Source organism: Kribbella sp. NPDC005582 (genome assembly GCF_040605415.1).
Lineage (GTDB): Bacteria > Actinomycetota > Actinomycetes > Propionibacteriales > Kribbellaceae > Kribbella.
In genome coordinates, this window is record NZ_JBEXCU010000008.1 from 282705 (window position 1) to 338948 (window position 56244).

Here is a 56244-nt window from a genome sequence, read left to right on the forward strand (position 1 = left end):
TCCTGCAACCGGCCGCTGATCGGGCCGCGAACCCGGATCACCCGCCCTGCTGTCTTTTCTTCACTGCCCGTTGGATTCGCCTCACGCCGGGAACCGCTGACCACATCCGCCACGATCAAGGCGGTGACCAGCAGCACCAGGCCGAACCCACCGAGTACAACGATCGTCAACATGGCACTCACCCCCGACGCGTCGCCCGCGAGCGACGCGGTCGTTGTCGAAACTGACTGCGCGGCCCTTGCCGCACGTCGGTGAGACGCCGTCTGGAGCTACTCGGTTCCAGGTTCGGCCAAAGAATTTGCTCCGTCAGCTTCCGGACATGCCGAACTGGTACTCCGGCGGCACCGGGCGACCGGTTCCGAGCGCCTCTTCGGCGGCCAGCCAGTAGTCGGTCAGCGGGTTGTCACCCTCGCGGACGGTCGCGAGCTGAATGCCCTCAGCCAGCAGTTCGTGCGCTCGCTGCGGATCGCCGGTAGCAAGTGCGTAGCGCACTCGAAGAGCCTGGATCCGCGGATCGTCCGCTGCGACGCGGAGATACTCCATGGCACGCATCGGATCGACGTCGAGAGCGAGTGTGATCGCTTCGACCTGCAACTCGACAAGGTCGGGGCGGAGCTCGAGCGCTCGGTCGTATGCCTTCACATCCCGTTGGACAAAACCGATGTTGCGCAGCGCCCACGGGTTGTCGCCGGACTCGCGCCAGGCCTCCAGCGCCCCCGCCTCGTCACCGGCGTAGTACCGCGCGACCCCGCGGTGATACCAGACCAGCCAGTTGTCGGCCGCCTTCTCCAGTAGCTCCCGCCAGGCAACGAGCGTCCCGTCCGGTACGCCGTCCGTCGCCGGAAACTCGCCGTTCAGCAACGGCAGCCACGCGCGCTCCCGATCAGTCATGGTGTCCGCGTCGAACGGCGTACCCGCGGAGACCGACCATCCGGTCCGAGCCAGCTCCAACGCACCCCAGCCCGACCCGACGACCAACCGCTCCACGGGCTCCGCATCCACGACAGTCGACCACTCCGCCTCGCGCGCTGCCAATCCATCGAGCACGTCCTGCAGCGCCGTGGTACCCGCCTGACGGGCGACCTGCCAGTCGTCCGCGTGTGCGGCGACCGGATCCACCGACACCCGCCCGTACGCCTCCAGCCACTGCCAAGAAGTTGCCGCAGGCAACCTCAAGTGCTCCATCTGGGTCCGCGCCAGTCCCGCCTGGATCTCCGCGTAGCCAGGCCCTTCGAGACCCGGCGCCAGCCATTCCTGCCAGCGGCGGCCGCCCGGAGCCTCACCCCAGACGAACAGCTTCCGGCCCTGCAACCGCTCAGTGGACGCCTGCGCCAATCCGTTGCCTTCAGCATCGACCGACGCGATCCACGGCCGCTCGCCGGATAGCGGCTCGAAGAAGAAGTCGACCGCCTTGTCGTGCCAGGTCGGATAGGTCAGCTCGTTCGACACGTCGATCAGGTCCAGCCGAGCGCCGTACCCGTAGCGCCACGCTTGATCCGCCGGGACCAGCACCCGCGTGCGCTCCGACTGATCCACCGCGATGTTCGACCACCAGTACGCCGGTACGTCGTGCTCGGCGGGGTTCTGCAGCCGGACCCCGACGTACAGGAACTCGGAGTCGGCGGGGAGCCAGAAGTCGAGCTGCGTCACGAGATTCCGGGTTCGCTCCAACTCCCAGAGCCGCAGGATCGGCGTACCGTCCGGGCCTTCGACGCGGGCCGCGTGCATCGGCGAGCAGGTGCCGGTCCAGTGGCCGGTGCTGCCGACGTTCCACTCGACGCCACCGGCGAACCAGGCGTTGCGCAGTGCGAGATTCGCGGGCTGGAAGACGGGATTGCGATAGAGCAGTTCGGTGTCGGTCGCCTTGTGGACGAGCGAGTAGAGCCGGCCGCCGAGGGTCGGCAGCACGATCGCCCGGACGTGGTCGTTCTCCAGGACGAGCGAGGGAATCGTCGTCTCGACGAGCTTCCGGTCGTACCGGTCCTGGTCGAGACACGGCAGGGTGCTGCGCAGGGCGCCGTACGTGATGTTCGCCTGCAGGTCGGCGGGGAGCTCGGCGAGGTTGCGGACCTCGTGCACCTCTTGATGACTGCGGAGCGGCGGCAGCGGGTTCTCCCCGGCCAGCGAGGCGGCAGGCAGGATCAGATCATGCGCAGAAAGGATCGTCACGGGGCATATTCTTGCAATTATGAGCACTTGAGTCCATGCCTCGCTACCGTCCGGTATACATGGACCCCATGGACGCCGATGTGATCGTCGTGGGGGCGGGACTGGCCGGGCTGGCAGCGACCGCGGAGCTCGCCGATGCGGGCAAGAAGGTGCTGCTGCTGGACCAGGAGCCGGAGGCGTCGCTGGGCGGTCAGGCGTTCTGGTCGTTCGGCGGTCTGATGTTCGTGGACTCCCCCGAGCAGCGCCGGATGGGGATCAAGGACTCCCGCGAGCTGGCGATGCAGGACTGGCTCGGCTCGGCCGGGTTCGACCGGCTCGACGACGAGGACAAGTGGGCCCGGCAGTGGGCCGAGGCGTACGTCGACTTCGCGGCCGGCGAGAAGCGGTCCTGGCTGCATGCCCAGGGCGTGCGGTTCTTCCCCGTGGTCGGCTGGGCCGAGCGCGGTGGCTACAACGCGGACGGCCACGGCAACTCGGTCCCGCGCTTCCACATCACCTGGGGCACCGGCCCGGGCCTGGTCGCGCCGTTCGAACGCCGCGTCCGCGAGGCAGCGGGCAAGGGCTTGGTGGAGTTCCGCTTCCGGCACCGTGTCGACGAGCTGACCGTCACCGGCGGCATCGTCGACGGTGTCTCCGGCAAGGTCCTCGAGCCCAGCAGCGTGCTGCGTGGCCAGGAGAGCTCGCGGACCGAGGTCAGCGATTTCCAACTGACGGCCCAGGCGGTGATCGTCACCTCCGGCGGCATCGGCGGTAACCACGATCTCGTCCGCGCGCAATGGCCGAAGCGGATGGGCGAACCGCCGCAGCGGATGATCAGCGGCGTACCGGCGCATGTCGACGGCCGGATGCTCGCGATCACCGAGAAGGCCGGCGGCCGGTACGTGAACCGCGACCGGATGTGGCACTACACCGAGGGCATCCAGAACTGGGACCCGATCTGGCCGATGCACGGCATCCGGATCCTGCCCGGCCCGTCCTCGCTCTGGTTCGATGCCACCGGCAAGCGACTGCCCGTCCCGCTGTTCCCCGGCTTCGACACCCTGGGCACGCTCGAGCACATCATGACCACCGGCTACGACTACACGTGGTTCGTGCTCACGCAAAAGATCATTGAGAAGGAGTTCGCGCTCTCCGGTCAGGAGCAGAACCCGGACCTGACCGGCAAGGACATCAAGGGTGTGCTCGGCCGGGCACGCGGCGGCGCCACCGCGCCGGTGCGCGCGTTCATGGAGCAGGGCGCCGACTTCGTCGTCCGCTCGAACCTGCCCGACCTGGTCCGCGGCATGAACGATCTGACCGGTGAGAACCTGATCAACCTCGACGACCTCGAGCGCCAGATCGTCGCCCGGGACCGGGAGATGACCAACACCTTCACCAAGGATCTCCAGATCACCGCCTTGCGCGGAGCCCGCAACTACCGCGGCGACAAGCTGATCCGGGTCGCGCCGCCGCACCGGATCCTCGACCCGAAGGCCGGCCCACTCATCGCCGTCCGGCTGAACATCCTGACCCGCAAGTCCCTGGGCGGTCTGCAGACCGACCTGGAGTCGCGGGTCCTGCGCACGGACGGCACGCCACTGCCTGGTGTCTACGCGGCGGGTGAGGTGGCCGGCTTCGGTGGCGGCGGCGTGCACGGCTACCGCTCACTCGAAGGCACTTTCGTCGGCGGTTGCCTGTTCACCGGGCGCACCGCCGGCCGCGAAGCTGCCAAAGCCGTGTCCTGAGGCCACACCACCGGTACGCCGGATGTGTTGCCGGACCCGATGTCCTGATCCGGCGGCACTTCCTACCGTGACGACATGCGCCGCCTCCTCGCCGTCACTGCCGCCACCGTCCTGCTCACGAGCCATGCCGTGCCTGCCGACGCGCATCGAGCCCTGCGCGTCCCGGGCGCGGCGTACCAGCAGTCCGCCGTTCTCGACGACCTGACCACGACCGGGACAGTCGCCTCGGGCCACACGAATCCGGCCGACTACGCGGGGCTGACCGACCGCAGTCTCCCGGTCCCGGCCGCCGTACCGGGTGTGCAGGTCGACGGCTACTTCCCGGACACCTCACACACGAACACGAACCACGGCTGGAATCACGACGCGCAGTTCGTGATCCGCTTGCCGCACCGCTGGAACGGCGGGCTGGTCGTCGCCGGCTCGCCGGGTGTCCGTGCGCAGTACGCGAGCGACAAGGCGATCTCGGACTATGTCCTGTCCCTCGGCTACGCGTACGCGGCGACCGACAAGGGCAACACCGGCGTGCAGTTCTTCACCGACGGCCGACGTCCCGGCGATGCGATCGTCGAGTGGAACCGGCGGATGACCGAACTCACCCGAGCCGCGCGGACCATGGTCACCCAGCACTACGGCCGTCCGGCGCGTGAGGTCGTCGCGGCGGGGATCTCGAACGGCGGCTACCTGGTGCGCTGGCAACTGGAGAACCGCCCTGAGCTCTACACCCGCGGCGTCGACCTGGAAGGCACGCTGTGGAAGGCCGATGGGCCCAACCTCTTCACGTTCCTTCCGCCGGCGATCAGGGGCTACGAGCAACAATCTCCCGAGCTGATCACCGCGGCCGGCTTCGATCCGCGGTCGGCGTTCCTGTGGGACTACCACTACACCGTCTATTGGAAACTCACTCAGCGGATCTACGCGGCCGAGCTCGATCCGACCTACGCCGGAACCGAGGGCGACTACGACTATGCGACCAGACCGCAAGCGCAGCAAGCGATCCGGCGGGTCGAACTGACCGGCCGGATCAAGCGGCCGCTGATCACCATCCACGGCACCTACGACAGCTTGCTCCCGATCAGCCAGGACTCCGACGTGTACGCCGCGATGGCGCGGCGAACCGGCTTGCACACCTACCACCGGGTCGAGGCAGGCAATCATGTCGACGGACTCGTCGACGCCTACCCCGACCGGCTGGTGGCGCTGGTGCCGTTGCTGCGGGAAGCGATCAGAACACCATCGTGAGCAGATCGGCGAACAACTCCTGTTCGTCAATCTCCAAACCCCTGCTGGTGAAATAGGCCGCCATGTTGTGGCAGTCCCGGAGCAGGAACTCCATCCCCTTCGGGTTACCGACGACATCGATCACCTGCGGCAGATCGATCATCACGATCCGCTCGCCCTGGGCCAGCACGTTGTACGGCGACAGGTCGCCGTGCGCGAGGCCGGCCCGGGCCAGCTCCCGCATGGCGTTCCGCAACTGTTCGAAGTACTCGCCGAGCAGTTGCTTCGACGGGCGGACCTGGGCGAGCCGCGGCGCGGCACCACCCTCACCGTCGTCGATGAACTCCATCAGCAACTCGGTCCCGTCGATCTGGACCGGGTACGGCACCGGCACACCGGCCTTCCACAACCGGTTCAGCGCGTCCCATTCGGCATAGGCCCACTGCCCGGACGCCACACTGCGGCCGTGCTGGGTCTTCTTGGCCATCGCCCGGCTGTCGCGGCTGTTCCGGGTCCGCCGGCCCTCGACGTACGCCGTACTGCGATGAAAGGACCGGTGCTCCTCGGTGCGGTACCGCTTGGCGGCCAGCAACGAGGACCGTGCGGGCGCATCGCCGATGGCTTCGACGGCGCGCTCGACCAGGAAGACATCAGCTTCCTTGCCGGTTTTGAGGACGCCGAGCTCGGTGTCGATCGCGGCCTGATCCGTCACCACCCACGAAGGGCGGGGCTCAGGCCCGCGAGAACCGCGCTCGACGTCCAGCCAGGTGGACCAGCGCTGATTCGGCGCCAGTTCTTCGTCGACCTGCTGGAAATCGAAAGAGAAAAGCTCAGATTCGGTACGAAAGACGTCTGAAGACAACGGAGGTGCTCCTGAAGCTCGAGGTGAGGCTGACGCGGACATGCCGCAGCACAGTGATTGCCATTCGTCAGCCCTCCTTAAGCCAGGTAGCGCTCGTCGCCACGCGGTTGGATTCAGCATGCCCGGCCGCATCGAGCCGCGCAACGTATTTATCGGAGCTGCGACCGTGACGTCGGCCGGAGCCGCAACTCCTGCCCTTCCCATCCCTTCAAGAGCTCGTACGCCGACTCGTCGGTGAACCGTGCCAGCCAGACCAGGACGGTGTCATCGCGCAACGGGAGCGCCGGGAAGTTGTTCGCCGCCGGCAGCGTCCGGAAGATTGCCAGCGGCGAAATCCCACGCTCCTCGAGCGCCGGAAGCATCTCCCGCCGGAAGTGCTCCTCGAAGCCGTCGTCGGCCGGATGCACCATGCCCCCGATCACCGTCTCGGAGTCTCCTCCCCCGACCGCCGGTCGCGGCGAATCCGGGCTCGGATAGTCCGAGCCCAGGTGGATCGGCTGCAGCAGCAACGCGTTGTCGGAGTCGAGCATGGTGGCGTTGGCGGCTGCGGCGTGCTCGCGCCAGACCGGGCCGTAGTAGAACGCCTTGAGGGCTTCGGCGCGGGCGTCGAGCGTGCGGAAGCCGCGGAGCCAGACGAACCGGTCAGGGTCGTTGAGATCGCGGAACTGACCGGAGATGTGCATGCCGCACACTTCCTGACCCTCCACGAAGTGTTCGTCGAAGATGTCGACCAGCGTGTCGCGTTGGCCCGGGTGCAGCGTGTACTGACGGAGGTCCACGACGGAGCAGCATTCGTTCACCACGCCAGCCAACCAGCTCAACCTGCCAGAACGTGTCAGCTTTCGGGTAGCGTCGGGCGGGTGGACTTCGAGGACGCGGCCGACCAGCTGTACGGCGTACCGGCTGCCGACTTCATTGCGACGCGCAACGAGCTGGCCAAGCAGCTGAAGGCTGACGGCGACCAGCTGGGTTCGACCCGGCTGAAGGCGCTCCGGAAGCCGACCGTCGCCGCCTGGATCGCCAATCTGGTGGCCCGCAACGCGACCGACGACCTGGACGACCTGATCGCCTTGGGCGACGAGTTCCGCGAGGCGACCGCCGATCTGGACGGCGACCGGTTGCGCGAGCTGACTCCGCGACGCCACCAGCTGGTGGACAAGTTGGTCAAGGAGGCTGGGCGGCTGGCCAAGGCAGCCGATCAGAAGGTCAGTGCCGATGTCACCCAGAAGCTGCGCGAGACGCTCGATGCCGCGCTGGTCGACCCCGCCGCGGGTGATGCCGTGCGGGAGGGCCGGCTGAGCAGCGCGCTGCGGCACGTTGGCTTCGGTGTCGTGGACGAGAACGGCGAACCCACCAACGTCACTCCGCTGACCGACGAACGCCGCAAGGCCGCTCGCGCCCGCCAGAAGACCGCGGCCGAGGGGGAGAAAACTGCCGCGACCAAGACGGGCAAGACGGCGGAGCGTGGCGACGCAGCCAAGCAGGCCGCCGGGGAGCGTGGCGACGCGGAGGAGCGGGCCGCGGAGAAGCTGGCCGCCGAGAAGCGCGCCGCGGAGGAGCGTGCCGAGGCGGAGCGGCAGGCTGCCCGCGCCGAGGCGAAGAAGGCGTTCGAGGACGCCGTCACCGCGGCTCAGGCCGCGGAGGCCCAGGTCGAGGATCTCGACAAACAACTCGACGACGCCCGGGAGGCGCTGGCCGAGGCGCAGCAACTCGTGCACAATCTGGGCGCCGAGCTCGACGAAGCCCGGCGTACTGCTCGCGAGGCCCAGAAGGAGAGCCGCGAGGCGCGGAAACGCTACAACCGCATGTGATGTGGGTACCGGGCGCGCATGGCGCGATCGATCTGGAGCGGGTACATCACATTCGGGCTGGTCTCGGTGCCGGTCGGGCTGTACAGCGCGACCGAGGAGCACGAGCTGGACTTCCACCAGTTCCAGCGCGACACCTCCGACCGGATCCGCTACAAGCGGGTCAACGAGCGCACCGGCCGTGAGGTGCCGTACGAGAAGATCGTGAAAGGCCACGACCTCGGCAACGGCAAGTACGTGATCGTCGAACCGGAGGAGCTGGACGACATCGCGCCCGGCCGGTCCCGCTCGCTGGAGATCGACACGTTCGTCGACCTGGACGAGGTCGATCCGATCCACTTCCAGAAGAGCTACTACCTCGGCCCCAAGGACGAGGAGAACGCCTCGTCGTACGGGTTGCTGCGGGACGCGCTGGCCAAGACGAACCGGGCCGGGATCGCGAAGTTCGTGATGCGCGGCAAGGAGTACCTGGCCGCGATCCGGGCGCAGGACAAGGTGCTGGTGCTCGAGACGATGTACTTCGCCGACGAGATTCGCGATCCGGCGAAAGAGCTGAACGGTCTGCCCGCGAAGTCCCGGACCGGCAAGCAGCTGTCGATGGCCGCGGACCTCATCGAGGCGATGAGCGGCGAGTGGAAGCCCGCGTCGTACAAGGACTCCTATACCGAGCGGGTGAAGGAGCTCGTCGAGACCAAGCGGAAGGGCAAGGAGGTCGTGCTCACCGAGGAGGAGCCGGAGGCGACGACCCCGACGGATCTCGTCAGCGCGCTGCGCGCCAGTGTCGAGGCCGCCCGCAAGTCCCGGGCCGGCCGGACGGGCAAGAAGACGGCCGCGAAGAAGACCACCGCCAAAAAGACCGCGGCGAAGAAGACCGCTGCCAAGAAGACGACGCAGCGGAAGAAGGCTTCCTGAGCCCTACTCGCCGTGCGCCATCAGGTACGTCGTCGGGTTCGGCGGCGCACCGGCGTCGAGCCAGCGCTGAAAGCCCGCCGGGTTGCGGCGCTCGAACTCGTCCAGGCAGATCCGCCGCACCTCGGCGACCGCCTGCCGGTCCCGCATGTCCGCACCCTGGGCAAGCTGCCCCGCGGTCTCGACCCACACATCACACAGCTCGCTGATACTCAACGGGCACTGCAGTGACGCGATCAGCGCCTCGTCCTCGAGGAACTGCTCCTCCGTGAGCTGCCAACTCCGACGCTGCCGCCGCGACGGCCCGCGGCGAGCCGGTACGACGAGATCGATCAGCACGAACACGACCGCACCCACCAGCAGCATCGCGAGGCCGAACGCACCGTCGGCGACCAACCGCACCAGCCCGGGCAGGCACAGCACGCCGGCCGCGGCCAGTGCGGCCACGGCGGTCGCGGAGTACTCCGGGGTGTCGTCCACGACCCGCCGGATCACCGCCGCCAGCGGCCAGACGATCAGGAAGACGACTCCGAGGAGGAGCGAAGCCCCCAGCGGCCCAAGCAGCAGTACGCCGGTGAGTGCCCCAACCGTCCCGGCACCCAAACCGGCAGCAATCGCCACTCGCTGCACACTCACTGTCACGCCCACCTCACGTCAATCCACCCCACTGACCTAGGAACGAGTGGCCACCTCTCACCGTTCCCCGAACAGAGACGTCTGGAACCTGGGCTGAGGTTGTCACCGCGACGCGAGGTCCGACGCGGTCAGGCGGCGGCCGGTTCCGGTACGGCGTCGAGCGGGTTCGCGAGCTCGTCGGACGGCATCCGGCCGAAGTAGACGACCAGCACGCAGATGAGGGCAGGCCCGACACCCGCGATGATGAAGACGGCCGGGACACCGAGGACGGCACCGGCTGGGCCGGCGAGCGCCATCGAGACCGGCATCAGCAGCAGCGAGACGAAGAAGTCGAGACTGGAGATCCGGCCGCGCAGTTGGTCGGGGACCCGGCGCTGGAGCAAGGTGCCCCAGATGACCATCGCCGCCGATCCGGTCGCGCCGACCACGGCCGCGCCCGCCGCCATCACCCAGAGATCGCGGGCCACGCCGAGGACCACGATCGGCACCGCACCGAAGCCCCACATCAGCGTCATGACGGTCAGATAGCGGCGCGGCAGGCTGCGGGACGAGATCACCAACGCGCCGATCGCTCCACCGATGCCGAAGGCCGCGAGGACCAGGCCGAAGTCCTTCGGTCCGCCACCCAGCTGGTCCTTGACGGCGAACGGCAGCAGCACTTCGAGCGGCCCGAGGATCAGCAGCACGAACACGGTCCCGAACAGCAACGACGCCAGCAGCCACCGTGTCCGCCGTACATAGCTCCAGCCCTCGCGAAGATCCGCGACCATCGCCCGGACGCCGGTCGCCCGCTCCTCGTCGAGCTCGACCGGCTCGGCGGCCGGCAGCCGCATCGCAAGCACACAGCCGGCTGAGAAGAAGTAAGTCAGCGCAGTGATCAGAATCGCCAGTCCCGGCGACATCGCGGCGATCACCAGACCACCGATCGCAGGCCCGGTTGCCTGTTGCGCCAACGGCCGCAGCGTCCCCTCGAGCCCGTTGGCCGCCAGCAACTCCTCGGTGGGCAGCAGCTTCGGGACCAACGCCGTGTACGCCGGTATCAGGAACGCCTCGCCGGCACCCACCAGTACGGCGGCCCCGGCCAAATGCCAGACCTCCAGCAGCTCGGTCAACGCGAGCCCGGCAACCACCAGCAGCACCGCACCACGGACCACGTCGGCCGCGACGATGACCGAGCGCTGCGACAGCCGGTCGGCCGCGACGCCGCCGAACAGCACACAGACAACCAGCCCGATGCTGTACGCCGTGGTGACCATGGACAGTTGGACCGGCCCACCACCGAGCTCGATCACCTGCCAGGCGAGCGCGACCAGCCAGAGCCCGCTGCCGAGCAGGGCCACCGCCAGGCCGGTCCAGAGCAGCCGGTAATTGCGGTGCCGTAGCGGCCGCACCGCCTTCCACCCCTTGCTCACGATCGCCTCCTCCTGCTCTTCGGGGTGACTGTTTCACCCTGCGCCGACAGCGTACCTGTGTGAACAGTTCACGTGTCAACAGTTCTAGTGTGCATCGAACGGCGTAGACTGCGAAGCATGCCGCCGGAGATGAGTGCCACCCAGTTCCAGGCCTGGCGAGCGCTGTATCGCGCGGACACGCTGCTGTTCGCGCATCTCGACAACACGCTCCGCGCCAGGCTGAAGATGACCTACTTCGAGCACGAGGTGCTGCGCGCCCTGGACGCCGCCGGCGGCCGGATGCGGATGGCCCCGCTGGCCGCGGAGCTGATGATCTCCCGCAGCGGCGCCACCCGCCTGATCGGCAAGCTCGAGGACAAGGACGGCTGGGTCGTCCGCCGCAACACCCCCGAGGACCGCCGCGCCACCTGGGCCGAGCTCACCGACGCCGGCCGCAAGGCGCTCGACGCTGCCCGACCCGTGGTCGAAGCTGTGGTCTCGACGTTCTTCGCGGATCATGTATCGAATGAGGACCTTCACGGCGCCAGCCGGATCCTGGACGTCCTGGCCGAGGCCAACCCCAACGACGAAGGATTCGACTGCGGTCTGGAGTAGACCATGACCGCGGTCGACGAGCGGTTCGCGGAGCGCGTCCGCGCGCTCAAGCCCGCGCCGTGCGACTACCCCGCCGACCTGCTGCGCAGCCTGTACGACGCTCAGCTCGGCAGCCGGCACGCAGATCTCGCGGCGCGGTGGATGCAGACGCAGGGGCACGGGTTCTACACGATCGGATCGGCCGGTCACGAGGGCAACGCGGCCGTCGCCGCCGCGCTCCGGCCGACCGACCCGGCGCTGCTGCACTATCGCTCCGGCGCCTTCTACCTGGCCCGCGCGGACCAGTGCGGTGTGAAGGACGGGCTGCGCGACATCCTGCTCGGCGTCGCCGCGGCGACCAGCGAACCGATCTCGGGCGGTCGGCACAAGGTCTTCGGCCGGCACGACCTCGCGATCATTCCGCAGACCTCGACGATCGCATCGCACCTGCCGCGGGCGATGGGGGTCGCGTTCTCGATGGCTCGGGCCGCGAAGCTCGGCGTACCGTCGCCGTGGCCCGCTGACGCGATCGTGGTGACCAGCTTCGGCGACGCTTCGGCCAACCACTCCACGGCGACCGGCGCGATCAACGCCGCCCTGCACGCGTCGTACCAGGGTTTGCCGATGCCGTTGCTGCTGGTGTGCGAGGACAACGGCCTCGGGATCAGCGTGCGGACGCCGGACGGCTGGATCAAGCAGGCCTACGGCCAACGCCCCGGTCTGCGGTACTTCGATGCCGACGGCACCGATCTCGCCGCGACCCTGACCATGGCGACCGAGGCCGCCACGTTCGTCCGGCGGAATCGGCGCCCGGCGTTCCTCCGGCTGCGAACCGTCCGGCTGCTCGGGCACGCCGGTTCCGACGTCGAGGCGGCGTACCGGAGTACGGCGGAGGTCGCGGCCGACGAGGTCCTCGACCCACTGCTCGGTACGGCGCGGCGCCTGCTCGGCGCGGGACTCACCGCCGACGAGGTGATCGACCTCTACGAGGACAAGCGCGCCGAGGCGATGCGGATCGCCGCCGAGGTGTCCGGTCTCCCGCAGTTGTCGTCACCGCAAGCGGTCGCCGCGCCACTGCGCTTCCCCGATCCGGCAACCGTCGCGCAGGCCTTGCCGCAGCGCACATCGACCACGGAACGCCTCACCCTCAGTCAGTCCATCAATCGCGCGCTGAGCGACGTACTGGCGTCTTATCCGGAAGCCATGGTTTTCGGTGAGGACGTCAGCCGTAAAGGCGGCGTGTACGGCGTCACCCGCGGACTGCAGAAGGCGCACGGCGCGGCCCGGGTCTTCGACACCCTGCTGGACGAGCAGTCGATCCTCGGACTCGCGCTCGGCGCCGGCGTTTCCGGGCTGCTGCCGATTCCGGAGATCCAGTACCTGGCTTATCTGCACAACGCCGAGGACCAGCTCCGCGGTGAAGCGGCGTCCCTGAAGTTCTTCTCGCAGGAGCAGTACGCGAACCCGATGGTCCTGCGGATCGCCGGCTATGGCTACCAGAAAGGCTTCGGCGGCCACTTCCACAACGACGACGCGATCGGCGTCCTGCGCGACATCCCGGGCATCGTGATCGCCTCACCCTCGCGCCCCGACGACGCAGCGGCCATGCTGCACGCCTGCGCCGCGGCCGCGCGATCATCGGGCACGGTCAGCGTCTTCCTCGAACCGATCGCGCTCTACCACCGCCGCGACCTGTACGACGTGGCCGACGACGCGTGGACGACGCCGTACCCGACCGAGCCGGTGCCGATCGGCCGCGGCCGCACGTACGGCGGGGGTACCGAGCTGACGCTGGTGAGCTTCGGCAACGGGGTGCCGATGAGCCTGCGGGTCGCGGCGCGGGTTCCCGGCGTACGGGTTCTGGATCTGCGTTGGCTGGCGCCGTTGCCGGTCGAGGATTTGTTGCGTGAGGCAACGGCCACCGGCCGGGTGCTCGTCGTGGACGAGACCCGGCGATCCGGTGGCGTCTCCGAGGGCGTCCTCGCGGCACTGATCGACCACGGCTACACCGGCCGGATCGCGCGCGTCACCTCGGAGGACTCGTTCGTCCCGCTCGGCGACGCCGCGCGTCAGGTCCTGCTCAGCGAGGAGACGATCGAGACCGCCGCTCGCGCACTGCTGTCGTGAAGAAACCGAGATCAGCTGAAGAGCCGCTGCCAGAACGACATCTTCTGCGACTCGGCGGCGGTCTCGGCGGCGACCCGCGCGGCAGCCAGGCGGCGCTCTTCCAGCCACTGCTCGTGATCCGCGCGCCACTGCTCGAGCGCCGCCTCGGCGTCGAGCTTCCCGACCGGGATCACCGGGCCGGTCGTGTCGCGGATGGCGAGCACAATCCGCTTGTTCAGATCCTCGAGATACTCGCGCACCTCGGACTCGCGCCGCATCTTCGCGACCTTCTCGCGGACCTGCGCCTTCTCCTTGCGCAGCAGCACCGGCACCGGCAGCAACGCCTCGGTGTCGATGTTCTCCCGCCGGATGAAGTCCTTCACCCACCAGTCGGGATCGTGCTTGTCCGCGAGCTTCAGCGGCTTCCCCGCACCCGCCAGGTTGTCGAACTCGCCGGCCTTCTCGGCCTCGCGCAGTTGGTGGTCGATCCACTCCTGCATCGACATACTCGGGGGCTTGCGGCTCGTCATCGTCGACACCTCCCACTGGGGTACGGATGTCCATCCTAAGGGCTTGTGAATGCAATCACAAGAGACGCTGGACCACCGGCCGATACTGGAACCGTGACCGATGACGAGATCGCCGCGCTGAGTCCGGCAGAGCGGCGGGACCTGATCCTGCGGCTGGTACCGCGCCCGGACGGCCTGCCGTCGGAGCGCACGATCAACCGGATCCGTAAGTGGCGGACCGTGCTGATCCTGCTCGGTTCGCTCGCCCTGATCCCCTGGACGGTCTACTTGGCCGTCACCTTGCCTAATCACTACGTGGCCCGGCACTGGGTCGCGACCTGGGTCGGCTTCGACGTCCTGCTGCTCGCCACGCTCCTGTGGACCGCGATCGCCGGCTGGAAGCGCCGCGTGATGGTCTTCCCGACCGCTGTCGTCTCCGGCGTACTGCTGCTCTGTGACGCCTGGTTCGACGTCCTCACCAGCCAGCGCAGCGACCTCATGCAGGCCGTCCTCAGCGCCGTGCTGCTCGAGGTCCCGCTCGCCCTGATCCTGATCGGCGGCCCTCTGAAGCTGATGCGCTACCTGGCGGTCCGCTACGGCGTGGTCGACTCCCACACCCACTTCTGGAGTCTCCCGATCCCCGTCCCCGACCTCTACCCGAATCGCCAAGTGCCGACCAGGGGTCCCCAACCCTAAGCTGGGCTCTCACCGTCCGAGAGGGGAAGTCGATGGGTTCCGAGGTGTTGTCGGTTGTGGCCGGCGAGCGGGTTGCGGAGCCGGTACGGCGTACCGAGTCGACAAACCCGGCGCGGTTGAGCGATGTCGTCGGGACCGTGGGGAGCGCAGGCCCGGAGGTGTTCGTGCGGGCGGCCGAGGCGGCTCGGGCCGCGCAGGGCGCGTGGGCCGCGACGCCGGCACCGCAACGCGGTCAGGTGATCGCCAACGTCGGCCGGTTGATGACCGCCAACAAGGAGCGGCTGGCCGCGCTCGTCACCCGCGAGATCGGTAAGCCGATCGCCGAGGCGCGCGGCGAGGTCCAGGAGATCATCGACACCTGCGACTTCTTCATCGGCGAGGGCCGTCGCCTCTACGGACAGACCGTGCCGTCGGAAATGCCGGACAAGCAGTTGTTCACCTTCCGCCGCCCGATCGGGACGGTCGCGGTGATCACCGCGGGGAACTTCCCGGTCGCGGTCCCGTCCTGGTACATCGTTCCGGCGCTGCTCTGCGGCAACACGGTCGTCTGGAAGCCGGCGGAGTACTCGGCGGTGCTGTCCGACGCGTTCTACGAGCTGTTCGCGCACGCCGGCGTACCGGCTGGGGTCTTCAACGTCGTGTACGCCGACGGCCCGGACACGTTCGCGGGGTTGGAGCAGTCGCTCCAGGCCGGTCTGATCGACAAGGTCGGCTTCACCGGATCGAGCGCGGTCGGCACGCAGATCGGCGAGCTGTGCGGCCGGCATCTGCAGACTCCCTGCCTGGAGCTCGGCGGCAAGAACCCGATGGTGATCAGCGCGAGCGCCGACCTCGACCTGGCCGTCGAAGGCGCGCTCTTCTCCGGCTTCGGTACCGCCGGCCAGCGCTGTACGTCGCTCGGCACGGTGATCGTGCACGAGTCGATCCACGACGCGTTCGTCGAGCGGTTCGCCGCGGCGGTCGCGGGTGCGGCGATGGGTGATCCGACGCAGGATGTGTTGTTCGGGCCGCTGCTGGACGAGAAGTTCGCGGCCGGATTCGAGAAGTCGCTCGGCTGGATCGCGGCTCATCACCGCGTCATCGGCGCAACCGGTCGGGTCGGTGCGGACAACCCGCGGGATGGGTTCGTCGGTGATCCCGAGGGTGGGCTGTTCTATCACCCGGTGATCGTCGACGGCGTGCGTCCGGACGACGAGCTGTTCCTGAACGAGACCTTCGGCCCAGTCGTCGGCATCACGACGTACTCGACCCTCGACGAAGCGATTGCTCTGGGCAACAAACCGGGCTACGGGTTGTCCAGCTCGATCTACACCACCGACCCGAACGAGGCGTTCCGGTTCGCACAGGGCATCTCGGCCGGGATGGTGAGTGTCAACAACTCGACGTCGGGCGCCGAGGCGCATCTGCCGTTCGGCGGGAACGGCAAGTCGGGCAACGGTTCGCGGCAGAGCGGGATCTGGGTGCTCGACCAGTTCACCCGCTGGCAGTCGATGAACTGGGACTACTCCGGCAAGCTTCAGAAGGCGCAGATGGATACCGAGACCGTCGAGGCCGACCTGGACTTCCTGCTGCCATGAGCCAGGCTCTACCAGAGGCCGCCGACGTGGTGATCGTCGGCGGCGGCGTGATGGGGACGAGTATCGCGTTCCACCTGGCCGAGGCCGGCGTCGAACGCGTGCTGCTGCTCGAGCGGAACGCGCTCGGTTCCGGCTCGACGTCGAAGGCGGCCGGCGGCGTCCGCGCGAACTTCTCCGACGACCTGAACATCGCGCTCGGCGCCCGCAGCCTGGAGGCGTTTGCGAACTTCGGGCAGCGGCCCGGACAGGAGATCGATCTGCATCGGGTCGGCTACCTGTTCCTGCTGGAGAACGACGACCAGCTCGAACTGTTCCGCGAGAGCACGATCCGCCAGCGCGCGGTCGGTCTGCCGACCCGCATGATCGGCATCGACGAGACCCTCTCGCTGGCCCCGATCCTCGCTCCCGACGGGTTGGCCGGCGCCTGCTTCTCTCCGGCGGACGGGCACTGTACGCCGGAGTCCGTCGTACTGGGGTATGCGACCGCCGCCCGCCGGCTCGGCGCCACTCTCGTCACCGGCTGCGACGTCCTCGGCATCGATGCCGTCGGCAACAACATCAGCACGGTCCGGACCAGCCTCGGCTCGGTTCGCACCAGCACGGTGATCTGCGCCGCCGGCGCCTGGTCCGCCGACCTCGCCGCACCCCTCGGCATCAACCTGCCGGTCACCCCGCTGCGCCGCCAGATCGTCGTCACCGAACCGATCCCCGACCTCCCGCCGACCCTGCCGATGACGATCGACTTCACCAGCACGTTCTACTTCCACCGCGAAGGCCCCGGCCTCCTGATCGGCCTCTCCGACCCCGACGAACTCCCCGGCTTTCACCTCGACCGCACCGACGCCTGGCTCCCCCGCCTCACCGCCGCCATGGAACGCCGTACCCCCACCCTCCTCGACGTCGGCCTCACCACCGGCTGGGCCGGCCTCTACGAAGTCACCCCCGACCACGACGCCCTGATCGGCGAAGCCGACACCCTCTCCCGCTTCCTCTACGCCACCGGCTTCTCCGGCCACGGCTTCCTCCAAGGCCCCGCCGTCGGCGAAATCATCCGAGACCTCTACCTGGGCCGCAAACCCTTCGTAGACATCACCCCCATGAGCGCCACCCGCTTCGCCACCCACCACCCCCGAACCGAACACAACGTCGTCTGAGGTGTACCGACGGACTGGTGATACGCGGGTGATCGGGCGCTGAACAGGCGTGCGGGAGGCTCAGAAGGCGGTACGGACGTGACGTACTAACAGTCGGTCGGTACGCCGGTCAGCGCTGGGTGGGCTCGTCGTGGGGGACGCACCACTCCGGCGGCCAGCCGCGGTCGATGCAGTACTGGCGGAGGATTTCTTCGCGCGTCGGCGGGCGGCTGGTGGTCGTGGTGGGCTTGGTCGGCACGGGGGCCTTGGTGGTTTTGGTCGTCTTGGGCGGGGTGGTCGGCTTGACCGGTTCCTTGCGGGCCTCGCTGGTCCGCGTGACATTCGGCAGCCGGACCGGCGTCTTGCTCGGGGTCGGCGTCAGCGTCTTCCGGGCAGTCGGCGTCTTCGTCGGTACGACGGGAGTCGGCGTCGGAGTATTCGACGAGCCGGTGATGTACACCGCGCCGGCGTCTCCCCCGTCACCTCCGAACAGCCCGACCGCGGACAACGACCAGAAGACGACCCCGAGTACGACGACCATCGCGCCGACCCCGGTGAACACGGCGCGCTGCGAAGGACCGGCGTACCGGCCGATCGGGCCGCGGACCGGAGCGCCCTTGCCGTCGACCCAGAACTGCCAGTCGGCGGGCGCGGGGGGCCAGGACGGATCCGGCCGCCAGGTTTTCGGGGGGACCCAGCTGCGGCGGGGCGGCGTCGGCCAGTCCGGTGGGACCACGAACCGCTTCAACGACTTCCTCCATATCCGCCACACGCGCGCCAGGCTACTGGATACAACCAGTCGCCTCCTACCCCCGGAAGGCCGGCTTTACCTTCTGAACGACACAGCGGGGGTGCGGGCTACTTGCGACACGCCCACAGACCGCGTGTCGCGCTGGATTCACCTCCAAACTCTTGCCAACCGACCGCTCCGGATCTTGACGGTGCCGGATCAGCTCAGGGCTCCAGCACGGTCTCCAGCAGCCGGGTCAGGTCCGCACCGAACGGCCGATCCGCATCGATCGGCGGTACGACGTCCGCGACCGCCTGCAGACGCGGCGGGAGCGGCCGGTCCGCGAGCGTGAAGGCCTGGTAGACGGCGAGCAGTTCGCAGGCGGTGACCTCGCGGGTCAGCCGGATCGCCTCGGCGAGGTTGCCGACCGCCTCCCAGGAGAAGGTCTGGACATCTTCCTGCCCGTTCGACGTCTCCGCCGTACCGATCGCCGTCGGCAGCGTGAGCCGGCGCAGCCGATGCGTCGTTGCCACCGCTCGCTTGTGCACGGCGACCAGCCCGGCCTGCGGGCCCGGTTCGCGCGCGAGCTGCGCGGGCAGCCCGGTGACCGCCGGATCCAGCAGCCGATGCAGTCGCGCCGCCGAGACCTCAGCCGCATGCGCAAGCGCCACCACGAGGTGATCGCAGTACGCCGTCAGGTCGATTCCGTGGAAGCCCGCCGTACCCACGAATTCACCGCCCAGGTACGCCGGCGAGTCCGTCACCCCGTCGAACGCCCGCCCGACCGCCGCGTCCAGATCCGCGATCGACCGCCGTACGTGCGCGATCACCTGGCCGGCCACCCGGAACGACACCGGCGCCTGCAAACCCCGCGGCGCGTCCTCCGGCCCGGCCAGCTCGAGCAACCGCGCCAGCTCTTCAGCCAGTACGTCGTCCCCGCGTCCCGCACCCACCCCGTACGGCGCTCTGTTCGCGCCCACCACCGCAATCGCCCCAGCGGCCACCGTGGTCAGGTGGTCAGCCAACCGCCGAGCCCGCACCACATGGAGAGCAGCCCGCCCGGTCGCGCCGGGAATCCCAGCCAGCAAGGCAATCCCCTCCTTCGGCCCGAGTTCGACGAGCGGTCCGAACGCGTGGGCGAGCGGGATGATCTCCCCCGCCGACCCCGCTCCTTCGGCCGGGATCCGGGGCAGGTCACCACTGTTGATGAGAGCAACCAATTGCTGGACGAGCTCGACGGACACCCCCGAGTCCCCGTTCAAGAACGTCCGAAGCCGACCGAGCAACACCGCCCGCGCCTCGTCATCCGGCAACCACGGCGGGCCGCCGACGGCGCGACCGAGCAACAAATTCCTTTGGTGGACACGCTGTTCGGCTTCGGTCAACCGAACCTTGCTCATCGCACCCATCCCGGTATTCACACCGTAGACAGGCTCACCGCCCGCCAGTGTCCGCAGTACATCGGCGCGGATAGCAGCCAGCCGATCGAGCAGCGGCTCGGCAATCTGGAGAGGCAGAGCGCTACTGGGATCGACATCAGACGCCTGGTTGATCAGCATCTCAGTGGAACCGCAGCATCGTGCCGACATCCGCCGCTTCGGCCTTCTGCAGAATCAGATAAGCGATCGCCACATCCAGCAGCGACAACCCGCGATGCCAGAAAAGGTTGCGCTCGGCATCGTTCTCACGGCCCGGCTTCTCGCCCGCGACGATCTGCCCGAGTTCGGCGTACAAGGTCTCCGGCGACAGCCGCCCGGTATCCACATGCCGCCGCAGCGCTCCGAACCGCCCCGACTGCGCCTCGCGCCAGTCGTCGACCACGACCTTGTCCATCACGTCCAGCAGATCCAGCTCGACCGCACTCACCGTCCCGTACGGCACGACAAAAGAGCCCGGCCGCACCGCCGCGGTTCGCAGCAGCGGCTCAGGCTCCGTCAGCCGAGTCGCCTCGACAATCACATCCGCCCCGTCGAACGCCTCCTCAGCCGTCGCCACCACCCGCACCGGCGTCGACAGCTCCGCGGACAACTCGGCAGCGAACTTCTCCCGGGACTCGGACCGCCGCGACGTCACCCGGATCTCGTCCAGGTCGAACAGGTCATCAAGCATCGTCACGTTCCACCACGCGGTTCCCCGCGCGCCGGCGTGCCCCAGGATCTTGCTGTCCCGCCGCGCCAGATGCCGCGCGCCGACCGTCGTCATCGCGCCGGTCCGGGCCGCGGTGATGAAGGTGGCGTCCAGCACAGCCAGGGGTACGCCGGTGGTCGGGTCGAACAGGGTCGCCATCGCCAGCTCGCTCGGCAGACCGCGCTGATAGTTCGGCACGAAGTCGCCGACCACCTTCACGCCGCTGATGCCGTGCGCGCCCAGGCCGTCCAGGTGACCGCGCAGGACGTTGAAATGACCGATCCCGCCGTTCGACGGCATCAGGTGCACCCGCGGCTCGAAGCTGGTCCGGCCGCGACCGTGCTCGCCGACCGCCACCTCGACCGCGTCGACGATCTCGGTCCGGGTGAGTCCCAGCGAGTCGATGTCGGGGCCGCTCAGAAAGCGCAGCCAGATGCCCTCGGTCACCAAGTCTCCTTCGGTCGTCGTGCTTCGATACTAAAGTTCCGCGCCCGGTGGCTAGTTTCGAAACATGAAGACGGTGATCGGGCACTCCCGCACGGACAAGGTGGTGCTGTTCGGCGGACTGCCGCTGGTCGGGCTGGCGCTCGGCTACTTCCTGCCGCGGATCGCGGACTGGGCCGCCCGGCAGAAGTGGGTACCGTTCCAGGGACCGCTGGAGCTGATCGCCGGCTGGGACGGCTGGTGGGTCGTCGTCGTCTGCATGGTGGTCGGCCTGCTCGGCGGTGCACTGCTGGCCGCGATCGCGCTCGACGACACCCTCAAGGTGACGATCACCGACGAATCGGTCGAGTTCGCAAAGAACGAGAAGACCGTCACGGTGCCGCGCCACAAGGTCGCCACGGCGTTCCTGGACGGCAAGGAGATCGTGCTGCTGGATGCGACCACGCGCGAGCTGGCCCGGGAGAAACACGACCAGTTCACGTCCGAGTCCCCGCAGATCGCGGCAGCGTTCCGCGCGCACGGCTATCCGTGGTCGGACGGCGGCGACCCGCACGAACACCGGTACCGGCGTTGGGTCGAGGACGAACCCGACCTGCCGCCCGGAGCGAACGCCGTACTGAAGGCGCGGGCGAAGAGTTTCGGCGACGGGGACAAGGGCAAGGCCGACCTGCGGGAGCTCCGCGAGGAGGTGGCCAAACTCGGCTACACCGTGAAGGACAAGGAAAAGAAGCAGTACTGGCGGCCGAACTGACTCACGCCGACAACAGATGCAGTACGGCGGCCGCGTAGGCCTGCTCGGCGTCCGGGGACGTGTGCGTGGAGCTGGTCAACTCGACGGCATACCCGTCGGGGACGGCCTCCAGCCGGCGGAAGTGCGAACCCAGCAACGCCCGCAGCTGCTCCTCGCGAGGGAGCCAGATCACCTCGCGTTGCTCGATACTGTCCAGCGCCCACTCGGTGGTGCCGTTGAAGCCGATCACCTTGCTGCCCTGGTAGTCGTGCACCTCGACGGTCATGTCGCTCACGACGAACACGTCGTCGTCCATGTCCCGGTCCGGTACGACGAACCGATCGCCGGCCGCGGGTGCCCACAGGACACCCGCCTTACGTAACCGTGCGGCCTGCTCGAGAGTGATCACCCATCCAGTGTTACCGGTCGAGCGCCGTACGCAACTCCGCGGCGCGGTGAGCGATCCGGTCCCGGCACTCGGTGGTGAGCGGCAGGTCCAGCAGTGCGGTCGCCTGCAGGTGCGACAACCCCAGCTCCTGACGCAACCGGCGTACGGCGGTCTCACGGTCACCCGCAGCAGCCAGTACGGCGGCCACCTCGTCCCGGCGCTCGAACGCGGCCAGTACGCCGTCGTAGATCTCCAGCTGCGTGTGCGCCGACCGATCCGGCTCCAGCGCAGTCTTCTTCGCGGTGTCGTGGCCCCGGACCACCTGCCGCCACAGGGCAGGGACAGTGAGCCGGCCGCGGCTGTAGCGCGTGGGCAACGGGTGTGCGTACGTCATCGTCATGATCTGCTCCTGGCCACTGAGTGGGGTTCACGGGGTGGGCATTTCGTTCCTGGCGCTGTCAGAGCCTCGAAGTGCCAGAGTTCGTTGTCGTAGCGGCGGCAGACGCCGAAGCGCCAGCCGTTCTTGTCCAGCCACTGCATGGCGGCCACCGGCTTGATGTCGACGGCCTTGCCCTGCACGTGGGCGGAGTCCTTGGGCGGCAGCACCCAGCGGCTCGCTGCCTTGGCGGAGCCGTACTTCTTGATCGCGTCGTCGAACAGCCGCTGCTGCTTGGCGGCGCTGCGCCGGCCGGAGTTGATCTGGATCGTGATGCCGTCGGCGCGGGCCGCGACGATCGCCTTCTTCAGCCGTGCGCGGAGCTTCGGCGAGAGCCCGTTGATGTTCTGCTCGCCGTACTCGGAGGTTTTGCGTGGCGCCGGCTTGGTCGGGGAGGGCTTCTTCGGGCTGACCGTCGGCTTCGGCTTCGGAGTCGGCCGGGCCTCCGGCGTACGAGTGGCGAGCTTCGTCGGCTCGGCGGCGCTCGGCGCGTTGAGTCCGGAGACGACCGGCTCCTTGTCGGCCTCCGGCGAGAGGAAGTCGCCGAGCTGCGTGTGCCAGATCAGCAGCGATCCGACGACGGTCACCAGCACAGCCGCTCCGGTCACGGACAGCAACCGGGACCGCATCGGACGGCGTGGCCGCTGCGGTAGCTGTTCGGTCATGGGGTACAGCCTCTCGGATTGCCTCGGTGGCCACATCGGTCCCAGGGACCGTCCTCGCGGGCCGCGAGTAGGCCCTGAGTATCAGTTCGGACGCGCGGACTCGTCCGAAAGTTGGAGACTTCCCGACCGCTGTGACGAAGCGTTACTCATGACCGGATGACTACGCTGGGCGACATGACCGCTTGGCGACGCCTGACCCAGCTCCAGCAGGACCTGCTGGTGGCTGCCGTGGTCGCCGTCGTCTGGTTCGTCGGGCTCGGCGTGATCGACGGCAGCTGGCTGCGGCCGCAGAACCCGATGGTCTCCGCGGTCACCGGCATCTTCCTGATCGCCACCATCGCCTTCGGCCGCCGTAGTCCGCGCACGACCTTGATCACCGTCGCCGTCCTCTACCCCGTCGTGTACGCCGCGGTTGGTACCGGACTGGCCGCCCAGCTCGGGCTGACCATGTTCGGGCAGCCCCGGATCGCCGACGCCGCGCTGCAGTCCGAGATCCACCTCGCCCCACTGCTGGTGGCCGGCTACATCGCCGCGTCCAACGGCGTACGGCGTCTGGTCAGCGGCTTCTTCGCGATGGGCAGCCTGGCCGCGCTGATGATCGGCCTGCCGACCGTGGTCGCGATCGTGCTGAGCCATGTCGACCGCGCAGTGTTGTACGGCAAGCGGTACGCCGCTCTGCCGCGTGATCTGCAGAGTCTCTACAGCTACATCGACGTCTCGCTGTTCGTCTTCGCCGAGGCCCTGATCTGCGGCATGGTGCTGCTCGGCGCCGACGCCCGCCGGCGCCGCAAGAGCGTCGCGGTGCTGGAGCAGCGCAACGCCGAGCTGGTCCGTTTGCGCGCGGCCGCGGCGGAGCAGGCCGCCATCGCCGAGCGCACCCGGATCGCCCGCGACCTGCACGATGTCATCTCGCACCACGTCAGCGCGGTGGTGATTCGGGCCCAGGCCGCCGACCGGGTCGCCGACCAGCGCCCCGAGGTGCTGCGCGAGGCGATTCGCTGGATCATTGCCAGCGGCAAGGAAGCGCTGACCGCGATGCGGGAGACCGTCCGGGTGCTGAACGCCGGGCCGGGCACCGAGCGAACCGACTCCGGCGGCGGCACGGCCCCGGTCCCGGATCTGGCCGATGTGGCCCGGATGGGTGAGCGGTTGAAGGCGGTCGGGATCGACGTCGCGATGCACCTGCCGACCCGGCAGCGTCAGCTGACCACGGTCACCGATCTGACCGCCGTACGGATCATCCAGGAGGCACTGACCAACGTCATGGTGCACGCGAAGGCCACCGCGGCGCGGGTGACCTGGCAGAGTAGTGAGCAGGGCGAGCTCCTCACCATCGACGACAACGGCAGCGGTGGCCCACCACCGGTGAACGTGCTGGAGACCGCCCGGCGGAGCGAGAGCGGCCGTGGGAACGGGCTGATCGGAATGCGCGAACGGGCCACAGCGGTCGGCGGCACACTGGCCGTCGCGGCGGGCCCCCTGGGTGGATGGAGAGTGCAGGCATGGCTGCCGCCGCAGAACTGAGTGACCAGATCCGGATCCTGGTCGCCGACGACCAGGGCGTGATCCGGATGGGGCTGGCGATGATCCTCGATCACGAGCCCGACCTGACCACGGTCGCGCAGGCCGGCGACGGCGAAGAGGCGCTCCGGATGGTCGACCAGTACGACCCGGACGTCGTACTGATGGACATCCGGATGCCGGTGATGGACGGTCTGGTCGCGACCGAGCGGATCACCGCCGCGAACAAGGCCGCCGGGCGCTCGAAGCCCGCCGTACTGGTGCTGACGACGTTCGACGACGAGGCTTATGTACTGAGCGCTGTCCGGGCCGGGGCCTCGGGCTTCCTGCTCAAGGACACCGATCCGGACCTGCTGGTGTCAGCCGTCCGGGCCGTGCACCGCGGCGACTCACTGGTCGACCCGGCCTCGACGCGCGTCCTTTTGGAGCGCTGCGTCGAACTGGAACGCCAAGTCGGCGGTACGGCGGCGGCCGCGCCCGCCCAACCTGATGCGCGCTGGGCCGGGCTGCTGGCTCAGCTGAGTGAGCGCGAACGCGAGATCCTGGTGTGGATGGCGCGCGGTCTGTCGAACCGCGATCTCGCCAGTAAGCTCTTCGTCAGCGAGACCACGGTGAAGACCCACGTCAGCAGCGTCCTGTCCAAGCTCGGCCTGTCCAGCCGCGTGCAGGCCGTCGTCGTCGCCTACGAGGCCGGCGTCGTCCGCCCCGGCGAGGCCGAAGTGCGCTGGGAAGCCTAGAGGAACAACCAGCCGGCCAACGCGGCCGCGACGAGCAGCAGTACGACGGTCAATGTCTGGCTGAGCGCTGAAGCCTTGCGGCGTTCAGGTAAGAAGTCCCCGGTCATAGTTCAAGGATGCGTGCCGATTCCCTCCCACCCATCGGCCGCGAGGATGGTCTTCTCCTCATCCCGAAGGACTAGTCGAGTGGGCACCAGCTCGGCGACTCGGACCGCGCGCCACAGACGATCGTTGCCTTCGGCACCGGCTCGCCGCGCTGGAAGGTGACGATCGCCACCGGCTTGTCCACCGGCACCCGCCGCGTGACGCTGCCGCCGAAGTCGATCGGCCCGGTGACCCCTTGGTAGCCGCGTTTGGCGCCGTCGGCGTCTGTGATCGACTGCAGTGCCGACCAGACTGTCCCGCCGTTCACCGCGATGCTGTCGCGGCGCAGGTAGCTGGTCGCCAGCACGATCGCGTACGCCGCGTCGTAGCTGAGCGCCGCATGGCCGTCCAGGCTGCGCCCGCGATCGGTCTTCTCGTACGGGAACAGCTCCTGCAGCCGGACGTAGAAGTCGGCGGACTGCGGTGACGCCGTGGCCAGCAGGTCGGGCGCCAGCGACAGCGCCAGGTACTGGAACGGGATCGACTGGTTCAGGCTGCTGACGCCGCGATCGGCGACGTACTTGGTCGTGTTGTCGCCCCCGATGATGTACGGCGGCTTGGTCCGGCAGCGATCCTGGATGCCGCCGAGGAACGCCTGGAAGTCGATCTGCCCGCGACCGGCGAAGAACACGACCTCGCCTTGGTGATCACAGGCCTCCCGCCCGGCAGCGGCCGGATCGGCGCTTCCACCCTGGGAGCTGTAGGAGGTCGCGCTGCCGGGGATCCCCGCGGCCGCGAAGGCCTGCAGCACGTCCTTGGCCAGGTTCTGGCTGTAGGTGTCGGCCGGGTCGTCGGACTTCACGACGGTGAGCTTGCGCTTCAGTGGGCGGCCGAACGGGTCCTTGCCGGTCGCGACCTGGTTGCGGACGTGCGCCGCGGCCACGGCGGCTTCCCGCCGGTTCTGCGGGCTGATCTGCAGGTACATCCGGCTGACATCGACCATCTGGTCCGCCGTCAGCGTGGCGGCGACGGTCGGCAGCCCGACCGCGGCGAGCTTGCGGATCATGTCCTGCGTCGACTGCCGGCTCTCGACCATGCCGACCACGGCGACAACCGACGGGTCCTTCGCGGCCAGCGCACCGAGCTGTGCCGCGACCCGATCGGCATGCCGATACCGCGGGCCGGCGTTCGCGATCAGCACCCGCAGGATGGGCTCGTAGCGCTGCGCCGGCTTGCCGAGCTGAACCGCCTGCGCAACCGCCAGACCGGCCAACTGCTCCCGCTCGGCGGTGAAGCCGCCCGGACTCTGCGACCCGTCGCTCGCCGAGGTCAGGGAGGCCAGCGTGATCACCGGCCGCTCCGGCTCCCGCTTGCTCAGCTCGGCGGCCTGGCGGTTCTGCTCGAGAATCTTGTCTCCCACCGGACCGAACGACTCACTCGGGTACAGCAACGAGTTCGTCCCGTCGGTCAGCCCGACGCAGTCCCCGTCCACCTTGGCCACCGAGTCGTCCACGGCCTCGAAGAACAGCCAACGGAACCCGTCGCCGCCACAGTGCCGCCGATCATCCAGTACGCCGTACCCGCCGTACGCGGCTGCCAGTACGGCGAGCACCGTCCCGATGATCAGCCACCCGCCGGACCGCCGCCGCCACATTGGCCCCTGCACTCGCTCGAACGGCATCGGCTTCTCGGCCACCAACGGCGGCACCGGTACGGCGGCCCGTCCGGGGCGCCGGCGGGTCGGCGCCGCCGGGCTCCCGCCGATCTGGAACACGAGCAGCCAGGCGCCGATCGAGCGCCGGAGACTCTCCTCCAGGTGCCGCGTCCGCCACTTCTCCATGCTCTCGTCGACCTCGGCCTCTTCCGGCTCCAGCGCGAGCGGCGGAACCTTCCGGCCGATGGTCACCAACAGCAGCGGGTCGAACCGCAGGGTGTCGTTGCGAACCTCTGCGACCATCCGCACCAGCAGATAGCCGCCGTTGGTCCGGCTGATCGGACCGACGAGCAGGATCGGGTGCGTGGCCCGGTGCTTGTGGATCCACTCGACCCGGCGGAACCCGGCCCGCAGATCCTCCAGGAACGCGTTGACCAGGAGTCCGGCGAACCGCTCCGGGTCCTGGCCTCGCCATTGGTCCTTCGTGACCCGGACGGCCAGCTCGAACAGGTTGTCGTCACCGCGCGCCAGATAGGCCTGGTTACGCAGCCACCGGTACTGCCCGGACAGCACTGGCACCCGGCCGCTGTGCCGCAGCCAGAAGAAGGCCGGCAGCAGCCACAGTGTGAGCACCTGCAGCCAGCCCGGCAGCTGGAGCTGGACGCGCGCCCAGACGCCGTCACCATCACCCGCGCCACCGACGGCCCGTCGGTACAACCCCCGTCGTACGCGCGCTCGCGCTGTCCCCCGGCCGGTCGCGAACGACTCCTGCATGAGCCAGCGGACCAGGTCGTACCGCGGGAAGCTGTAACCGCCGGCGTGGTTGTCCTGCAGACCTGCCGTCGACCGGTCCAGCACATTGACCAGCTCGTCGACCTCGGCCATCGACACCGGCTGGAGCTCGGCATCCGGCCCGTCCGTCGGCGACTTGTCCTCCAGGCCGACCACGAAGTGCGGGACCTGCAATTCCGGCGACTGCGGACCCTCCGGCCGCAGCCGGTCGGACAGCATCCGCAGGACGACGGGACTCGCCGTCTGCCCCGGCTGGGCCGGAATCTCCAGGTTCAGCGGGTCCTGGACACAGGCGAAGATCGGCTGCGACTCGTCACCGTGGTGCTGAAGGCTGCCCCGCCGATAGGCCTGGAACAGGAAATCGATCAGCCGGTTGAACCCGTCCGGCACCAGCTCGGCCATGCACTCCCCCAGATCCTCACGGTCGAGGGGATAACCTACCCATTTCGTTGCGCTCCGTCACAGGTTTGTCAGGAACTCCTCACGGACCTTCTTCGGAACGCAGAGCGACCAGGCGTCGATGACGAGCTCGCGGAGTTCGTCGTACGCGATGGCTGCGAGGCGTACTTCGATCCACTGGAAGCGCTCATCGGACTTCCGCGGCGGGAGGAACTTGTCGGGCTCGGCGGCGAGCGCGGCGGCGCGCTCCTCGCGGGGGAAGCCGATCCCCATCGTCTCCTCGTCGGGTGCCACGGCGAGGTAGACGATCTGGCCGACGCGGAACTTGATCCGGTCCCGGACCAGTACTTCGTAGCTGCGCGGCAGGTCGGCGGTGGCTGCCCGGATGTCCGTGAGATCGACCACCTTCCCACGATAGACCTGGATCACTGACAGGGGATGTCAGTTTTCTTCTGGGTACCGTGTGCGGATGCCTGATGTCGTGAGTGCGGTCGAAGGAGCCGAGGTGGTGTTCCGCCTCGGCGATCCTGATCATGCGTACGACGGGGTGCGGTTGTGGCAGGAGCTGGGGCTGGCCGCCGAGTTGCTCGAGTTCAAGCCGGTGGACTTCGGCTGGGAGCTGCGGCTGGCGCGGCCGTCGGTGCACCGGATGGAGTACCTGTTCGACATCGCCGATCTGGGCATGCAAACCGATCCGACCAACCCGCGCGTGGTCGGCGGTGCGTTCGGGGAGCACTCGTGGCTGCCACTCCCCGGGTACGTCGAGCCGGCGTGGATCGACGTCGAGCCTGCGCCGTCCACGCTGACGCCGCTGGTGGTCGACACGCCGCTCGGGGCGATCGACGTACAGGTGTGGGCGCCGGAGGGGATCACACCAGCCTTCGAGCTGCCGTTGCTGCTGTCGCACGACGGGCCCGAGTTCGCCATGTACGCCGGCCTGACGCACTACGCCGGTGCCATGGTGGCCACCTCCGAGCTACCGCCGTTCCGGCTCGCACTGCTCCGACCCACCACGCGCAACCTCTGGTACGCCGCCAATCCGCAGTACGCCGAGGCTCTGACGCAGCTGGTGGTTCCGGCTCTGACGACCCAGTACAAGAGCCGTCAGCCGGTGCTCATGGGAGCGAGTCTGGGCGCGCTGGCGGCCTTGTACGCCGAGTGGAACCACCCCGGCACGTTCGACGGACTGTTCCTGCAGTCCGGCTCGTTCTTCACCCCGGAGACCGACCCGCAGGAGTCCGGGTTCGAGTTCTACGCCGAGGTGACCGCGTTCGTCCGAGAGGTGCTGGCAGCGACCGCTGCGCCGAGCACCCCGGCAGTCGCGATGACTGCGGGCGCGACCGAGGAGAACGTGCACAACAACCGGGTGATGGCAGCGCACCTGGCCGAGCTGGGGCTCGCGGTCGAGTTCGACGAGACACCTGACATGCACAACTTCACCGCCTGGCGTGACGTACTGGATCCGGACCTGACAGGACTGCTGAACCGCATCTGGGCCTAGGCCCGGCCATGGTCGTTGCCGACGGCACTCGGTGGGACGCGCTCAGACGAGGCATTCGAGGTAAAGACATGGCAGGGTGGCTGGCGAGAGGTGAGGCGAATGGACCGCGAGCAGATCGAACTCGACGCGCCGGGACTCGACCGGCGCGGCACCCTGATCCGGTACGGGCACTTCGGCCGGCCGGTGCTGGTCTTCCCCAGTGAGCAGGGTCGCGCCTGGGACTACGAGAACAACGGCATGGTGGACGCGGTCGCCGACCTGATCGAGGCCGGCCGGGTCAAGCTGTACTGCGTCGACTCGTTCGACCACCTGAGCTGGTCCGACCGCAGCATCCAGTTGGAGGACCGGGCCCGGCGGCACGGCGGCTACGAGTCCTGGATCCTGAACCAGGTCGTCCCGGCGATCGGCGCCGACTCGCCCGGCACGACCGACATGATCACCACCGGCTGCAGCCTCGGCGCCTTCCACGCGCTGAACTTCGCTTTCAAACGGGCCGACCTGTTCCCGGTCGCGATCTGTCAGTCCGGCAACTACGACGCCGCCAGCTGGCACGCCTGGGGCGAGCGCGGCGAGGCGACGTACTTCAACAACCCGGCCGACTACCTGCCGAACCTCGAGGGCGACCACCTGGACTGGCTGCGCCGGCGCCTGTTCGTCGTGCTCACGGTCGGTCAGGGCGACTGGGAGACCCATCCGACCGGCTCGTTGCCGTCGGCCCGCGCGATCGACGCCGTACTGACTGCCAAGGGCATTCCGCATGAGCTCGACCAGTGGGGGTACGACGTAGCCCACGACTGGCCCTGGTGGCGCCAGCAGATCGCGCACCACCTGCCCCGATTCGTCTGACTCGTGAGGAGACCGCTGTGGCCGACAACTCCCGCCATCTGATCGGGTTGCTGCTGGGCGCCGAAGAGGACTGGCCGCAAGCCTTCGAGGCGCTGCTGCGCCGGGTCGGCCCGATCTCGGCCGGTGGCAAGACCCATGAGTTCGAGTCCGAGCGGCTGACCATCGAGCCGTTCGACCTGACCGATCCGGTCCGGGTCGAGCTCGTCATCGACCGGCTCGCGTACTGGTACTACCACCCGCGTGAGTGGCTGAAGAAGGCCGCGCTGATGAACGGCACCTACCTGCTGAACTCGCCGTTCACCTTCCAGTCGATGGAGAAGCACTCGGCGTACTGCGCGATGCTCCGGCTCGGGCTGAAGATCCCGAAGACCGTGCTGGTGCCGTACAAGAACCCGGTCGACAACGTCCGCTGGGCCTACACGTCGGCGAAGTACAACCAGACCTTCGACCTGGACGCGATCGCCGAGGACCTCGGCTACCCGCTGTACATGAAGCCGTTCGACGGCGGCGGCTGGCGCGGCGTCTCCCGGATCAACAACAAGGTCGACCTGCACCGCGCCTACGACCAGTCCGGCGAGATGCTGATGCATTTGCAGGCGACCATCGACTACGACAAGTTCGCCCGTGCGCTGTCGATCGGCGCCGAGACGATGGTGATGGACTTCCGGCCCGAAGAGCCGATGCACAACCGGTACGCCGTCTCGCACAACTTCCTGTCGCCGTCCGCCGGTCATCAGTCGGTCGCGATCAGCCGGATCGTGAACGCCTTCTTCGGCTGGGAGTTCAACTCCTGCGAGATGCTGGTCCGCGGCGATTCGGTGCACCCGATCGACTACGCCAACGCCTGCCCCGACGTGGCGGTCACCTCGCTGCACTACTACTTCCCGTGGGCGATCAGCGCGCTGGTGAAGTGGTCCGTGTTCAGCCTGGCGACCGGCCGGCGCAGCTCGGTCGACCTGCAGACCGACAAGTACTTCGCGATCGCCGACAACCCGGACCTGGACTACGACGCCAAGATCGAGGCCTACCTCGCCCTGGCCGACGCCCACTTCGACACCGTTCGCTATCACGAGTGGTGCGCCGAGAACCTGCCCGACTTCGACGCCCGCGTGCGCGACTGGTTCAGCGGGCCGGAGTTCTCGGAGATCCTGCGCGAGACGGTCGTGGCGACGTACCCGGTCGACGAGCAGGAGAAGTTCCAGGCGCACTTCCAGGGCCTGATCAACCTCTGGCTGGCCGACCAGGCGGAGCTTTAGTGCGAGACGACGACGTACCGGCGTGGTGGGCCGGGCTGGGGCTGGACGGTCTGGTCGACGTCCATGTCCATTTCCTGCCCGACCAGGTGATGAACGCGGTCTGGAACTACTTCGATCAGGCTGTGGTGCACTATGGGACCGCCTGGCCGATCACCTATCGAACATCCGTCGAAGAACGTCTGAAAACCCTTACTACGCTGGGCGTTCGCGCCTTTCCGGCCTTGGTCTACCCACACAAACCCGACATGGCCGCCTGGCTCAACACCTGGGCCCGGGACTTCGCTGCCGTGACGCCCGGGTGTGTTGCAAGCGGCACCTTCTTTCCTGAGGCCTCCGCCTCTTCGTATGTCCGGGAAGCGCTGGACCTGGGCACCCGGATCTTCAAAGTCCACCTCCAAGTCGGCGACTACGACCCGCGCGACCCGGTTCTCGACGACGTCTGGGGCCAGCTGGCCGAAGCCGGTACGCCGGTGGTCGCGCACTGTGGATCCGGCCCGATCCCCGGCCGCCACACCGGCCCCGGCCCGATCGGCGAGGTCCTTCGCCGTCATCCCCGGTTGACTGTGGTCGTGGCTCACCTGGGCATGCCCGAATACGCCGAGCACCTGGACCTCACGTCGTACCCGAATGTCCATCTGGACACGACGATGGCGCTCACGCCGTTCACCGAGGCCCTGATGCCGTTCCCGCGCGACCTGGTCCCGCGGCTGGCCGACCTCGCGGATCGCATCGTGCTGGGCTCGGACTTCCCGAATATCCCTTATCCCTACGCAACCCAGCTCCAAGCCCTCGTGGACCTGGAGCTCGGCGACGACTGGCTGCGCGCTGTCTGCTCGGAGAACGGCGCGCGCCTACTGGGCGTCTAGCGGCGGAGTCGCCGCGCGAAAGTCCGGGCTTCGGCTTCGCTCTCGGCTCGGTTGGCGGCCAGGCCGCGGCGGAAGTCGTGCTTGCTGCGGAAGACGCGGTCGTCAGCGATGGTCAGCTCTTCGTCCAGGTCCAGGTGTGCGAGGAAGTTGCGGAGGACCGGACGCGCGAGTCCCTCGCGGGCGGACGGCGGGTAGCCGGCCGAGTAGCGGGCACCGTGATACTCGTCGACGACGCCGAGGAAGATCGCGTCGAGGTTCGGGAAGTACGCCGGGTCGGCGATCGCCGGCGGCAGCGGTTCGTCGTACGGGCGGCGGTCGAGCTTCCAGCAGTCCTGCTCGAGATCCAGCTCGAGCAGGCCGGTCGCTGCGACGCCCAGCTCGGTCAGGCTGTCGTCGTCGAGGTGACTGTCGTGGAGGTTGAGCTCCCACAGCCTCGGCACGACGGGCCACGCGGCCAGCGCCTTGGCCGAGGTGATGCTGTTGTAGGCCAGGTTGAGACTGTCGAGCTCGGCGTTCGCGGCCGTGAGCGTGGCGAGGTCGTCGTCGTTCAAATCGCAGGCCTCGAGATCGAGTCGGCGTCCGGGGAGGCGCTCGACGACCGGCCAGCCGCTGAGCTGGTTGTAGGAGAAGTCGAGCGTCTCCAGCTGTCCGATGCTCAGGAGTTCGGGGACGGCTGCCGGGGTGAGACCGGTCGCAGCCAGGCTGAGTTCGGTCAGGTTGACGGCGTTGTGCGAGGAGGCCCAGGCAACGGCGCCGGCGTCACCGATCGGCTGGATCTCCGACCGGGCGTAGTACGGCGAACCACCCGGGTCGCCGGACAGGTCGAGTCGCTCCAGCGCTGGAAGGTCGACGTCGTGCGCGAGGTGCTGGGCGCCGGACTCGGTCAGGAAGTTGTTCCTGAGGTTGAGCTCCCGGAGGGCAAAGTAAGTGCCGGTGAAACCCTCGGCGGTCACGTCGCTGAGGCCCAGGCCGCGCAAGGTCAGGCTCTCGATCCCCTCGCGATCGAGTTCTGCGATCAGTCTGACGAGTGGTGCATCACCCAGGGGCAGCTTGTTGAGGCTGAGTGCGGCCAGTCGTGGGATCAGGCCGCTCGCGACCACCGCGTCGAGCCCTTGCGGGCCTAGCCCGTGACTACCCCGGCTCAGCGCGGCACCCTCGATCGTGAGTTCGCGGAGACTCGTCAGCTCGGCGGTCGCGAAGAACTCGGCGCAGGCCGCGTCGTCCTCGGGAACGACGTTGCCGACGAACAATTCGGTCAGGCTGTGCCGGCCGTTCCGGCCGCAGCGGAAGGCGATCGTCAGTTGTTCGAGCTGCGCAAGCTCAGGACACGCAGCGAGATCGCGCGCCTCCTCGATGCCTTCGATGCGGAGCGCAGCCGAGCGCAGTTCGGGCGCGATCCCCGAACGCAACAGGTGTACGAGGTCAGGAGCACGCAGGCCCGCGTGCCGGAGCCGTGATGGCCGACCGGCCGGTGGGCGGAACGGCGGCGGTGTGAAGTGGGAAAGATCCTCGGTGACGTCGATCAGGTCGAGCGATTCGAGCTTCCCGAGGTCGGGGTTGGTTGCCAGGTGGGCAACCGCGTTCGCATCCTGTTCGGTGAGCATCTCAGCCGTGACCGCGCGCAGGTTCGTCCAGAGCGGCAGGGACTCGGACAGCGCGCCGAGTGCCGCTCCGGCCAGGTAGCCGAGGTCGAGCGTCGTGACGTTGGCCTGCGGGTCTGGGAGCGGGAGTGCCGCCGTACCGATGTGGTCTGATCTGAGCGAGAGCTTGCGGACCAGCCGCCAACCCGGTCCTCCTTGGGCTGCCCAGGGCGCTTCGCGCGTTTCATCAGGCCATTCCGCGAGCCCTTGCTCACAACGATCGACCAGCGCCGCCGTACTGGCTGCTCGCCCCAGCGCAGCACAGAGTGCCCGGAACGCCAGCTGACTCGGCGGGCCCGCCAGCACCCGCTCGATCTCCCCCATCACGGCCGCAACTTTACGATGCACAGCAACCGTCCTCACACGTGGTCGCCGTCGGCGCACAACAGTTCTGGCCACGCCAGGCCTGCACGCCTTCGCGCACCGCAACGGCCGCGATGATCAGCCCCGCGATCGGGTCGGCCCACGACCAGCCGAGAGTCGCGTTCAACAGCAGACCGACTAGCAGCACTGCCGACAGATAAGTACACAGCAGCGTCTGCGTGGAGTCGGCCACAACCGCGTTGGAATTAAGGGCTTTCCCCGTACGCCGCTGGGCCCAGGACAAGAACGGCATGACGATCAAGGACGCGATCGCGAGCCCGATCCCCACCGGCGAAACGTCCGGCGTGGCCTGGGTGATCAAGCTGCGCACCGACTCGAACGTCACGTACGCCGCGAGCGCGAAGAAGGACAACGCCAGCAACCGCAACGCCTGCCGCTCCCGCGTCTCAGGAAGTGGATGCCGGAACTGCCAGATGATGATCAACCCGCTCGACACCTCCACCACCGAGTCGAGCCCGAACCCGACCAATGCGACCGACCCGGCAACGAGTCCAGCCGACACCGCGACGATCGCCTCGATCACGTTGTAAGCGACCGAAGCGCCGGCCAGCAACTGCGCCCGCCGCCCAAGCCGCCGCCGATCGACCAGCGTCACTCATGGTTCAACCCATAGTTCGGGCACAACGCCACCGCATCCCCGGTCAGCCCCAACAGCTTCTCGGCCGCAGCCAGCAACTCCATCGTCGCCTCCGGATGCGTCAGCCGAAACACCGACGCCCGCCCCTCCGCCCGCGACTCCACCAACCCGCAATCCCGCAAGCACGCAAGGTGTTTCGACACCGTCGACTGCGCCAGCCCAAGATGCGCGGTCAGATCAACCACCCGATGCTCGCCACCCGCCAGATGCCGCACAATCGCCAACCGCGAAGCATCACTGAACCCCTGAAACAAACACCCCGCCACCGCCAGCCCCGGCATCTCATCAACCATCGCCATCCAGCGATACTATCGCTGGATGGCGGTCCTGCCTACGGCAGGTTCACTAGTCGTCTGTGGAGAGGGACTTGAAGAACTCGCGGATGTCCCCGGTCAGGAGGTCGGGGACCTCCAGGGCGGGGAAGTGGCCGCCTTGGTAGAACTCGGACCAGTGCGTGATGTTGTGGGCCTTCTCGGCGAAGCGGCGGATGGCGTAGTCGGCGGTGGTGAAGACGGCGACGCCGGTCGGTACCGTGGCTGGGGGTTTCGGGGCCCACATGCTCGCGTCGTGGAAGCGTTCGTAGTACGAGTTCGCCACACTGCGCGCGGTGTCGGTGAACCAGTAGATGCTGACAGTGGCGAGCAGCCGGTCGCGGTCGACGGCGTCCTCCGGTAGGTCCTTGGCCGCGTCGGTCCACTCCTTGTACTTCTCGACGATCCAGGCGAGCTGCCCGGTGGGTGAGTCGGCGAGCGCGTGGGCGATGGTCTGCGGCCGGGTGCCCTGCAGCTGCATGTACGCCGACATGTCGTCCTGGAAATTCTTCATGGCCTTGAGCCGCTCCTGCTCGGTCTCGGTCAGCGCGGCCATGTCGGCGGGGTCACCGGTCGGGAAGGTGACCAACGCGTTGGCGTGGATCCCGATCACGTGCTCGGCGTCGACCCGGCCGAGGGCGGGCCCGATGAACGCGCCGATGTCGCCGCCCTGTACGCCGTACCGGTCGTAGTCCAGCCGGGCCATCAGCTCCGCGAAGGCCGCTGCGATCCGGGTGTCGGTCCAGCCCGTCTCGGTGATCGGACCGGAGAACCCGAACCCCGGGACCGACGGGATGACGAGGTGGAATGCCGGCTCGCCGGCCCCGGGTGCGGTCAGCGGCTCGATCAGGTCGAGGAAGTCGAGGACTGATCCGGGCCAGCCGTGGACGAGGAGCAGCGGCGTCGCGTCGGTACGGGCCGAGCGGATGTGCAGGAAGTGCAGCCGCTGCCCGTCGATCACGGTGGTGAACTGCGGGTACGCGTTCAGCATCGACTCCTGAGCCCGCCAGTCGAACTTCTCGGCCCAGTAGCCGGCCAGGTCGCGGAGGTAGCTCGCCGGTACACCGCGTTCCCAGCCCGCGCCGGGCAGCTCGTCGGTCCACCGGGTGCGCTGGAGCCGGTTCCGCAGGTCGTCGAGGTCGGACTGGGGAACGGCGATCTGGAAGGGGGTGATCTCGTTGTTCGTCATACCCATCATGCTGTTCGTAAAGAGGGGGGCGCCGAATCACGAGATCTCGTTATCTTTGCCCGGTGACCACCCCCAGCACCTTCGTCGGCCGCGGCCCGGAACTCGCCGCGTTGCTGGCCGCTTTCCGGGACGAGACCGTCGGAACCGCGCTGGTGTCGGGCGAGGCCGGGATCGGCAAATCCCGCCTGGTGCACGAGTTCACCACCCGGCTCGGCTCGGAACCGCTGGTGTTGACCGGCCGGTGCCTGGAGTTCGGCAACGACGGACTGCCGTTCGCGCCGTTCGTCGGGGTGCTGCGTGGTCTGACGCCCGGCACCTTCACCTCGCTCGCCGCTTTGCTGCCCGATCTCTCCCAGCCGGTCGACCGAATGCGGTTGTTCAGCGAGGTGCTCACAGTGCTGGAGCGCGCCGCCGAGTCCCGGTCGCTGGTACTCGTGCTCGAAGACCTGCACTGGGCCGATGTGTCCAGCCTGGAGCTACTGACCTTCCTGGTGGCCAACCTGAGCCACAGCGGTGTCTTCCTGATCGGCACCCACCGAGCGCCGTCCGGTCCGCTGCGACAACTGGTCGCCGAACTCGCACGGCTGCCCACCGTACGGCGGATCGCGCCGGCCCCGTTGAGCCGACATGAGGTGGGTCGGCAGCTGGCCGCGCTGCTCGGCCGGGAGCCCGAGCCCACGCTGGTGGCTCGTGTCTTCGAGCGCAGCCGGGGCAACCCGCTGTTCGTGGAGGCGCTCAGCAGTTCCCCCGAGGAGACACCCGCCGAGCTACTCGAGCTGCTCAGGGCCGGGCTACCCGAACTCGACGGCGACACCGAGCACGTACTGACCATCGCCGCAGTGGCGGGCTCTGTGGTCGAGCACGACGTACTGGCTGCGGTCGTCGGACTGCCCGAACCAGAGCTGCATCAGGCGCTGCGCTACCTGGTCGTGGAGCAGGTGCTGCAGCCCACCGACACTGGCTATGCCTTTCGGCATGCGCTGATCCGTCAGGCCGTCTACGACCTGCTGCTGCCGGTCGAGAAGGCGCGCCGGCATGCGCAGTATGCGACAGCGTTACTCGACATGCCGGAACACGTCGCCGAGCTGGCCGCGCACGCCCACGAGGCCGGTGACCATCCGCTGGCGCTCAGGGCTGCCTGGCAGGCAGCAGAGCGGGCGCAGCGCACCGGAGCGGAGGCAGAGCGGCTGCACTTACTGCAGCGGGTCCTGGAGCTGTGGGAGAAGGTCGCCGACGCCGCGGCGGTTGCAGGTGTCGACCGGCTCACCGCGCTCGACCACGCGGTACAAGCCAGCCTCGCTACGAGTGCGGTCGCCGCCGGCCTGAGCTGGTCGGTCGAAGCTCTCGCACTCGCCCCCAGCCCTCGGCGGTACCTCTTCCAGGCTCGGCTGAAGAACCTGGGCAACACCGGCGGCCGCGACGATCTGCTCCAGGCGCTGACCCTGAGTGACGAGGACCTGCTGCGCGGAGAGATCCTCGCCGAACTCGCCGCCGGCAGTGTCTTCGCCGGCGACCCCGTCCGCGGTGCCCAGGATGCAGGTGCCGCGCTCGAGATCGCCGAGCGGCATGGCGACGCCGGGCTCGCGGCTCGGGCCCATGCCTATCTGGGCCTCGCCGAGGCGGAGGATCTGGAGGCGGCCTGCCGCCATTTCGCAGCCGCCCGCGCTGCCGCCGACCCACCGACGAAGATCGGCGTCGCGCTGTGGGAGGCCGCCACCCGGCACGCCTTCGGACAGCACGTCGCCGCGATCGAGGTCATCCAACTCGGCCTCCGAACAGCACACGAGACCTTCCAGTACTCGCGGCACGCGCCGATCCTCGTGGTCAAGTGGGTGCAGGCGCTGACCGCCCTCGGCCGCTGGGCGGAGGCGCTGGAACTGATCGACGAGACCCTCGGCGAACCGGACCTGCCCAGACTCAGTCACGCCGCCCTGCTGATCAGCCGTGGCGAGATTCAACTGGCCCAGGGCGACCCGTCCGCAGCACTGGCCTCCGCCGGTACCGCCGATGAGTTGCTCGGCGACGAGCCGTGGGTGCGGAAGTACCGGATCAGGCTCCGCACCCTGCAGATCCGGCTGACCCCCGACCGGGCCGCCGAGATCTACGCTGCGACGTCGGCCGCCGAGCACCTCGAGGCGCACCCCCACGAGGCGTGGCCGCTGCTCGCTGCCGCCGTACCGGCCGAGCTGCCCGACGTACCGGTGCTCGGACCGGTCGACAAGGCCTACCGCGCGATGGCGATCGGCGACCAGGAGACGGCCGCGCGGATCTGGCGAGAGCTCGGTCAGCCGTACGAACTGTCGCAGTGCCAACCGCAGGCGGCGCCGTCGCCGCCGGTCACGCCACCGAAGTCCACGCTGGGACTCACCCGGCGCGAGCTCGAGGTGCTGACACTGGTTGCCGAAGGCAAGAGCAACCGGCAGATCGCCGCCGAGCTGTTCATCAGCGGCAACACCGCCGGTGTCCACGTCTCCCGCATTCTGGCCAAACTCAACGCCAGCACCCGAACCGAAGCCGCCCGCAAGCTGCTCGACCTCACACCCGGGCGTTGAGCAGCCGGGTGAACACCCCGTTGCCACCTCAATTCCAACGTTGTACTGTCTTCTGCGAACCCGCCTTCTCATGTCTTCGGGAGTCCCTATGACACAGCCTCGTGCCGAGTACCCGCGTCCGCAGTTCGTGCGGGCGGAGTGGGTGAATCTGAACGGCGAGTGGCAGTTCGAGATCGATCGGTCGGACAGTGGGCTGGAGCGGGGGGTGCGGGACCGGGAGCTGGAGCGGCGGATCGTGGTGCCGTTCGCGCCGGAGAGCAAGCTGTCGGGGGTCGAGGATGTCGACTTCCTGGAGGCGGTCTGGTACCGGGCGACCGTGACGATTCCGCAGGAGTGGGCGGGCAAGGAGGCGGTGCTGCACTTCCAGGCGGTCGATCATGACGCGACGGTCTGGGTGAACGGGACCGAGGTCGTCCGGCATCGCGGTGGTTTCACGCCGTTCAGTGCGAACCTGAGCAAGGTGGCCAAGCCGGGCGAAGAGGCGACGATCGTCGTCCGCGCGCGGGACACCCACAAGGGTCCGCAGGCGCGCGGCAAGCAGAGCCAGCTGTACTTCAATCACGCCTGCCTCTACACGCGCACGACCGGCATCTGGCAGACGGTGTGGCTCGAGGCCGTTCCGACGGTCCACCTCAAGCGGCCGCGGATCACGCCGGATGTGGCCGGCGAGAGCTTCCACCTCGCCGTACCGGTGTCGGCCAACAAGCCGGGACACAGGATCCGCGCCACCCTGAAGGATGCCGACGGCGAGGTGACGACGGCCGAGGTCCGCGCCGATCTCGACCTCGCACCCCGGTTGACCCTGCACGTGCCAACTGATCGCGTCCGGCTCTGGGACACCACAGATCCCCACCTGTACGACGTCACCATCGAACTGGTCGATGCCGACGGCAACGTCATCGATACGGCCGACAGCTACGCCGGCCTGCGGTCGGTATCGGTCAACGGCCAGGCGATCCTGATCAACGGCAAGCACGTGTTCCAGCGGCTGGTGCTCGACCAGGGCTACTGGCCGGAGAGCCTGATGACAGCGCCCTCCGAGGAAGCGCTGATCAAGGACATCGAGCTCGGCATCGCGGCCGGTTTCAACGGCGCACGCCTGCACCAGAAGGTGTTCGAGGAGCGGTTCCTGTACCACGCGGACCGCCTCGGCTACCTCGTCTGGGGCGAGTTCGGTGACTGGGGTTCCGGCGTCGGTCACACCGGCGACGACAACCAGCAGCCAACGGCCTCGTACGTCGCGCAGTGGCTCGAGGCGGTCGAGCGCGACTACAGCCACCCGAGCATCGTCGGCTGGTGCCCGCTCAACGAGACGCACCAACTGCTGCACGACCGGATCACCCAGCTGGACGACGTAACGCGCGCGATGTTCCTTGCCACCAAGGCGGCCGACTCGACCCGCCCGGTCCTCGACGCATCGGGTTACTCGCACCGCGTGCCCGAGACCGACGTCTGGGACTCGCACAACTACGAGCAGGACCCGGTCGAGTTCGCCAAGCAGATGGCCGGCCTCAAGGACGGCGAGCCGTACGGCAACACCGGCGGCCCCGCCGACCGGCCGATCTCCCAGCCCTACAACGGCCAGCCGTACTTCTGTAGTGAGTTCGGCGGCATCTGGTGGAACGCGGAGAAGGCCGCCGCGGGCAAGTCCGGCAACAGCGAGGACTCCTGGGGCTACGGCCAGCGCGTCGCCGACGAGGAGGACTTCTACGTCCGCTTCACCGGGCTGGTCGACGCCCTGCTCGACGACCCGCTGATGTTCGGCTACTGCTACACGCAGCTCACCGACGTCTTCCAGGAAGAGAACGGGATCTACAACTTCGACCGCAGCAGCAAGCTCGACGTACCGCGGATCCAGGCTGTGCAGACGCGCCTGGCCGCCTACGAGAAGAAGGACTGAAGGACCAGCGAACCGACCGCGACCAGGACCCAGAGAATCGCCCCGAGCAGGAGCGGCCTGGGTCCTGCGTCGCGCAGCTCGCGCGGCCGCAGCGACAGGCCGATCGCGGTCAACGCGGCCGTGATCAGGCAGGTCCCGATCAGGCTCAACGAAGGCAGCCAACCATCCGGTACGGCGCCCGCCGTCCGCAGCCCGGCCGCCGCGACAAACCCGATCAGGAACAGCGGAACAAGCTTCTTCCACGGCAGCGGCCCACGCGTCGACGCCGTCGCCCCGTCATAAGAAGCACCCTGTACGTCGAGCGCCCGGGCCGCGCGGTTCTCCCGGCGAACCTTCAGCGCCACCAGCGTCAGCACGATCGGAATCAGCGTGAGTGACCGGGTGAGCTTCACGACGATCGCCTGATCACCGGCACTCTGGCTGTACGCGTACCCGGCCGCGACCACGGACGAGGTGTCGTTGATCGCCGTACCGGCCCATAATCCGAAGGCTTCCGGGCTCATCCCGAGCAGATGCCCGAGCGGCGGAAACGTCAGCACAGCAACGATATTGAACGTGAAGATCGTCGCGAGAGCGTAGGCGACCGACGACCGCCGGGCCCCGATCGCCGCAGTGGCGGCCGCGATCGCCGAGCCGCCGCAGATCGCCGTACCGACGCCGATCAGAATCTGCGTGTCGTCGCGGACGCCAAGCAGCCGGCCGAACAACCAAGCCCCACCGAGCGCGAGCGCCAGCGTCCCGAGCATCACCGGCAATGACGACAGGCCCACGCGCGCGACCTGCTGCAGCGACAGCCCGGTCCCCAGGACGACGATCGACAGCTGCAGCAGGTTCTTCGACGCGAAGTCGATCCCCGGCCGGAAGACTTCGGATCGCACCCGCGGGAAGGCCAGCCCGGCCAGCACCCCGAACACGATCCCGAAGACCGGCCCACCCACCACCGGCACCAGCCGGCCGAGCGGAACAGCCGCGGCCGCGAGCACCAGGACGACGAGCAGCCCCGGAAGCCGTCCACGGAGCGGCGGAAGGTGCCAGGTGGCGGTGCGAGGTGCCCTAATCTCGACCTGCACCATCAGCCCGGCTCCTCCTCGCAAAGATGTACGTACATTTAAGCTAAGAGATGACCGGACATTTGGCAACTTCGGAGGCTGACCCGAATGACCGTGCTGAACCGCTCCGGCGGGGAGCCGTTGTGGAAGCAGTTGCAGAGCGACCTGGTACGGCGGTTGCGTGCCGGGGAGTTCGACGACGCCTTCCCCGGTGAGCTGGCGCTGGTCGAGGAGTACGCCGTCAGCCGCCACACCGTCCGCCAGGCGCTCGGCCAGCTGCGCGCCGACGGTCTGATCGTGGCCGAGCGCGGCCGGCAGCCGAGGGTCGCGACCGTCCCCGAGATCCGGCAGCCGATGGGCGCGCTGTACAGCCTGTTCTCCTCCGTCGAGGCCTCCGGTCTCGCGCAGCACAGCGTCGTCCGGGCCCTCGACATCCGCGCGGACGGCGTGATCGCAGCGCGCCTCGAGCTCGAGGCCTCCATCCCGCTGCTCTACCTGGAGCGCCTCCGGTACGCCGGTGACGAGCCGCTCGCGCTGGATCGAGTCTGGCTGCCGGCCTCGGTCGCCGCGCCGCTGCTCGACTCCGACTTCACGCACACCAGCCTCTACCACGAGCTCGCCGAGCGCACCGGCCTGCGCCTGGACCACGGTCGCGAGGACATCCGCGCCGTGATGCCGGCCCCGGCCGAGCGTGCACTGCTGCACTGCCCGGCCGAGGCCGCTGTCTTCTCGATCATCCGGCGGGGCACCGCCCAGAACCGCCCGGTCGAGTGGCGCCACACAATCGTCCGCGGCGACCGCTTCGCACTGTCAGCCGAGTTCTCCGAGAACACCGGCTATCGGCTGACACCTGCCACCGCCCAGACTCACGGCTGGTAGCGCACACTCCCGCCCCAGTCGTTCTGTTGCCAGCCCTCGGCCGGCACCCACCACCAGTGCGTGAGCGTGTTCGAAGCCGACTGCGCGAAGATCTGCTGCTGATCCCCGAACTTGTACGCCACCGGATCCGAGTACGCCGTACCACCGTGGTCGGCGAAGGTCACCGTGTTGCTGCCCTTGCCCCAGAACCAGGTGTACAGGGTGTTATTGGGGCCGCGGGCAACCACATGCTGCTCGTCGCCGAAGGCGAACCCGGCCGGCGCGCCCACGAACCGTCCCGGCGCACCGGTCCACTTGTCCAGCTGCAGACCACCGGACGGGTCCCACCACCAGTGCGACAGCTGTCCGTCCGCCGCCTGGGCGAACACATGCTGCTGCCCTTGCCAGGTGAACGTGGTCGGGTCGGAGTAGACCTCGCCACCCCAATCGGCGAAATGCGGTTCGGCCTCGTCGGCGACCCACCACCAGTGGTACAGGTGATTGTCGGTGCTGCGGGCAACAACATGGAGCTGGTCGCGATAGGTGTAGACCGAAGGCCGGCCGACGATCGGCCCGGGGGCGCCGGACCACTTGTCCAGCCTCAGCTTCAGGTCGACCGGATCCCACCACCAGTGCGACACCGCGCCGTCGCTCGACCGGGCGAAGATGTGCTGCTGACCGCCCCAGACCGCGGCCACTGGATCGGACGCCGCATCACCGGCCCAGTTCGCGAACGACGGCTGCGCTTGTCCCGGCGACTGCCACCAGTGCAACAGCTTCCCGTCGGTACTGCGGGCGACCGCGTGCTGCTGATCGAGCCACGCGTACCCCGACGGCCGGCCGGCGATCGGCCCCTGCCCCCAGTCGGCGGTCTTCGTCCCCACGCCGGACGTCCAGTTCCAGCGCATCAGCGAACCCGTCGCGGTCGGCGCGAACATCAGCTCCTGGTCGCCGTACCGGTATCCGGCCGATCCGGGCACCTCTTCGGTTGCCGCCGGCACCGACCCCACGCCGTACACCTCAAGATCGTCGAAGTACACCGCCGATCGGTCGCCCGTCCTCGTCTTGACGAAGCTGAACCGGACGTACCGGCCGCGGGCCGGCGCGAAGTCGGCTTGGTACCACACCTTGTACATCCCACGATCCACACCGGTCTGCGCGACCTCGGTGAAATTCGTCCCGTCGCCGCTGACCGAGATCTTGATCCGGTCCGGGTGATAGCCGGGGAAGTCCTCGTACGCGTGCGCCTTGGCCCGGCCCACCGTCTGGACGACGCCGAGGTCCACCGTCACGTCGTACGTCGCCGTCGCACCTTCAGCCGGTACGTCGTACGCGAAGCCGCGCCGGTCACCCCAGTCGTGGGACAGCACGCCGTCGGTCGCTTCCCGGCCCGCGTCGTCGTTGCCGGACGAGGTTCCCCCAGGCTTGGTGTAGGTCTTGCCACCCGCGAAGTTCTGCTGCAGCAGATAAGACCCGGACACCTCCAGCGAGGCGAGGCCGACCGCTCCCGCACCAGCCGGTACGACGATCCGCACGAACCGCGCCTTGCCGTTGATCCCCGCGAAGTACGCCTTGTCCGCGCTGTTCACCGCGTGCGCGTCCGACCAGTACGAACCGTCGTACGAGAGTTGCACCTTGGACGACGCGGGTGCCGTCGTCCAGGCCAGATTCACGCCGTTCAGCTGCGCCTGCCGGCCGAGGTCGACCTGCAGCCACTGCTCACCGGTACCGGTCGGCTGCCAGGCTGTCGCCGGTTCGCCGTCGACCGCCTTGGCCGCGTCACCGGAAACACTCGAGGCCGCCGCGACCTTGCCCTTGGCGAGGTCGTTCGGGATCAGCGGGCGACCGGCCGCGGCATCCAGCATCATCGCCCGGATCCGTTGCATATAAGCGGTGTCGGACTGGTAGTTGTTGCTCATCTGCACCAGGCTGCGGGACAGCTCGGTGGCCAGGCCCGGGTTCGTCTTGCCCAGCAGGTTCAGCACCTCCCAGTCCTCGATCCCGTCGCGCAACGACTCGTACCGGGTCGTCACCTCGAAGGTGTTCCGGGCGACGTCCGGCTGAGTGATCCAGCCGTCGCCCTTCGGCTCCTGGTCGTCGATCTTGTAGCGCCAGTTGTTGTAGGCCCAGTGCAGGTAGCCGGTCGCGCCGCGGCTGTAGGCCAGCCACATCGTCATGCGCTGGTTCCACTGCGCCTGGTCGATGAACCTGTTCAGGTGGCCGTGCACCGGGATGTTGCAGTTGTAGAACCAGAGTTCCTTGTGATTGCCGGTCCGCTCGAAGTCGAACGGGTCAGGGTTCCCGGTGTAGGTGTGCAGGTTCGGGATCACGATGTCGGTCGTCTTGGCGACGCCGAAGGCGCCGGCGTTCACGATCGCGTCGGCGATGGTGATCCCCGGCCACAGCGCGCGGTAGCTGGCGGCGACCTCGTTGTACTCGGTGACGTCCTGCGCCTCGTCGGAGATGTGCTGGAACCACAGCTGCGACCACCCCTTGGCGGCGACGTGATCGCGCAGCGCCGGAAGGTACTGGTTCGTCCAGTTCTTGCCGGCCGCGGAATCCCAGTCGTAGTAGACCTGGTAAGCGCCGGCCGTGCTCGGCAGCGTCGCCACCTTGAACCGCGGCGAAGCGCCGATCAGGTCGTTGCCCTCGATCCGCTTCACCGCGCCGTGGGCCTGGAAGTGTTCGACCACCTGGTCGATCAAGGTCCAGTTGAACGTGTACTTCCCGGTCGACGGGTTGAACACACTGCCCGCGTCCTTCAGCAACGCGACCGTCGGAATCTGCACGCTGTTCCCGCGGTAGCGCTTGGTGAGTTCCGCCTGCCGGTCGAGCAGTTCCCACCACTTCGCGGAGTACTTCTTGTACTGGTAGATCTCCTCGATCGTGTCAGTGACCTTCGGATCGGGGGACAACGCCTGCACCGTGCTCTGCCACAGAACTGTGGTGAATCCGCCGTCCTTGGCCGGCGGCACGGTCACCGCCCGCGCGTCCACACTCAGCGGCACGGTGACATCTCCGGCGGTCGTCCGCAGCGTCACCCGGCCGCTGTAGACACCGCCGGCCGCCTCAGCCGGCACGTACACCCGGATCCAGACCGATTGCGTGGTGTTCGCCGCGACCGCGATGGTCGGATCGTTGACGAGCCGGTCAGGGAACAGCCCCGGAGCGTTGCGGATCGTGTGCCAGGCCGGCTGCACGCCGTCGAACGTCGAGTTGTGGTTCAGGCTCTGGTAGCCGACGAAGTTGTACGACAGGTTCGTGGCCGCGATGCTGTCCGACGGCCCGGCCAGATCGGTGAAGTCGACGCCGCTGATCGTGAACGCCGCCGGACCGCGCAGCACCACCTGACCACCTTCGTAGTCGTTGCGCGCGGTGTCGAGCTTCAGCCGGTCGGACGCCTCCTCCGACGGCCCGCTGTCCTTGAAGACCGACGTGTACGCCGATTCCACCCAATGCCCGGGCGGAGTCGCGGCCGCCGCCGGCTGCGGTGGTACCACCACCGCGCCTACTCCGACGATCAGCCCCAGGCCGACCAACGCTCGTACCCACCGCACAGTGACCTCCCGGAAGTCCGCCGATGCAGTGAGAATCGATTCCAGGCCGATCCGGAACAATCTGTGAAACGGAGACCGAATGGCCTGCTTCGGCCCCAGCCGAAGGACTCAGGGCTGGTAGGTCGGAGCCCCTGGCCGGAACGGGTCGTCCCCCGGCAGCCAGTACGGCGCGGGCCCGAACTCCACGACGACATCCCGGGTCAGCGCCTCTGCCGCCGCGAGAACGGCCGGATCGGATTCGTCCCACCGAGACACCAGCGCCCAGGTCCACAGCGGCACGGGATTCGCCACCGGCCGCCGGGTGAACCCGCTCGGCCACGGAGTGGCGTCCCGCTTCGGCGAACTCAGCACCGGCCGCCGCAACCGGCGTACGTGATCGAAGAACGCCGGGCCGGTGATTCCGTGGTCGTCGATCCGCTCGATCGACGCGCCGGTCTCGCGTGCGAACTCGATCGCGTAGATGTTCCACGAGGCCCAGGTCGTGGTGTCGGCATCGACGAGCACCACGGTGTCCTTGGCCTGCACCGCCGATTCGTTGCCGACCGAAACGGCGTACAGGCGGTCGACGCCAAGCAACCGACCGGTTAGTTGCTGCTCGGCCAGGTCGGTCGCCCGCACCCACGTGATCGCCAGGTCGATACTTCCGTCCGCGACCCGCGCGGCCTGGGTGTGCGACGGCATCACCCACGCATCGACCAGCAACCGCGCCACCCCGGAGACCCGCTTCTCGAGATCTGGCGGCCGCCAGCTCACGTAGCCCAGCCGCACCGGCTCGCTCGCCGCGAACCCCCGCGCCGTACGACGAAGCTCGTCGGCCTGCTCGAGGAGCGCCCGAGTCCGCGGCAGCAACGTCTCGCCGTGCGCGGTCAGCGTCACGGTCCGCCGGTCGCGCTCGAACAACCGCACCCCGAGATCCCGCTCGAGCGACTTGATCTGCTGCGACAGCGACGGCCCCGCGATGTGCAGCCGCGCCGCGGCCCGGCCGAAGTTCAGCTCCTCGGCGACCGCCACGAAGTACCGCAACTGCCGAAGTTCCACCCTCGAAGAGTAGTAGGCGCAGCCTCTCAGCTGGGAGCAGACCGGTCGTGGAAAACCCGCCAAGGTTCGACGACGATGAAAGTACAAACTTCAACCAAGGAGAACCATGACCACCCAGAAAGTCGCCGTCGTCACCGGAGCGTCCCAGGGCATCGGCGCCGGCCTCGTCACCGCCTACCGCAAGCTCGGGTACGCCGTCGTCGCGAACTCGCGGAACATCGCCCCCTCGGACGACCCGTTCATCCTGGCCGTCCCCGGCGACATCGCCGAGATCGGCGTCGGCACCGCGCTGATCGAGAAGGGCCTGGAGACCTTCGGCCGGATCGACACCCTGGTGAACAACGCCGGCGTCTTCGTCGCCAAGCCGTTCACCGACTACACCGACGAGGAGTTCGCCCAGGTCACCGGCATCAACCTGCGCGGCTTCTTCGACACCACCCGGCGGGCCGTGACCGCGATGCTCGAGAACGAGGACGGCGGACACGTCGTCAACATCTCCACCAGCTTCACCGACCACGCCGTCACCGCGGTCCCGGCGGCACTGGCCGCACTCACCAAGGGCGGCCTGAACTCCGTCACCAAGTCGCTCGCGATCGAGTACGCCGCCCGTGGCATCCGCTTCAACGCCGTCTCCCCCGGCGTGATCCGGACCCCGATGCACCCGGAGGAAAACCACGCGTTCCTCGCGGCGCTGCACCCGGTCGGCCGGCTCGGCGAGATCGACGAGATCGTCGACGCGGTCACCTACCTGGAGAACGCGAAGTTCGTCACCGGCGAGATCCTGAACGTCGACGGTGGCCAGCAGGCAGGCCACTGACATGAAGGACTGGCGGCTGGCGGGCCAAGGTGCGGCGGCTTTGGCCGGCGGGATGGGAATCGGACGCTTCGCGTTCACCCCGATCCTTCCGATCATGCAGGCCCAAGCCGGTCTCACCGCGCGCCTCGGCGCCTGGCTCGCCACCGCCAACTACCTCGGCTACCTGGCCGGCGCACTGGCTGCGATCGCTGTACCGCGGCTCGTCGGGTCCCGCTGGGCGCTCCGGTCGTCGCTGCTGATCCTGACCGCGACCCTCGCCCTGATGCCGCTCACCGGCAGCGCACAGCTGTGGCTCGTCCTCCGCCTCACCGCCGGTATCGCGAGCGCGTTGGTGTTCGTGATCGCGGTGAGCGCCGTACTGCCGCGGCTGCATGGTCATCACGTGGGCTGGGTCTTCGGCGGGGTCGGCGCCGGTATCGCCCTGTCCGGCGCTGCACTGGCCGGTCACGGCTGGCGGACGGCGTGGTTGCTTTCGGCCGCGCTCAGCATCGCTTGCGCGATCCCTGCCTGGAACCTGACCGGTACGCCGACCTCAGCGGCCGCGACTGATCGAGGCAGCTCACGGCACTTCGCCGCCCTCTTCACCAGCTACTCCCTGGAAGGGACCGGCTACATCGTCGCCGGCACCTTCTTGGTTGCCGCCATCAACGAAACCAGCACCGCCGGCAACGGCGCCTGGGTCATCGTCGGGCTGGCGGCGCTTCCCTCAACCGTCCTCTGGGCCCGGCTGAGCCGAACATGGCCACGCTCCACGGTGCTACTGACCGCGCTCGTCCTGCAGGCCGTCGGCATCGCGTTGCCGGTGGTCGTGCCAGGCGTGGCCGCAGCCTTGATCTCGGCAGCCTTGTTCGGCGGTACCTTCCTCGGCGTCGCCAACCTCGCCCTCGCGATCGGCACGGAGCTGCAGGTCCCGAGGGCGGTCGCCATCCTCACCACCGGCTACAGCGTCGGCCAGATCATCGGGCCGCTCGCCGTCGGACCCCTCTTGCACAACGGATATCACCAGGCGCTTCTGGTCAGCGCCGCCGTCGTGGCTCTCGCCGCGGTGGCAGCCCTGCCGGTCCGCCTTCACTCCAGGAGACTCACATGAAGGAAATCCTTGATCAATGGGCAGCAGGTATCGCCGCCCACGATTCGAAGGCCATTGCCGCGCTCTTCACCGAGGACGCGATCTTCCAAGGCCTCCACCCGTACGGCGTCGGCCGTGCCGCCGTGGCCGCGTACTACGACTCGCAACCGCTCGGCCTGACCGCGAAGTACGACGTACTGGAGACCCGGCAGTTGGCCGACAACCTGGAACTCGCGTATCTGTCGGTCGACTTCAGCTTCACCGATCGGCCGACGATCACCGTCAACCTCAGCGTGCTGCTGCGCGACGGCCTGATCGCGCACTATCAGGTCTCCCGGCTGTAGATACTGACTCCATGGGAGTCAAAGAGCTGCGGTTGGTAGTCACGGCGGACGACTACGACGAGGCGGTGACGTTCTACCGCGATGTGCTCGGGTTGACCGAGCGCGCCTCGTACTCGTCGGAGAACGGGCGGGTGGTGATTCTCGAGGTCGAGCGCGCGACCCTCGAGATCGCCGATCCGGGACAGGCCGACTTCATCGATCACGTCGAGGTCGGCCGCCGGGTCGCCGGGAAGTACCGGGTGGCGTTCGAGGTCGACGACGCGGCGGCGATGACGCGGACGCTGGAGGACGGTGGCGCGACCGTGATCGCCGAGCCGACCACGACCCCGTGGAACTCACTGAACGCCCGCTTGGAAACGCCTGGCGGCATCCAGCTCACTCTCTTCACCGAGCTTGACCTCAAGTGAACTTGAAATGCTGAGGTAGTCGCATGTGGAACATCGAGGCCCTCGATCTGACCGCCTACCTCAACCGGATCGGACATCCGCACGTCTCGCCCAGCGCCGAGAGCCTGCGGAGCCTGCATCGCGCGCACGTGCTGGCGATCCCGTTCGAGAACATCGACGTCGTTCTCGGGACGCATCCCGGGATCACCCTCGAGGCGATCCAGAACAAGCTGGTCGGCCGGCAACGCGGAGGTTACTGCTACGAACACACACTGCTGTTCGGCGCCGCCCTCGAACGCCTCGGCTTCGCGGTCGATCGACGGGTCGCGAGAGTCCAGCCGCACAAGGCAGGACCACGCACCCACGCACTGCTCAAGGTCGGCGTCGACGACCAGGAGTTCCTTGCCGATGTGGGATTCGGCGCCGGTCAGCTCTACCCGACGCCGCTCATAGACGGCGTGAGCGTCGATCAAGGCGGCTGGGATCATCAGCTGACGCGCACGAAAGACGTGTGGACGTTGGCGAAACGCACAGCCGACGGCTGGGAACCGCAGCACGCGTCGAACGACGAACCGGTCCGTCCGATCGACTACGAGGTCTATCACCACTACGTTTCCACGCATCCGCACTCGCCGTTCACCGGTCGCCCGGTGGTGATGCGCGTTGCGGACGGCGTCGTACGGCGGTTGGTCGGTTCCGAGCTCACCACCGAGTACGCCGACGGCCGGTCCACGACACGCGCCGTACCGGCTGACGACCTGCCGGAAACCCTTGCGGGACTCGACGTTGTGCTCAGCGACGAGGAGATCGATCGGTTGAAGCTTGTCCGCTGAGACACGCTCGAACAGGCGGTATCGGCGAAAAACGCTTATTCTACGGCCATGAGTGAGTTCGAACCCGGCGCCGACCTGGTGTCCCGCCTCCCTCTGCCTGGCCATGTGGTCGTCCTCGTGGACGACCGATGGCACCGCGGCTGGTTGATCGGCCGCGAGCACGAGGAGTCGGGATGGACCGGTACGGTGCAGTACGAGGACGACGAGGGTCTGGAGCGGACGGAACGCCTGCCGGCGGACCGGATCGCGCTGGCCGCGCCGCCCGCGCCGAACGAGCAGGCCTCGTAGGAAGGCCGGAGAAAACATGAGAAGGCCCCCGGGATGCGAGTCAACCGGGGGCCTTCTGCTGTAACGCCGGGCCGGGGCGCCTCATCGACGGACGAGAACCCCGTCCCAGGCCCTTCGGGCGGTTGACCTGGGACGGGATCCTCAGTGGCGTTACACACGGTGTATCGCTGGTGACGACCGAAGCGTTACACGAATCAGGAAAAATTCTTCCCCGGTGGTGGGCAGGGGTCGGCCCCGGTGCACTCATCCCTGAACACCGGGGCCTGAGCCGACGGCCTCGCGCGCGACTGGCGGCTCGTGATTCTCAGGTGCCCCGGCACTCCTGTGTCATGCACATCTGAGCCACCGAATCCAACAGAACCGCACAGTTCAGCAAACGCAGTGCTCACAAATGCACGGCTCAGAAATGCACGGCCAGCAGGATGCGGCCGGTCTCCGAGCTGCGGATGTCCAGCGCGCGGATCTCGCTCCGCTGCAACTTCGTGGTCGCGGCCGGCTTCACCGTCGTACCGGGGGCGGAGGTCCAGCTCGCCAGCAACTGCGCCTTGCCCGAGGCATCAGTGAGGTACAACTCGTAGCCTCGGGCCCGCTCACTCGGGGTCGCGAGCTCGTCGTACCGGCAGCTGATCTCGATGGTCGTGCCCCAGCGCTCCGGCACCAGCCGGGCATCGGCGGACAGCTTGCTCTCCACGGTCTGCGCGAGGACGACATAGTCACCCTCGGGCTCGTCCTGCACCAGCGGGACGGCGAGTACGGCGCCGATCCCGATCGAGACCGCTGCCACCGCGGCGACGAGGCCGGCCACGCGGAACCGTCGGCGCCGGCGATCTTCGGCCACCTTGCGCGCCAGGCCGGGCAGCACATTCGGCGTACTGATCGAGACCGCGGTCATCGCCTGATCGCTCGGCAACGCGCTCAGCGCGGCGAGCACGGGGGTCACGGACGCCACTGCCGCGGAGCACTCGTCACAGTTCGTCAGATGCTTCTCGTACTCGCGGCGCTCGGAGGCCGACAGGGCACCCAGCAGATAAGCCGCGTCCCACTCCCGGTACTTGTCACTCATTGACTCGTCACCCCCTTCTCCTGCAACGCGAGCTTCAACGCCCGCAACCCGTAGTGCAGCCGCGACTTCACGGTGCCCGACGGGATGTCCAGCTCCTCGGCGATGTCAGTGACGGTACGACGCCCGAAGTACGCCCGGACGATCACCTGCCGATGCTCCTCCGACAACTGTGCCAGCGATTCGGCCACCAGCCAGGCATCCAGTACGGCGTTCGCGTGATCGGTACTGGGTCGCTCGGGCAGGTCGCCGCTGGCCACCTCACGGTTGACCCGGGCACTGCGCCGGTCGTCGATGACGAGATTGCGCGCCACCGTGAACAGCCAGGCCCGGGCCCCCGCTTCGTCCTCGGTCAATATCTGCGGCCGTCGCCATGCCCGCAGCAGGGTCTCCTGGACGACGTCCTCGGCCAGTCGGTCGTCGCCGGTCAGCCGCACCACGAACCGCCACAGCGCCGGCGCATGCACATCGTGCAGCTCGCGCAGCATCGCGGCCCGGTCGTCGGCCATCGGGGCTCCTGCTCTGTCGGGCATGGCTAACAAATCACTCGGTCGCGACCACCGCCGGCTGCCGCTGCGTGCTCGCCGGCTTCCGCTCCAGCGCCCAGGCGCCGTTACCGAGGAAGGCGATCAGCAGAAAGGCGAAGCAGAACAGCGCCGCTTTCTCGCCACCATTCTGCACGGGCAGCAAAGCGTCCACCTGATGAACGGTGAAGTAGGCGAACGCCATCGACCCCGAGCAGAGCAACGCGGCGTACCGGGTTCCGAGCCCGATCGCGACCAACGTACCTCCGACCAGCTGGATCAGGGCTGCCCACCAGGACGGCCAGACGAACGCCTCGGTCTGCTTGGACCCGAGGACACCGAACAACGACGCGGCGCCGTGACATGCGAACAGGAATCCGACCACGATCCGGAAAACAGCGATCACCTGTGACTGATAACGCTCCAACACGTGCATGAGCCTCACTCCTCAAGGGGCGGTTCAAGGACTTGCTCATGCGAACGGATCCCCGGCTCAGAAGGTTCAACCGAAAGTGACCTTTACGTCACAGGCGGAATCCGTTGTGCTAAATCGGTCTACTGTTGTAGAGCCTTCAACGACCGGATCAACGCCTCGCGGTCATCCGCCGGCAGCGCCCCGAGCAACTCGTCCTCGTACGCCCGGATGCCCTTGCGCACCGCACGGCGTACCCGGCGTCCCTTGGCCGTGATCGACAGCAACCGGACCCGGCGATCGTCGGGATCCGGCGTCCGCTCGATCAGGCCGGCCGACTGCAGCTCGTCGAGCGTGCCGATGATCCGCGACTTGTCCGCGCCGATCGCCTCGGCCAGCGCCGCCTGGGTGCGCACCGGCGTCTCGTCCAGCGCGGTCAGCACCGAGTAGCCCCACATCGAGACGCCATGGGTGGCGAGGATCGGTGTCTCGGCGGCGATCAGCACCCGCACCAGCGGATACAGCATCGCCGCGAGGTCCGGGCGATCATCCATGTCCGGACGATAACACTGGCGAAATCATATGCATGCGCTTATGATCAGCGCATGCCTACTATCGATTTCGTCTCCCTCGACCGCCGCGCCGTCAACACCAGCATCGAACTGGCGGCCGGCGTCACCGACGCCGATCTCGCCAAGCCGACCCCGTGCCGCGCCTGGACGGTCTACGGCCTGCTCGCGCACATGGCCACGCAGCACTACGGCTTCGCGGCGGCCTCCCGCGGCGACGCCGACCCGGAGGTCTGGAAGCTGCGCGACCTCGGCGCCGACCCCGTCCAGGCGTACATCGAGTCCGCCGAGCACGTGCTCGCAGCCTTCGCCGAGGACGGCGTGACCGAGCGGATCTTCCCGCTGCTGGAGTTCGGTCCGGACGTGAAGGCGCCCGGCCACCAGGCGATCAGCTTCCACTTCATCGACTACGTCGTCCACAGCTGGGATCTGGCCACGGCTCTCGGCATCACCGTCGACTTCACTGTCGATGTCCTCGACGCCGCTCAGACGGTCGCCCAGATCGTCCCGGTCGGCGAAGCCCGACTCGTCCCGGGCGCCGCCTTCGGGCCTGACCTGCCCTACACCGGCACCAACCAGCTCGACCAGATCGTCGCCGTGCTCGGTCGCTCGCCGGCCTGGCCGTTCTAGCCCTTTGCCGCTTCAGCCGAGGAGCTTCGCAACACCCTCGGCGGTGACGTGGGCGGACTGCGGGTTCTGGCCGGTGACGAGCCGCTCATCGGTCACGGCCTGCGGGGTCCAGTTGTGGGCCGGCTGGTGGATCGCGCCGCGCTCGGTCAGCTTGTCGGCAAGCAGGAACGGGACGACCTCGGTCAGGCCGACGGCCGCTTCCTCGGCATTGGTGAAGCCGGCGACGTTCTTGCCGTCGACGAGGTAGGACCCGTCGGACAGTTTCAGGTTCACCAGCGCCGACGGCCCATGGCAGACCGCGGCCACCACACCACCCCGCTCGTAGATGTCAGCGGCCAGCTTCAGCAGATCATCAGCCGCGGGGAAGTCCCACATCGCCCCATGTCCGCCGGCGAAGAAGATCGCGTCGTACGCCGACGCGTCCAGGTCGGCGGCGACCGGAGTGTTCTCGAGGTCGACCGCACCGAGGAACTTCTGCTGGAGCGGGTCGCTCTCGTCGAGGCCATCGACGGGCGGCCGCCCACCGGCGACGGACACCAGCCCGACCTCGTAGCCGGCCTCGGTGAAGACGGCCCACGGCTCGGCGGCCTCAGAAACGTAGAAGCCGGTCTTCCGCCCGGTGTCGCCGAGCTCGGAGTGGCTGGTCAGTGCAATCAGTACGCGTGTCATGTCCCCCATCATGCGTCGAGGTCGCTATAGGAAACCAATAGGCATTCGTTGGTCGAGGCATAAGATTGCCGATATGTCGCTGGATCTGCTCCGCACCTTCCTCGCCGTCCACCGGGCCGGATCGGTCACGGCCGGCGCACAAAGCCTCGGCCTCTCCCAGCCCACCGTGACCGCCCACCTCAAGACGCTCGAGCACACCCTCGGCCGCCCGCTCTTCGACCGCCTGCCCCGCGGCATCCGCCCCACCAGCGCAGGCGACGAACTCGCCCGCCGCATCGCCGACCCGCTCGACACCCTGCAAACCCTCCTGCAGACCGAACTCGACGACCCCACCCCCGCCACCCTGCACCTCGGCGGCCCCTCCGACTTCCTCTGCCACCAGGTCCTCCCCGCCCTGGCCGGCCGGATCGCCGCCGGCCTCCAGGTCCGCACCACCTTCGGCCTCCCCGACGAACTCCTCGACCGCCTGCAGGACCGAAGCCTCGACCTGGTCGTCAGCTCCACCCGTCCCCGCCGCCCCGGCCTCCGCGCAACCCCCTGCTACGACGAAACCTTCGTCCTGGTCGCCGCTCCGCACTGGGCCCGCAAGACCCCGGTCACCACCGCCGACGCCCTCCGCACCATCCCTCTGATCGCCTACGCCGAAGAGGCTCCCATCCTCCGCCGCTACTGGCGGACCGTCTTCAACACCCGCCTCACCCGGACCCCCGACCTGGTCGTCCCCGACCTCCGCGGCGCCCTCACCACCACCCTCGCCGGCGCCGGCCTCACCGTCCTCCCCACCTACCTCTGCCACCCCCACCTCACCAACGGCACCCTCGTCGCCCTCGCCAACCCCGAACTCCCACCCCTCAACACCCTCTACCTGACAACCCGCACCGACACCACGACAACCGCCGTACAGGCCGAGTTGCTCGCGGCTCTACGCCAGGCGGACCAGTGAACCGCCGCCGGTGACTCCGATCGAGGTCTTCAGGCCGTCCACGGTGAGGTCGACGACGTACGTCGTACCGGACT

Annotated in this window: 55 protein-coding genes (2 of these 55 running past the window's edge); 27 read left to right on the plus strand and 28 right to left on the minus strand. The window is 68.3% G+C overall.

Going from position 1 to position 56244, the window contains the following annotated elements; genetic code table 11:
- Both ABZS29_RS35350 and ABZS29_RS35355 read right to left on the minus strand, forming a co-directional pair.
- A protein-coding gene (locus tag ABZS29_RS35350) for a DUF3592 domain-containing protein (RefSeq protein ID WP_355468848.1) crosses the window boundary here: on the minus strand, positions 1-173 show its start. It extends 235 nt beyond the left edge of the window; the window shows 173 of its 408 coding nt (coding positions 1-173); the start codon lies at positions 171-173; its stop codon lies off the left edge, out of view.
- Positions 174-306: 133 nt separating this feature from the next.
- Entirely contained in the window at positions 307-2169 is a 1863-nt protein-coding gene (locus ABZS29_RS35355; RefSeq protein ID WP_355468850.1) for a DUF5107 domain-containing protein, read from the minus strand.
- A 59-nt stretch (positions 2170-2228) separates the two neighbouring features.
- Here ABZS29_RS35355 and ABZS29_RS35360 point away from each other — a divergent pair, with 59 nt between their 5' ends.
- Together ABZS29_RS35360 and ABZS29_RS35365 are read left to right on the plus strand one after the other, a co-directional pair.
- Positions 2229-3893, plus strand: coding sequence for an FAD-binding dehydrogenase (locus ABZS29_RS35360; protein WP_355468852.1), 1665 nt, complete (start codon positions 2229-2231; stop codon positions 3891-3893).
- A gap of 75 nt (positions 3894-3968) precedes the next feature.
- Positions 3969-5135, plus strand: coding sequence for a tannase/feruloyl esterase family alpha/beta hydrolase (locus ABZS29_RS35365; RefSeq protein ID WP_355468854.1), 1167 nt, complete (start codon positions 3969-3971; stop codon positions 5133-5135).
- Here the strand turns inward: ABZS29_RS35365 and ABZS29_RS35370 are convergent.
- Positions 5119-5976, minus strand: a complete 858-nt coding sequence (locus ABZS29_RS35370; RefSeq protein WP_355468856.1) for an RIO1 family regulatory kinase/ATPase — start codon at positions 5974-5976, stop codon at positions 5119-5121. The genes ABZS29_RS35365 and ABZS29_RS35370 overlap by 17 nt on opposite strands.
- 149 nt (positions 5977-6125) lie before the next feature.
- Positions 6126-6755 (minus strand): NIPSNAP family protein, encoded by a 630-nt coding sequence (locus ABZS29_RS35375; protein ID WP_355468858.1) that lies wholly within the window; start codon positions 6753-6755, stop codon positions 6126-6128.
- An 81-nt stretch (positions 6756-6836) separates the two neighbouring features.
- Here ABZS29_RS35375 and ABZS29_RS35380 point away from each other — a divergent pair, with 81 nt between their 5' ends.
- Positions 6837-7787, plus strand: a complete 951-nt coding sequence (locus tag ABZS29_RS35380) for a hypothetical protein (RefSeq protein WP_355468860.1) — start codon at positions 6837-6839, stop codon at positions 7785-7787.
- Between the two features lie 18 nt (positions 7788-7805).
- Positions 7806-8696, plus strand: coding sequence for a Ku protein (locus tag ABZS29_RS35385; protein WP_355468862.1), 891 nt, complete (start codon positions 7806-7808; stop codon positions 8694-8696).
- A 3-nt stretch (positions 8697-8699) separates the two neighbouring features.
- On the opposite strand, the gene ABZS29_RS35390 is transcribed toward ABZS29_RS35385, so the two are convergent.
- The gene (locus tag ABZS29_RS35390; RefSeq protein ID WP_355468864.1) at positions 8700-9329 is read right to left on the minus strand and encodes a hypothetical protein; all 630 of its coding nucleotides are present in this window, start codon (positions 9327-9329) and stop codon (positions 8700-8702) included.
- A gap of 128 nt (positions 9330-9457) precedes the next feature.
- Entirely contained in the window at positions 9458-10741 is a 1284-nt protein-coding gene (locus tag ABZS29_RS35395; protein ID WP_355468866.1) for an MFS transporter, read from the minus strand.
- Positions 10742-10858: 117 nt separating this feature from the next.
- Between ABZS29_RS35395 and ABZS29_RS35400 the strand changes: the two genes are divergently transcribed.
- Together ABZS29_RS35400 and ABZS29_RS35405 are read left to right on the plus strand one after the other, a co-directional pair.
- A complete protein-coding gene (locus ABZS29_RS35400; protein WP_355468868.1) occupies positions 10859-11335 on the plus strand; it encodes a MarR family transcriptional regulator in 477 nt (158 codons plus the stop codon).
- Between the two features lie 3 nt (positions 11336-11338).
- Positions 11339-13441, plus strand: coding sequence for a thiamine pyrophosphate-dependent enzyme (locus ABZS29_RS35405; protein WP_355468870.1), 2103 nt, complete (start codon positions 11339-11341; stop codon positions 13439-13441).
- A gap of 11 nt (positions 13442-13452) precedes the next feature.
- On the opposite strand, the gene ABZS29_RS35410 is transcribed toward ABZS29_RS35405, so the two are convergent.
- Positions 13453-13950, minus strand: coding sequence for a DUF1992 domain-containing protein (locus ABZS29_RS35410; RefSeq protein WP_355468872.1), 498 nt, complete (start codon positions 13948-13950; stop codon positions 13453-13455).
- Positions 13951-14043: 93 nt separating this feature from the next.
- On the opposite strand from ABZS29_RS35410, the gene ABZS29_RS35415 reads away from it, so the two are divergent.
- From ABZS29_RS35415 to ABZS29_RS35425, 3 genes are read left to right on the plus strand one after another with little or no spacing between them, the layout of a single operon-like run.
- Positions 14044-14625: a hypothetical protein gene (locus tag ABZS29_RS35415; protein ID WP_355468873.1), complete on the plus strand. Its 582-nt coding sequence runs from the start codon at positions 14044-14046 to the stop codon at positions 14623-14625.
- 32 nt (positions 14626-14657) lie between these two features.
- On the plus strand, positions 14658-16202 hold the full coding sequence (locus tag ABZS29_RS35420; RefSeq protein WP_355468875.1) for an aldehyde dehydrogenase family protein: 1545 nt from the start codon (positions 14658-14660) through the stop codon (positions 16200-16202).
- On the plus strand, positions 16199-17356 hold the full coding sequence (locus ABZS29_RS35425) for an FAD-binding oxidoreductase (RefSeq protein WP_355468877.1): 1158 nt from the start codon (positions 16199-16201) through the stop codon (positions 17354-17356). The genes ABZS29_RS35420 and ABZS29_RS35425 overlap by 4 nt, the downstream gene beginning before the upstream one ends.
- Positions 17357-17465: 109 nt before the next feature.
- On the opposite strand, the gene ABZS29_RS35430 is transcribed toward ABZS29_RS35425, so the two are convergent.
- From ABZS29_RS35430 to ABZS29_RS35440, 3 genes are all read right to left on the minus strand, one after another.
- Positions 17466-18083 (minus strand): hypothetical protein, encoded by a 618-nt coding sequence (locus ABZS29_RS35430; protein WP_355468879.1) that lies wholly within the window; start codon positions 18081-18083, stop codon positions 17466-17468.
- A 206-nt stretch (positions 18084-18289) separates the two neighbouring features.
- Entirely contained in the window at positions 18290-19624 is a 1335-nt protein-coding gene (locus tag ABZS29_RS35435; RefSeq protein ID WP_355468880.1) for an aromatic amino acid lyase, read from the minus strand.
- 1 nt (position 19625) lies between these two features.
- Positions 19626-20639, minus strand: a complete 1014-nt coding sequence (locus tag ABZS29_RS35440; RefSeq protein ID WP_355468882.1) for an ornithine cyclodeaminase family protein — start codon at positions 20637-20639, stop codon at positions 19626-19628.
- 64 nt (positions 20640-20703) lie between these two features.
- On the opposite strand from ABZS29_RS35440, the gene ABZS29_RS35445 reads away from it, so the two are divergent.
- Positions 20704-21387, plus strand: a complete 684-nt coding sequence (locus ABZS29_RS35445; protein ID WP_355468884.1) for a hypothetical protein — start codon at positions 20704-20706, stop codon at positions 21385-21387.
- A 1-nt stretch (position 21388) separates the two neighbouring features.
- Here the strand turns inward: ABZS29_RS35445 and ABZS29_RS35450 are convergent, their stop codons facing one another.
- Genes ABZS29_RS35450 through ABZS29_RS35460 form a run of 3 tightly spaced genes read right to left on the minus strand, consistent with a single transcriptional unit; the run spans position 21389 to position 22855 of the window.
- On the minus strand, positions 21389-21775 hold the full coding sequence (locus ABZS29_RS35450) for a pilus assembly protein CpaE (protein ID WP_355468886.1): 387 nt from the start codon (positions 21773-21775) through the stop codon (positions 21389-21391).
- Positions 21776-21785: 10 nt separating this feature from the next.
- Entirely contained in the window at positions 21786-22154 is a 369-nt protein-coding gene (locus tag ABZS29_RS35455) for a hypothetical protein (RefSeq protein WP_355468888.1), read from the minus strand.
- Positions 22151-22855 (minus strand): D-alanyl-D-alanine carboxypeptidase family protein, encoded by a 705-nt coding sequence (locus ABZS29_RS35460; RefSeq protein WP_355468890.1) that lies wholly within the window; start codon positions 22853-22855, stop codon positions 22151-22153. Before ABZS29_RS35460 ends, ABZS29_RS35455 begins: the two co-directional genes overlap by 4 nt.
- Before the next feature lie 174 nt (positions 22856-23029).
- Between ABZS29_RS35460 and ABZS29_RS35465 the strand changes: the two genes are divergently transcribed.
- The gene (locus ABZS29_RS35465) at positions 23030-24379 is read left to right on the plus strand and encodes a histidine kinase (RefSeq protein ID WP_355468892.1); all 1350 of its coding nucleotides are present in this window, start codon (positions 23030-23032) and stop codon (positions 24377-24379) included.
- Positions 24376-25113, plus strand: a complete 738-nt coding sequence (locus tag ABZS29_RS35470) for a response regulator transcription factor (protein WP_355468995.1) — start codon at positions 24376-24378, stop codon at positions 25111-25113. Before ABZS29_RS35465 ends, ABZS29_RS35470 begins: the two co-directional genes overlap by 4 nt.
- Before the next feature lie 178 nt (positions 25114-25291).
- Here the strand turns inward: ABZS29_RS35470 and ABZS29_RS35475 are convergent, their stop codons facing one another.
- Both ABZS29_RS35475 and ABZS29_RS35480 read right to left on the minus strand, forming a co-directional pair.
- Positions 25292-28045 (minus strand): hypothetical protein, encoded by a 2754-nt coding sequence (locus tag ABZS29_RS35475; RefSeq protein ID WP_355468894.1) that lies wholly within the window; start codon positions 28043-28045, stop codon positions 25292-25294.
- A 57-nt stretch (positions 28046-28102) separates the two neighbouring features.
- Positions 28103-28447: an MmcQ/YjbR family DNA-binding protein gene (locus ABZS29_RS35480; RefSeq protein WP_355468896.1), complete on the minus strand. Its 345-nt coding sequence runs from the start codon at positions 28445-28447 to the stop codon at positions 28103-28105.
- A 64-nt stretch (positions 28448-28511) separates the two neighbouring features.
- Between ABZS29_RS35480 and ABZS29_RS35485 the strand changes: the two genes are divergently transcribed.
- From ABZS29_RS35485 to ABZS29_RS35500, 4 genes are all read left to right on the plus strand, one after another.
- Positions 28512-29543 (plus strand): alpha/beta hydrolase-fold protein, encoded by a 1032-nt coding sequence (locus tag ABZS29_RS35485; protein ID WP_355468897.1) that lies wholly within the window; start codon positions 28512-28514, stop codon positions 29541-29543.
- Positions 29544-29642: 99 nt separating this feature from the next.
- On the plus strand, positions 29643-30389 hold the full coding sequence (locus ABZS29_RS35490) for an alpha/beta hydrolase-fold protein (protein WP_355468899.1): 747 nt from the start codon (positions 29643-29645) through the stop codon (positions 30387-30389).
- 17 nt (positions 30390-30406) lie between these two features.
- The gene (locus ABZS29_RS35495; protein WP_355468901.1) at positions 30407-31645 is read left to right on the plus strand and encodes a hypothetical protein; all 1239 of its coding nucleotides are present in this window, start codon (positions 30407-30409) and stop codon (positions 31643-31645) included.
- Complete coding sequence (locus ABZS29_RS35500) at positions 31645-32511, plus strand: amidohydrolase family protein (protein ID WP_355468903.1); 867 nt, start codon at positions 31645-31647, stop codon at positions 32509-32511. Before ABZS29_RS35495 ends, ABZS29_RS35500 begins: the two co-directional genes overlap by 1 nt.
- On the opposite strand, the gene ABZS29_RS35505 is transcribed toward ABZS29_RS35500, so the two are convergent.
- Genes ABZS29_RS35505 through ABZS29_RS35520 form a run of 4 tightly spaced genes read right to left on the minus strand, consistent with a single transcriptional unit; the run spans position 32508 to position 36672 of the window.
- Positions 32508-34499: a hypothetical protein gene (locus tag ABZS29_RS35505; RefSeq protein ID WP_355468904.1), complete on the minus strand. Its 1992-nt coding sequence runs from the start codon at positions 34497-34499 to the stop codon at positions 32508-32510. The genes ABZS29_RS35500 and ABZS29_RS35505 overlap by 4 nt on opposite strands.
- Positions 34489-35130 carry a cation transporter gene (locus ABZS29_RS35510; RefSeq protein WP_355468905.1) on the minus strand — a complete coding sequence of 214 codons (642 nt, stop codon included), beginning with the start codon at positions 35128-35130 and terminating at the stop codon, positions 34489-34491. Before ABZS29_RS35510 ends, ABZS29_RS35505 begins: the two co-directional genes overlap by 11 nt.
- A complete protein-coding gene (locus ABZS29_RS35515; protein WP_355468908.1) occupies positions 35127-35471 on the minus strand; it encodes a metalloregulator ArsR/SmtB family transcription factor in 345 nt (114 codons plus the stop codon). Before ABZS29_RS35515 ends, ABZS29_RS35510 begins: the two co-directional genes overlap by 4 nt.
- A 46-nt stretch (positions 35472-35517) precedes the next feature.
- Positions 35518-36672 carry an epoxide hydrolase family protein gene (locus ABZS29_RS35520; RefSeq protein WP_355468910.1) on the minus strand — a complete coding sequence of 385 codons (1155 nt, stop codon included), beginning with the start codon at positions 36670-36672 and terminating at the stop codon, positions 35518-35520.
- A gap of 62 nt (positions 36673-36734) precedes the next feature.
- Between ABZS29_RS35520 and ABZS29_RS35525 the strand changes: the two genes are divergently transcribed.
- Together ABZS29_RS35525 and ABZS29_RS35530 are read left to right on the plus strand one after the other, a co-directional pair.
- Complete coding sequence (locus ABZS29_RS35525) at positions 36735-39224, plus strand: AAA family ATPase (protein ID WP_355468911.1); 2490 nt, start codon at positions 36735-36737, stop codon at positions 39222-39224.
- Between the two features lie 88 nt (positions 39225-39312).
- A complete protein-coding gene (locus ABZS29_RS35530) occupies positions 39313-41124 on the plus strand; it encodes a sugar-binding domain-containing protein (RefSeq protein ID WP_355468913.1) in 1812 nt (603 codons plus the stop codon).
- Here the strand turns inward: ABZS29_RS35530 and ABZS29_RS35535 are convergent.
- On the minus strand, positions 41106-42197 hold the full coding sequence (locus tag ABZS29_RS35535) for a putative sulfate exporter family transporter (protein ID WP_355468915.1): 1092 nt from the start codon (positions 42195-42197) through the stop codon (positions 41106-41108). The genes ABZS29_RS35530 and ABZS29_RS35535 overlap by 19 nt on opposite strands.
- Positions 42198-42281: 84 nt before the next feature.
- Here ABZS29_RS35535 and ABZS29_RS35540 point away from each other — a divergent pair, with 84 nt between their 5' ends.
- Positions 42282-43052 carry a GntR family transcriptional regulator gene (locus tag ABZS29_RS35540; protein ID WP_355468917.1) on the plus strand — a complete coding sequence of 257 codons (771 nt, stop codon included), beginning with the start codon at positions 42282-42284 and terminating at the stop codon, positions 43050-43052.
- Here the strand turns inward: ABZS29_RS35540 and ABZS29_RS35545 are convergent.
- Both ABZS29_RS35545 and ABZS29_RS35550 read right to left on the minus strand, forming a co-directional pair.
- On the minus strand, positions 43040-46588 hold the full coding sequence (locus tag ABZS29_RS35545) for a glycoside hydrolase domain-containing protein (protein WP_355468919.1): 3549 nt from the start codon (positions 46586-46588) through the stop codon (positions 43040-43042). The two genes, ABZS29_RS35540 and ABZS29_RS35545, sit on opposite strands and share 13 nt — an antisense overlap.
- Before the next feature lie 108 nt (positions 46589-46696).
- Positions 46697-47626 carry a LysR family transcriptional regulator gene (locus tag ABZS29_RS35550; protein WP_355468921.1) on the minus strand — a complete coding sequence of 310 codons (930 nt, stop codon included), beginning with the start codon at positions 47624-47626 and terminating at the stop codon, positions 46697-46699.
- Between the two features lie 106 nt (positions 47627-47732).
- Between ABZS29_RS35550 and ABZS29_RS35555 the strand changes: the two genes are divergently transcribed.
- The 6 genes from ABZS29_RS35555 to ABZS29_RS35580 are packed head-to-tail and all read left to right on the plus strand — an operon-like array spanning position 47733 to position 51363.
- Positions 47733-48443 (plus strand): SDR family oxidoreductase, encoded by a 711-nt coding sequence (locus tag ABZS29_RS35555; RefSeq protein ID WP_355468923.1) that lies wholly within the window; start codon positions 47733-47735, stop codon positions 48441-48443.
- A gap of 1 nt (position 48444) precedes the next feature.
- The gene (locus ABZS29_RS35560; protein ID WP_355468925.1) at positions 48445-49533 is read left to right on the plus strand and encodes a YbfB/YjiJ family MFS transporter; all 1089 of its coding nucleotides are present in this window, start codon (positions 48445-48447) and stop codon (positions 49531-49533) included.
- Positions 49530-49856: a hypothetical protein gene (locus ABZS29_RS35565; RefSeq protein ID WP_355468927.1), complete on the plus strand. Its 327-nt coding sequence runs from the start codon at positions 49530-49532 to the stop codon at positions 49854-49856. Before ABZS29_RS35560 ends, ABZS29_RS35565 begins: the two co-directional genes overlap by 4 nt.
- A gap of 11 nt (positions 49857-49867) precedes the next feature.
- On the plus strand, positions 49868-50263 hold the full coding sequence (locus ABZS29_RS35570; protein WP_355468929.1) for a VOC family protein: 396 nt from the start codon (positions 49868-49870) through the stop codon (positions 50261-50263).
- Between the two features lie 23 nt (positions 50264-50286).
- On the plus strand, positions 50287-51075 hold the full coding sequence (locus tag ABZS29_RS35575) for an arylamine N-acetyltransferase (RefSeq protein ID WP_355468931.1): 789 nt from the start codon (positions 50287-50289) through the stop codon (positions 51073-51075).
- A 48-nt stretch (positions 51076-51123) separates the two neighbouring features.
- Positions 51124-51363, plus strand: a complete 240-nt coding sequence (locus tag ABZS29_RS35580; protein ID WP_355468933.1) for a hypothetical protein — start codon at positions 51124-51126, stop codon at positions 51361-51363.
- Between the two features lie 400 nt (positions 51364-51763).
- On the opposite strand, the gene ABZS29_RS35585 is transcribed toward ABZS29_RS35580, so the two are convergent.
- The 4 genes from ABZS29_RS35585 to ABZS29_RS35600 all read right to left on the minus strand — a co-directional run bounded on the left by ABZS29_RS35585 (position 51764) and on the right by ABZS29_RS35600 (position 53913).
- The gene (locus ABZS29_RS35585; protein WP_355468934.1) at positions 51764-52426 is read right to left on the minus strand and encodes a zf-HC2 domain-containing protein; all 663 of its coding nucleotides are present in this window, start codon (positions 52424-52426) and stop codon (positions 51764-51766) included.
- A complete protein-coding gene (locus ABZS29_RS35590; RefSeq protein ID WP_355468936.1) occupies positions 52423-52932 on the minus strand; it encodes a sigma-70 family RNA polymerase sigma factor in 510 nt (169 codons plus the stop codon). The genes ABZS29_RS35585 and ABZS29_RS35590 overlap by 4 nt, the downstream gene beginning before the upstream one ends.
- A gap of 34 nt (positions 52933-52966) precedes the next feature.
- Entirely contained in the window at positions 52967-53383 is a 417-nt protein-coding gene (locus tag ABZS29_RS35595) for a DoxX family protein (RefSeq protein ID WP_355468938.1), read from the minus strand.
- 119 nt (positions 53384-53502) lie between these two features.
- Entirely contained in the window at positions 53503-53913 is a 411-nt protein-coding gene (locus ABZS29_RS35600) for a MarR family transcriptional regulator (protein WP_355468940.1), read from the minus strand.
- A 51-nt stretch (positions 53914-53964) separates the two neighbouring features.
- On the opposite strand from ABZS29_RS35600, the gene ABZS29_RS35605 reads away from it, so the two are divergent.
- Complete coding sequence (locus ABZS29_RS35605) at positions 53965-54558, plus strand: TIGR03086 family metal-binding protein (RefSeq protein ID WP_355468942.1); 594 nt, start codon at positions 53965-53967, stop codon at positions 54556-54558.
- Positions 54559-54570: 12 nt separating this feature from the next.
- Here ABZS29_RS35605 and ABZS29_RS35610 read toward each other — a convergent pair whose 3' ends face one another.
- Complete coding sequence (locus ABZS29_RS35610; RefSeq protein ID WP_355468944.1) at positions 54571-55227, minus strand: type 1 glutamine amidotransferase domain-containing protein; 657 nt, start codon at positions 55225-55227, stop codon at positions 54571-54573.
- Between the two features lie 73 nt (positions 55228-55300).
- Here ABZS29_RS35610 and ABZS29_RS35615 point away from each other — a divergent pair, with 73 nt between their 5' ends.
- Positions 55301-56170 carry a LysR family transcriptional regulator gene (locus tag ABZS29_RS35615; protein ID WP_355468945.1) on the plus strand — a complete coding sequence of 290 codons (870 nt, stop codon included), beginning with the start codon at positions 55301-55303 and terminating at the stop codon, positions 56168-56170.
- On the opposite strand, the gene ABZS29_RS35620 is transcribed toward ABZS29_RS35615, so the two are convergent.
- Positions 56150-56244, minus strand: partial view of a heparinase II/III family protein gene (locus ABZS29_RS35620; RefSeq protein WP_355468947.1) — the end only. The gene runs 1846 nt beyond the window's last position; the window shows 95 of its 1941 coding nt (coding positions 1847-1941); its start codon lies beyond the right edge, outside the window — the gene reads right to left on this strand; it ends in the stop codon at positions 56150-56152. The genes ABZS29_RS35615 and ABZS29_RS35620 overlap by 21 nt on opposite strands.

Excerpts from the sequence above, each read along its gene's own strand:
- ABZS29_RS35520 (WP_355468910.1), bottom strand. The coding sequence starts at position 36,672 with ATGACGAACAACGAGATCACCCCCTTCCAGATCGCCGTTCCCCAGTCC.
- ABZS29_RS35580 (WP_355468933.1), top strand. The coding sequence starts at position 51,124 with ATGAGTGAGTTCGAACCCGGCGCCGACCTGGTGTCCCGCCTCCCTCTG.
- ABZS29_RS35465 (WP_355468892.1), top strand. The coding sequence starts at position 23,030 with ATGACCGCTTGGCGACGCCTGACCCAGCTCCAGCAGGACCTGCTGGTG.
- ABZS29_RS35565 (WP_355468927.1), top strand. The coding sequence starts at position 49,530 with ATGAAGGAAATCCTTGATCAATGGGCAGCAGGTATCGCCGCCCACGAT.
- ABZS29_RS35515 (WP_355468908.1), bottom strand. The coding sequence starts at position 35,471 with ATGGCGATGGTTGATGAGATGCCGGGGCTGGCGGTGGCGGGGTGTTTG.
- ABZS29_RS35490 (WP_355468899.1), top strand. The coding sequence starts at position 29,643 with ATGGACCGCGAGCAGATCGAACTCGACGCGCCGGGACTCGACCGGCGC.
- ABZS29_RS35425 (WP_355468877.1), top strand. The coding sequence starts at position 16,199 with ATGAGCCAGGCTCTACCAGAGGCCGCCGACGTGGTGATCGTCGGCGGC.
- ABZS29_RS35590 (WP_355468936.1), bottom strand. The coding sequence starts at position 52,932 with ATGGCCGACGACCGGGCCGCGATGCTGCGCGAGCTGCACGATGTGCAT.
- ABZS29_RS35360 (WP_355468852.1), top strand. The coding sequence starts at position 2,229 with ATGGACCCCATGGACGCCGATGTGATCGTCGTGGGGGCGGGACTGGCC.
- ABZS29_RS35435 (WP_355468880.1), bottom strand. The coding sequence starts at position 19,624 with ATGCTGATCAACCAGGCGTCTGATGTCGATCCCAGTAGCGCTCTGCCT.
- ABZS29_RS35540 (WP_355468917.1), top strand. The coding sequence starts at position 42,282 with ATGACCGTGCTGAACCGCTCCGGCGGGGAGCCGTTGTGGAAGCAGTTG.
- ABZS29_RS35460 (WP_355468890.1), bottom strand. The coding sequence starts at position 22,855 with ATGACCGAACAGCTACCGCAGCGGCCACGCCGTCCGATGCGGTCCCGG.
- ABZS29_RS35365 (WP_355468854.1), top strand. The coding sequence starts at position 3,969 with ATGCGCCGCCTCCTCGCCGTCACTGCCGCCACCGTCCTGCTCACGAGC.
- ABZS29_RS35530 (WP_355468913.1), top strand. The coding sequence starts at position 39,313 with ATGACACAGCCTCGTGCCGAGTACCCGCGTCCGCAGTTCGTGCGGGCG.
- ABZS29_RS35455 (WP_355468888.1), bottom strand. The coding sequence starts at position 22,154 with ATGACGATGACGTACGCACACCCGTTGCCCACGCGCTACAGCCGCGGC.
- ABZS29_RS35560 (WP_355468925.1), top strand. The coding sequence starts at position 48,445 with ATGAAGGACTGGCGGCTGGCGGGCCAAGGTGCGGCGGCTTTGGCCGGC.
- ABZS29_RS35555 (WP_355468923.1), top strand. The coding sequence starts at position 47,733 with ATGACCACCCAGAAAGTCGCCGTCGTCACCGGAGCGTCCCAGGGCATC.
- ABZS29_RS35475 (WP_355468894.1), bottom strand. The coding sequence starts at position 28,045 with ATGGCCGAGCTGGTGCCGGACGGGTTCAACCGGCTGATCGATTTCCTG.
- ABZS29_RS35485 (WP_355468897.1), top strand. The coding sequence starts at position 28,512 with ATGCCTGATGTCGTGAGTGCGGTCGAAGGAGCCGAGGTGGTGTTCCGC.
- ABZS29_RS35420 (WP_355468875.1), top strand. The coding sequence starts at position 14,658 with ATGGGTTCCGAGGTGTTGTCGGTTGTGGCCGGCGAGCGGGTTGCGGAG.
- ABZS29_RS35410 (WP_355468872.1), bottom strand. The coding sequence starts at position 13,950 with ATGACGAGCCGCAAGCCCCCGAGTATGTCGATGCAGGAGTGGATCGAC.
- ABZS29_RS35600 (WP_355468940.1), bottom strand. The coding sequence starts at position 53,913 with ATGGATGATCGCCCGGACCTCGCGGCGATGCTGTATCCGCTGGTGCGG.
- ABZS29_RS35585 (WP_355468934.1), bottom strand. The coding sequence starts at position 52,426 with ATGAGTGACAAGTACCGGGAGTGGGACGCGGCTTATCTGCTGGGTGCC.
- ABZS29_RS35535 (WP_355468915.1), bottom strand. The coding sequence starts at position 42,197 with ATGGTGCAGGTCGAGATTAGGGCACCTCGCACCGCCACCTGGCACCTT.
- ABZS29_RS35445 (WP_355468884.1), top strand. The coding sequence starts at position 20,704 with ATGAAGACGGTGATCGGGCACTCCCGCACGGACAAGGTGGTGCTGTTC.
- ABZS29_RS35615 (WP_355468945.1), top strand. The coding sequence starts at position 55,301 with ATGTCGCTGGATCTGCTCCGCACCTTCCTCGCCGTCCACCGGGCCGGA.
- ABZS29_RS35570 (WP_355468929.1), top strand. The coding sequence starts at position 49,868 with ATGGGAGTCAAAGAGCTGCGGTTGGTAGTCACGGCGGACGACTACGAC.
- ABZS29_RS35605 (WP_355468942.1), top strand. The coding sequence starts at position 53,965 with ATGCCTACTATCGATTTCGTCTCCCTCGACCGCCGCGCCGTCAACACC.
- ABZS29_RS35400 (WP_355468868.1), top strand. The coding sequence starts at position 10,859 with ATGCCGCCGGAGATGAGTGCCACCCAGTTCCAGGCCTGGCGAGCGCTG.
- ABZS29_RS35595 (WP_355468938.1), bottom strand. The coding sequence starts at position 53,383 with ATGCACGTGTTGGAGCGTTATCAGTCACAGGTGATCGCTGTTTTCCGG.
- ABZS29_RS35575 (WP_355468931.1), top strand. The coding sequence starts at position 50,287 with ATGTGGAACATCGAGGCCCTCGATCTGACCGCCTACCTCAACCGGATC.
- ABZS29_RS35385 (WP_355468862.1), top strand. The coding sequence starts at position 7,806 with ATGGCGCGATCGATCTGGAGCGGGTACATCACATTCGGGCTGGTCTCG.
- ABZS29_RS35610 (WP_355468944.1), bottom strand. The coding sequence starts at position 55,227 with ATGACACGCGTACTGATTGCACTGACCAGCCACTCCGAGCTCGGCGAC.
- ABZS29_RS35405 (WP_355468870.1), top strand. The coding sequence starts at position 11,339 with ATGACCGCGGTCGACGAGCGGTTCGCGGAGCGCGTCCGCGCGCTCAAG.